Here is a 56,377-nt window from a genome sequence, read left to right as displayed (position 1 = left end):
GGTCACCGTGTCGGCCAGCGCGATGATCTCGGGCGGGCAGCGGCGTCCGGTGAGGCACACATGCACGTCCTTGGGCCGCTCGCGCAGCGTCTGCAGCACGCCGTCGAGCGGCAGCCAGCCGTAGATCAGCGGGTAGGTGATCTCGTCGAGCACCACCAGAAAATGCTCGCCCGACAGGATGGCGGCGCGCGCCTTTTCCCAGCCGTCGCGCGCGAGCTGGGCGGAGTGCTCCAGGTCCTTGCTCTTCCAGCTGAAGCCATCGCCCAGGCCCTCGATGGGCAGGCCAATCTGCTCGAACATGCGGTGCTCGCCAAAGCGCGCCGTGGGCACCTTCATGAACTGGTAGATCTTCACGGCCTTGCCCCGGCCGTGGGCGCGCAGCGCCAGGCCAAAGGCCGCTGTGCTCTTGCCCTTGCCGTCGCCGGTGTTGACGATGACGATGCCCCGGCGCTCGCCCTCGGGCTTTTCATAACGCTTCTCGGTGGGTGGGGTTTCGATCTGCATGGTGTGGGTGCTTTCAAGAAGGGGGATGTCACGCGCGGGCCAGGCCGGGTGCAGCGGACAGTGAAAACGGGCGGCGCGCCTGCCACGCAGCGCCCGCCAGCACCACCAGGGCCATGACCAGCAGGGCCACGATGCCGGCCATGCGCTCCACGGGGCTGGGCTCTTGGGCGGTGTCGGGGGCTTCGCGCTCGGGCTGGCGCTCCAACAGCACGCCCATGGCAGGCACGGTGGGTGCGGCGGGCGGTGCCTCGGCCTGGGCGGGCGGTGCAGGCAGGTCGGCAGCAGGCGGTGCGGGCTGCGGCGCCGGGGCCGCTGTCAACTGTGGCGTGGCCACGGCCATGCCGGTAGACGCAGGGGCGGTGCCCTGCGCGGCCTGCTCCACCCAGCGGCGCACGCTGGGCAGCTCGGCCGCCAGCGGCGCGGCGCGCGTGAGCTCCTGGTAGGCCTGCGCGAGCTGCTTTTGCGTGTCGGCATCGGCCTGCCAATAGCCCTGGCGCTGCGCCTGCACCAGGCGTTCGAGCGACTGGGCATAGGCCTGTGGATGCTCTTTTAGCCACTCGGGCAGGCCCAGCTGGTGCTTGTCGCGCACCAGCACGTCGTAAAAGCTCTGCCAATGGTCGCTGCGCACCGTGTCGGGCGCCACGGTCTGCCAGCCCCAGGCGAACTGCACGGCCTTGAGCACCTGCAGCGTGCCCGAATAGCCCTCGGCCTTCTGCGCCTGCAGCCAGCCAGGGTGCAGGTAGCGCGACTGCATCTCCAGCGCAATGGCGCGCTGCGCGGTCTCGGTGGTGGGCTCGCCCACGTCCTGCAGCTGGGCCACATGCAGCTCCAGCCCCTGCGGGCGCCCAGCCACGCGGGCGGCGGCCGACAGGCCGCCCAGGTACTGGAACGGGTCGTCCGAGCTGACCATGGCGTACAGGTGCGAGCTGCGCGAGAGGATGGCCGCGTCGGTGCGGCGCAGGTGCGCGCCCAGCGCCTTGGCCGCCGCGCCGCCCGCCACGCCGGTCACGGGCTCGCCCTCCAGATAAGGCTGGCTCATGCGCTCAAGGAACATCTGGCCCAGGCGCGCATCGTTGGTTTGCAGGCCGTCGCTCTGCACCGCGTCCGACAGGCCGGTGCCGTAGTCGCCCACCGCATTGCCGAACGCGCGCACGCGCGCCAGCTGCTCGGCCTGTGCGCGGGGCACACCTTGTTTGCGCAGCTCCTGGCCGATCTGCGCGGTGTTGCGCGCAATCACGTTGCCGGGCTCGGCCGTGGCGGCCTGGGCCACGGCGCGGTCGAGCAGCGCCATCAGCGCGGGGAACTGGTCGCGGTACGAGCCGGTGATGCTCATGAGCACATCGACGCGCGGGCGTTTCAGCTCGTCGGCCGCAATGGTCTCCACACGCACCGGGCGGCCCGAGTCGTCCCACACCGGGCGCATGCCCAGCGCCACGAGGGCCTGCGCTTCCATGATGCCCTGGTGGCGCAGCGTCTCGCCCGCCCACAGCGACAGCGCCATGCGCTGCGGTGCCTGGCCGCCATGGCGCGCCTGGTAGTCCTTGAACCAGTCGTTGAACAGCGTCTGCGCCACGGCATAGGCCTGGCGCGTGGGCAGGCGGCTCGGGTCCAGCCCCGTGAGGTTGCGGCCGGTGGGCAGGCTGTCGGGGTTGCGGATCGGGTCACCGCCGTAGGCCGCCGTGAGGTAGCGGCCCTCCAGTCCGGCCAGCAGTCCGGGCAGCTCGCCTTCGGTGGCCAGCAGGCGCTCCAGCGCCTGCGCGCGCTGGGCCAATTGCAGCAATGCGGGGGTGTCGATGGGCTTGCGCGCGGCGCGGTTGGGCACATGGTCTTCGGCGCGCACCACGTCGGATGCAGCCTGCGCGGGCAGCGCGGGGCGCAGGTCCAACTTGCTCGCGGCCTCGGCGTCCACCAGCGCCAGCTCCAGCCAGCGCGCGGGGCGAGCGGCCAGCACCGCATCGTGTTTGATCAAAAAGGCCTCGTCGATGTCCTCACCCAGCGCCTCGATCAGCGGCTTGCGCAGCGCCTGCAGGATGGTCTCGCGCCGCTGCTCGGGGGCGGGCACGCGGCCGAACACGGCCAGGCCTTTAGGCTGCGAGCTTTGCGCGAGCTGGTCCAGATAGGGATGCAGGATTTCGAGGAAGCCGTTGAAATCGGCCGCAATGCGCGCGGCGCTCCAGCCCAGGTCGCGGTGCAGCTGGTGCTCCACAAACTGCGCCACCAACTGCTTTTCGAGCGCGCGGCGCGTGGGGCCTTCGTCCACGGTTTCCCACTCGTGCATCACCTCGTGCATGTGGGCCATGCGTGCCTCGAAGCCCGCCGGGGCAAACACGGGCGTGCGGTGGCTCACCAGCACGGCGCGGCCCCGGCGCTTGGCCGTGAGGGCCTCGCCCAGGTTGTCCACGATGTAGGGGTAGACCACGGGCAGGTCGCCCAGGGGCAGCAGCGCATCGTCGTGCACATCCAGCGCGCGTGCCTTGCCACCGGCCCATTCCTGCGTACCGTGGGTGCCGAAGTGGATGAGCGCGTCGGCCTCTAGCTGCGCCCACAGGTACACCGCAAGGTAATGGTGCGACAGCGGCGCCTTGCTCTTGTGCATGAAAGGGTTCTGGCCCAGGCGCAGGGTTTCTTCGCGCGGGGGCTGGGGCAGCACGGCCAGTTGGCCCACCTGCAGGCGCGGGACGGCGAACACCTTTTCGCCCTGCCAATCGACCACATAGCGGCTCTTTTCGGGTGCGCCCCAGTGCGCGTTCATGCGCTCGCGCACGGCCTTCGGCAGCGTGGCCAGGTGCTGCTCATAGCGCGCCAGCGGCAGCGCGGCGGCCTGGCCGCTGTGCAGCAGCGCACGCACATCGGCGCCGGGGTAGTAGGCGGCCAGCAGGGGCTTGAGCCCGTCGATCCAGCCCTGCTCGGGCACCTGCTGCGTGCGGTAGCCCGCCTGCGCCAGGCCGCCCGACACCTGCTCCAGGCTGCGTGGCACGTTGAGGAACGAGGCGCCGAAGTTGGTGCCGCCCGGCGGGTAGTTGTAGACCATGGCCACCAGGCGCTTGTCGGCAGCAGGCTTGGTCTGCAGCGCGATCAGGCGCCGCGCCTTGGCGGCCACGGCCTGGGCCTGGCGTTCGATGAGGCGGTAGTCGCGCCCCTCAGGGCCGTGCGCCACGGTGAGGATTGGGTCGATAGCGCCGGCTGCCTCGGGCTGGGCCAGGTAGAACGGCACATCGGACAGCGACAGCCCCGTGTCGCTCGCCTCCCACGCGGCGGCATCGCCCGCGCGGTAGGGCTGCGTGCCCAGCAGCGGCACGCCCCAGCGCGCCAGCAGCGGCTGCAGCGCGGCGGCCTGGGGCACGAGCTGGTGCAGCACCAAGGCCGAGGCATGCAGGCGGCCGGGGCCGGTGCCACTGGCGGGGGGCAGCTCCAGCACCTCGGCCAGCGTCTGCGCCGTGACCTGCTGGCCAAAGGCCGCATAGGCGAACAGGCCTTGCTGGCGGAAGGTGCGCAGCCAGGCATCGAGCCATTCGGTGCTGCCATCCACAAAATGGTGGCGGTGCACCAGCACGGCCACGGCGGGCAGGCCGCGCAGCGCGGGCTGGCCCTGGCGCCAGGCCTCCAGCGCTGCGGCATGGGGCAGCAGGCGGGGCGCATCGGGGTGGTAGAGGCCCCGGTTGGGCAATATGTCGGGCGCGGGCAAGACAGGCAGGGCAGCACCCGCGACGGTGGCGCGCGCCAGGGCCATGGCGCGCTCCAGGTTGCGCGGGCCACCGGCCTGCAGGTAGGCCACCATGCGGGCGGAGGCATCGAGCGCCGCCAGATCGGCCGCCGGGGTGCCGGCCGGCACCCAGACCACGCGGCCGGGCGTGCGCGTAGCGCGCTCATCGAGCTGCGGCCCCGCCATGCGGCGCAGGCGTGCCTCCACACTGGCATGCGGCGCATCCACCCACACCAGCGCGGCGCCCGCCAACGCGCGCTGCAGCGTCTGGGATTGGGCCGCGTCCAGCACCGCCGGGCCGCCCAGCGGGTAGTCGATGTGCGCAAAGCCCAGGCCCGCCTCCGTGGCCAGGCGCTGCACCATGGCCGTGCGCGGGGCCGTGGTGATGTCCGAGGTGAGCCAGAGCAGCACGGGTGCCGACGGTGCGGCCTGCACCAGCGGCGCAGCCAGCAGCAGGCACCACAGTGCCGCGCGCAGGATCAGCGCCTTCATGGCTTGGCGGGTGCCGCCGTGGCAACACCCCCCGCACCACCGGCCAATGCCGTGGCCGGGGCAGCGCCCGTTTCCGGGATGTAGACGATGTTGCCGTCTTTGAGCTTATAGGCCACGCCCGCGCGCACGCCCTGCCCTTGTGCTGCGCTGCCTGCGCCCTTGAAGCGCACTTCCTTGCCCTGCTCGCGCACCACCACTTCCATGTCGGGCTGGCCGGGGTTGCGGATGATGGTGACGCTCTCGTGGGCGCTGGTCTGGCTCTGCACGGCCACCGCCGTGAGCAGCGCCACCACCAGCACCAGGAACACGTCCACCAGGTTCACGGCGGACAGCATCGGGTCGTCATCGTCCTCGGCCAGCACATTGAGATGGCGCAAGCTCATGCGGCCACCCCGCGCTCCTTGCGCACCACCAGCAGTTCGGCCAGCAGCCAGCGGCGGCGCACCGAGTACACCACCAGGCCCACCGACGCGGCGGCCAGCGCCAGCACCACGCCGGCAAAGGCGCCGCTGAACACGGCCAGGGCCTGCTGGCCGTTGCCCGCCGCCACGCTCTGCAGCGCGGGGCCGAGCGGGATCATCGTGGCGATCAGCCCCAGCATGGGCGAGAGGCGGCTGAGCAGGCGCACGGGCTCGACCTGGCGCACCAGTTGCAGCTCCAGTTCTTCCATCGACAGGCCCGGCGCCACGCGCAGCGAGCGGTACTGCGGCTGGCGCCAGCGCTGCCAGGCCTCCATGAGCGTGGCACCGCCCGACCACAGCGCGTAGACAAACGCCAGCCCCACCAGCACCAGCACGGGCCACAACAATGACTGCGCGACCTGCGAAAAACCCGATTCGATGTTCATGCTTGCACTTCCTTCATTCCTTGGTTGTTCTTGCGTTGCAGGGAGGGCAGCGCCATCCACATGCCATCCAGATGCCGCACCTGGATGCGGTGGTCAAACACCTGCTCCAGCGCGGCGTGGGTGGCGGGCGCATCGCAGGCGCCCTGGTGCAGCACGCGGCCCTCCGCCATCACCACCATGTCGTCGGACTGCAGCGCGAGCGACACCTCGTGCAGCACGCTGACCACCGTGCCGCCCACATCCACCAGCGCGCGCATGGTGTGCAGCCAGTCGGTCTGGTGCGGCGGGTCGAGGTTGGCCAGGGGCTCGTCCATCAGCAGCACCTGGGCCTGCACGGCCAGGGCGCGGGCCAGCAGCACGCGCTGGCGCTCGCCGCCCGACAGCTGCGACAGCGGGCGGTGGCGCCAGTCCCAGGCCTGCGTGGTGCGCAAGGCTTGTTCGACGGCCGCATGGTCGGCCGCGCCCGGCGGCGCCAGCCAGGCCTGGTGCGGCAGGCGGCCCAGCATGGCCACGTCGTAGCTCGTCAGGTCGTCGGCCGAGCCTTCGTTCTGGCCCAGCCAGGCGAGTTGCCGGGCCCGTTCGCGCGCCGGAATCTGCGCCAGCGGGCGGCCGAGCAGCTGCACCTCGCCCTGCACCGCAGCGCGCGGCAGCAGGCCGGCCAGCACCTTGAGCAGGGTGGACTTGCCCGCGCCGTTGGGGCCGACGATGCTGGTCCAGCGCCCGGCGGGCAGTTGCAGGTCAATGCCCTGCAATATCAAGCGATTTCCGATGCTGGCGCTTATCTGGTGCGCGCCAATAGCTATCAAATTCATAGCGCACCACCTTGCGCCGTGCGCCGGTGCATGAGCCACAGCAGGTAGGTGCCGCCCAGGGCCGCCGTGAGCACGCCCACCGGCAGCTCCTGCGGCGCCAGCAGCCAGCGCGCCAGGGTGTCGGCCGCCAGCAGCAGCACCGCCCCCATCAGGCTGGAGAGCACGATGTGCCGCTCGTGCGTCACGCGCACGATGGAGCGCACCAGGTGCGGCGCGGCCAGCCCCACGAAGGCGATGAGCCCGGTCTGCGCCACCGCCGTGCCCGTGGCCAGTGCCATGGCCGCCACGAGGCCTGCGCGCATGGGCATGAGCGGCAGACCCAGGCTGGCGGCCGTGGCCTCGCCCAGCGTGAGGCCATCGAGCGCGCGCGCCAGCAGCCAGGCCACCACCGAGCACAGGCCCCAGGCCACGGCCATGAGCACGCAGGCCATCCGGCCCACGAAGGCCGTGCTGCCCAGAATGAAGGCCTGCATGGCCTGCAAAATGTCGGGCGAGGCCAGTTCCACCAGGTCGCGCAGGGCGCCCAGCACCACGCCCACGATCACCCCCGCCAGCAGCAGGCGCAGCGTGTGCTGCACGCCCTTGGCGAGCAGCAGCGTGAGCACCACCGCCCCCGCCGCGCCCAGGAAAGCCATGCCCGTGATGCCGATGCGCGCCAACCACTGCGCCGCCACCGGCGACACGCCAAACATCGCCATGGCCACGGCCCCGCCCAGCGCGGCACCCGAGGCGCTGCCCAGCAGGTACGGGTCGGCCAGCGGGTTGCGAAACAGCCCCTGTGCCACCGCACCCGACAGGCCCAGCAGCGCGCCCGCCAGCCAGGCGCCCAGCGTGCGCGGCAGGCGGATGTCCCACACGATCTGCCAGGCCACGGGGTCGCCGTGCATGCGCAGCACGCTGTCAAAACCCGTGCTGCCCACGCTGGCGCCACACACCGTCAGCACCACGCTGGCCAGCAGCAGCCAGGCGGCGCACCATGCTGCGCGGCGGCTGGCGGAACCTGTTGGCAAGTCCATGGGGACGCGGGTCATGGTGCCTTGTCCGCAATGCAGCGCGCCATGATGCGCGCCGCTTCGGCCATGCGCGGGCCGGGGCGCACCACCACGTCGGACTCGCCGGGGCCGAACACGCACAGCCGGTTCTGCGCAATAGCGCGCATGCTGGCCCAGCCGGGGTACGGCACCATGGCCTGCATGCTGCGGTTGCCGATCATGATGATGTCGGGGTTGGCGCGCACCACGAACTCGGGGTTCAGGCGCGGAAACGGCCCGAGCGATGCCGGCACCACGTTGCGCACGCCCAGCCGGGTGAGCGATTCGCCGATGAACGAGGCCTCGCCCGCCGCATAAGGCCCCCGGCTCACCTCGAAGTACACGCGCACATTCTTGGCCTGGGGCGGCAGGGACTGCGCCGCCGCCTGCACGCCCGCGTCGATCACGCGCCAGAGGCGGTCGGCGCCCTGCGCACGGGGCACGCCGAGCAGGTCGCTCACGGTGCCCAGCACGCGGCGCACATCGGCATGGGTCTTGGGCTCCAGCTGCACCACCGTGAGGCCCAGCGCCTCCAGCCGGTCACTGGCGCGCGAGCTGACGGACATCAGCACCACATCGGGCTTGAGCGCCACGATGGCCTCAATGCTCGGATCGATGCCGCCGCCCACCTTGGGCAGTTTGCCGATCACTGCCTCGGGCCAGTTGGAATAGCGGTCCACCCCCACGAGCCGGTGGCATTGCTCCAGCTCGCACACGCTTTCGGTCAACGACGGCAGCAGGCTCACGATGCGCTGCGGGGGGCGGGGCAGCGAGACCTCGCGGCCCCGGTCGTCCTTGATATGCACGGGCTGCGCACGCGCCAGCCCGGCCATGAGCAGGCCCAGCAGCACCAGGATGGCGACCACCCACAGAATGCGGCGCACGGGGGTTGGTTTCATCAGCGGGGTTCTTTCAAGGTAAGAGGCAGGCCTGCCGCCATCAGCGTGACACGGGGGCACACCTGGGCCACCTGCTGGTTGAACGTGCCCAGCGCATCGACAAAGGCGCGCACCTCGCGCCCCATCGGGATCACCCCCAGGCCAATTTCGTTGCCCACCAGAACAACGGGGCCGGGGGATTTCCGAACCGCTTCCAAAAACAGAGCAGCTTGCGCTTGCCAGTTGCGCCCAAGGGCCTGTTTTTGTTCAAAATTCATGACATCCACACCCAGGGGCATGGTCCAGTGGGTGAGCCACAGCGTGAGGCAGTCCACCACCAGCAGGGTCTGCGGCGTGCCGAGCCGCACCAGGGCTGCAGCCACGTCGTGCGGTTCTTCCACCGTTTGCAGACCCGGCACGCGCTCGGCCCGGTCGCGCTGGTGGCGGGCGATGCGCTCGCGCATCTCGTCGTCCCAAGCCTCACCCGTGGCAACGAGCACGGCACGGTGGTCGGCGGATTGCGCCAGCCAGTCGCGCGCCAGCAGCTCGGCGCGGCGGGACTTGCCGCTTTTCTGGCCGCCCAGGATGAGTTCGGTGGTGATGGTCATTCGGATGCCGCCCCCAGCAAATGCGCCACCGCCTCGGGGCTGGACGGAAACCAGGCGTGGAAATAGCTGGCGTGGATGCTGCCCAGCTGGTACAGCGCCTCACCCGCATCTGGCGCGGCCGCCTCGTTCGGGTGGGCCGTGCGGGCCACCACGGGGGCGCTGCTGTCGCAGGTCGAATAGTGGAAGGTGTGGCCGCGCAAGGTGTGCCCCGCCACTGCCAGTTGCTGCGGGCCGAGCGCCGCCAGGCGTTTTTGCATGGCCACGCGGCCGGGCAGCAGCCCCCACAGCGGGGCCGTGCCGCCGTCGGCCAGGGTGATGGATTCGCACAGCGCCATCATGCCGCCGCACTCGGCCCACAGGGGCTTGCCTGCGGCTGCATGGGCGCGCAGGCTGGCCCGCATGCCGGTGTTGGCAGCGATCTGCGCGGTATGCAGCTCGGGGTAGCCGCCGGGCAGCCACACCGCATCGCAGTCGGGCAGCGCCGCATCGTGCAAGGGCGAGAAGAACACCACGCGTGCGCCCATCTGCGTGAGGCACAACACATTGGCGGCATAGATAAAACAGAACGCGGCATCGCGCGCCACGGCCACCGTGCGGCCCGCCAGCAAGGGCGGCACGGCGGGCGCCGAGGCGGGTGCCGGAAAGTCCACGGCCCAGCGCTGCAGGTCCTCCGGCGTCATCTGGCCCTGGGGCGTGGCGGCCAGCGCGTCGGCGGCGGCGTCCAGCCGCTGCAGGCTGTCGGGCAGCTCATGCGCGGCCACCAGGCCCAGGTGGCGTTCGGGCAGCAGTGCGGCAGCAGCCTTGCCCGCAGCGGGCGCCGTGCCCGTGGCCTGCACGCGCATCAGCGCCCCCATCCAGTCATCCGCGTCGTGCAAGCCATCGCGGAGCATGTCGGCATGGCGCGCACTGCCCACGCGGTTGGCCAGCACCCCCGCCCAGGGCAGTCCGGGGCGGTAGTGGCGCAGGCCAAAGGCCAGCGCGCCAAAGGTGCCCGCCATGGCCGAGGCATCGACCACCGCCAGCACCGGCACGCCGAAGTGCCGGGCCAGGTCGGCCGCGCTGGGGCTGCCATCAAACAGGCCCATCACGCCTTCGATGAGGACCAGGTCGGACTCGCGTGCAGCGTCATGCAGGCGCTGCGCACAGTCGGCCTCGCCGTTCATCCACAGGTCAAGCTGGTGCACGGGTGCGCCGCTGGCCAGCTGGTGCCAGTGCGGGTCCAGAAAATCCGGCCCGCACTTGAACACCCGCACGCGCCGACCCTGGCGCGCATGCAGGCGCGCCAGGGCGGCGGTGACGGTGGTCTTGCCCTGCCCGGAGGCCGGTGCTGCGATCAGCAGCGCCGGGCAGCGGGCAGCGGCAGTGGCAGAGGCCGCCAGGGTCACTGTGGTGCCCACTTCACACCGACGTAGACCGTGCGGCCTGCGGTGGCGTAAGTGCGGGCCAGCTGGTAGTCCTTGTCGGCCAGGTTGTCGATGCGGGCGAGCAAGGTGTAGTCGCGCGCAATGCGGGTGCTGGCGTACAGGTTGACCAGCGCATAGCCGCTCAGCACATTGGTGTTGGCCACGGTGTCGAAGCGGCGGCCCGAAGCCTGCACTTCGGCGCCCACGGTCCAGCCCGCCAGGCGCGTGTCGGCACCGAAGGTGGCGTGCTGCTTGGCGCGGCGCGCCAGCTGCTTGCCGGTGTCCAGGTCGCGCGGGCGCTGCAGATCGATGGAGCCATGCAGCTGCACATCGCCCACGCGGTGCGTGCCAGCGAACGTCACGCCCTTGTACTCGGCCCGCGCAGTGTTGGCATAGCAGCCGAATTTCGAGACACAAGCACCCGCGCCGCCAAAGGAGATCAGGTTGCTCACGCGGTTGCGGAACAGCGTGGCCGAGAAGGTGCTGTTGCCCTCGGCGTAGCGCAGCGCCAGCTCGGCATTGCGGCTGCTTTCGGGGCGCAGCGTGGCCAGGCCATACTCGCTGAAGCGGTGGTACAGCGTGGGCGCCCGGAAGGCCGTGCCCACCGAGGCCGTGGCACGCCACTGTGGAGTGATCGCATAGCCATAGGCCGCGCTGCCGGTGCCCTTGCCGCCGAACTCGCTGTCGGAGTCGTGGCGCACATTGAGCTGCACCGTGTGGCCTGCGGCGTTGAAACCGTAGCCCAGGGCCAGCGCATCCTGCGAGCGCTTGGCGTCGATGGGCTTGTTCTCCAGGCGGTCTTCGCGGCGCTCCAGCGCGGCCGTGACCAGGTGCGGGCCCTGGCGGTATTCGTTCTGGAAGTAGTAGCCGCGCAGGCGCGTGTCGGTCAGGTAGGGCGAGGGGCGGGTTTCGTATTCATCGCGCGAATCGGTGATGGAAAAGCGCGTCTTGTAGGCGCTGTTCCACTGCGCGCTCCAGTTCAGGCCCAGGGCGTGCATGGTGTGCAGGCTGCGGTCGTCCTTGCCCAGGCCGTTGTCGTAGCCGCTGTTGGTGTCGTTGACCATCAGCGTGCCTTCGAGGCGGTGCACGGCATCCACCTGCAGGCCCACGCGGGCGTGGCCTGCGGTGCTGCGGTAGCCGTCGCGGTCCGGGTTCTGGCCGGCGATGGGGCGGGCGTTGAAGCCCTTGCTGTTCTCACGCGCCAGGCCCAGCGCGTAGTCCAGCGTGCCGCTGGCGCCGCTGATGCCCGCCTCGACCTTGGAGGTGTGGTGGCTGCCCACGCCCACGCCCACATAGGGCGCCGTGCCGTTCTCGCCGCGCTTGGTGAAGATCTGCACCACGCCGCCCATGGCGTCCGATCCATACACGGCGCCGGCCGGGCCGCGCAGCACTTCGATGCGGTCGATGAGACCGAGCGGAATGCTCTCCCACGGCGCGCCGCCGGTGGACTGCGAATCCATGCGCACCCCGTCGATATACACCGCCGTGAAACGCGATTCGGCGCCGCGCAGGAACACCCCCGTGGTCGTGCCAGGGCCGCCGTTGCGCGAGAACTCCACGCCCGGCAGGCGGGCCAGCAGGTCGGCCAGGCCGGTGGCGCCACTGGTTTCAATGGTCTGGCGGTCCACGACGGAGACATCGGCCACCAGGTCGGTGAGGGGCTGCGGCGTGCGCGTGGCGGCCACCACGGTTTCGCTGAGCTGGGGGGTACGCAGGTTCTGGGCCAGCAGTTCACCAGCGCCGGGCGCGGTCTGTGCCAGGGCGCTGCAGGCGCCGCCGACTGCCAGGGTCAACAGGGCCAGGCGCCCGGCGGGCACGCGCAGCGACGCCGCAGGGCGCGCACGAAGGGTACGGATTTTCATGGGGATCATCGTCAACAAACAACCCGGGCCGGCCTCCCGCCAGCATGTGGGTGATACAGCCGCGCAGCACCTCCGAAAAGGCGCACGCAGCCACCGTGTTGGCCGGTATCCGGGCTGGCGGAACACTCCCCAAAGCCTTCCCAGACACTTGTTCAAGGCGTCCAGTGGCATGTGGTTGGAGAGAGAATCGGGTGATTCGTCCGCTGACCGTTGCGGGGGCAGCGCAGGCTGGGGACGGCCCTGTGCGGCCGTGCCTCCCTGCTTCCCGTTGAACTGCAGCATGTGAACCACACCGCGAGCACCAACAGCGGGATTTTACGACCGTTTACAACCGCCAACCCTACAATCGGGGGCTGTATGGCAATACCGTCCCCCACCGACCAGATCGCCGATCGCGTTGAGCGCCTGCTGCTGCGCCATGCCGAACTGCAACGCACCAATGCCCTGCTGACGGACCAGGTGGCCGCCCTGACCCAGGAGCGGGACTCGCTCAAGTCGCGCCTGAGTGCGGCACGAGCCCGTGTGGATGCCCTGCTCGAACGCCTTCCCGCGGCCGCGCCGCTCACGAAAGAAGCCGAATGAAGCAAATCGAGGTGCAGATCCTGCAGCAAAGCTACCTGCTGACCTGCCCCGAGGGCCGCGAAAGCCGCCTGCTGGATGCCGTGGAGCGTGTCGATACCGCCATGACCCGCATCCGCGATGCCGGCAAGGTGCGCGCCCGCGAACGCATCGCCGTGCTGGCCGCCCTGAACCTGGCCTTCGAGATCGCCGACCGCGAGGCGGCCGACCTCGCCGCCGGCTCTGCAGCCAAAGCGGCGGCCGCAGCCGGCCAGGCAACGGCCACCTCCGCCTCGGGGCCGCAGGAATCCCTGCTGCCAGAAGACGACAACCAGCGCCTGAACGCGCTGGTGCAACGCCTGGACCAGGCCCTGGGCGACGACGGCCGCCTGCTCTGACGCGGCGCTGCGGCGCCCCTCGCCAGCCAGCAGCGTCCAGCGCCGGGCGGTGCCGCGTGCCACATGCCCGGCAAGCCCGCCCCACGCAGGCCTGCAGGCTTTTGCTCTGCCCCGCCCGCAACGCCTGCCGCAAGCGCCTACAATGAAGGGGTCTGCGAAGCCGCCGGGCTTTATATTTCCTTGAACCAATGCTCAACGAGCTCGGGCTTGGTACATCGCCCGGTGAGCGTGATCATCTCGCGTCAGATGAACCCAACGCTTGGCTGCCCTCGCCCACCTGAACCCCCGGTTCAGGATGAGAGTCCGGTGGCATTCGCAGACACCCTCTTCCTTCCCCATGCCCCCGTCGTCGCACGCCACCGCAGCAGCAGCCCCGACAGGGCCCGGACGCCTGCACTCCCGGCCTCGCTGCGTCACCGCCTCGCCTTTTCCCCTCCATTCATTGCACCATGCTGGACCCCCTTCTGATCGTTGAACTCGGTGTGCTGGGCCTGGCCACGGGCTTTCTCGCCGGGCTGCTGGGCATTGGCGGCGGCATGCTGCTGGTGCCCTTCATGACCTACATCCTGGGGGCGCAGAAGGTTGCGCCGGACCTGGCGGTGAAGATGGCGATTGCCACGTCGATGGCCACCATCATGTTCACCTCGGTCTCCAGCGTGCGGGCCCACCACAAGCGGGGTGCGGTGCGCTGGGACATCGTGAAGCGCCTGGCGCCCGGCATTGTGCTGGGCGGGTTCGTTGCCAGCCTGGGCGTGTTTGCGCTGCTCAAGGGGTCCTTCCTGGCCATCTTCTTCGCCCTGTTCGTGAGCTTCTCTGCCACGCAGATGTTCCTGGACAAGAAACCCGCCCCCACGCGCCAGATGCCGGACGGCGCGGGCCAGGTGGCTGCGGGCGGCGTGATCGGCTTTCTGTCGGGCCTGGTCGGCGCGGGCGGCGGGTTCGTGAGCGTGCCATTCATGACCTGGTGCAACGTGCCCATCCACAACGCCGTGGCCACCAGCGCTGCGCTCGGGTTTCCGATTGCGCTGGCCAATGTGGTCGGCTACGTGGTGGGCGGGCAGAACGTGGCGGGCTTGCCCGCAGCCTCCCTGGGCTATGTCTGGCTGCCTGCGCTCGCGGTGATCGCCACCTGCAGCGTGCTCACGGCCCCGCTGGGCGCCAAGGCCGCGCACAGCCTGCCCGTAAAGCAGCTCAAGCGCGTGTTTGCATCCCTGCTGTTTGGCCTGGCGGCCTACATGTTGTGGAAGGGCGTGGCGGCCCTCTGAAGCTGCCACGCCACCGAAGCCTCCGGCGGGTTTGCCGATGCGAGTCCCACCCCACCCGCGCAGCGGGCCTTACGAGATGATCGGCCGGTGCTTGCCCTGCGCCTTCAGCGGCAGGGGCTCGCGCAGCATGGCGCGGAACTTGTCGGCCGGAAGCCCGGGGGCGCACAGGAAGCCCTGGTAGTGCTCGCACAGCATCTGCTGCAGCACCGCCTGCTGGGTTTCGGTTTCCACGCCTTCGGCCACCACCTCGATGTGCATGGCACGCCCCATGCTGATGATGGCGCTCACGATGGCCCGGTCGCCATCGTCGTCGGGCAGGCCACGCACAAACGACTGGTCGATCTTGAGCTTGTGGATCGGCAGCTTCTTGAGGTAGGCCAGGCTGGAGTAGCCCGTACCAAAGTCATCGATGGCCAGGCCAATGCCCAGATCGGCCAGCACCCGCAGGCGCTGCTCCATCTCCTGCGCGTCCTGCAGCAGGATGGTTTCGGTGAGTTCCAGCTCCAGCAAGGTCGGTGGCAGCTGGTGCACGGCCAGCAAGCGCGTGATCCGGTCCACAAAATCGGGCTGGCGAAATTCCAGCGCCGACACGTTCACGGAAATCATGATCGGCATGCCGCTGTGCATCCACACCGCCGCCTCGCGCACCGCCTGCTCCATCACCCAGGCACCCAGGGTCACGATGTAGCCCGACTCTTCCGCCAGCGGGATGAACACCCCCGGCGAGACCGAACCGAACTCCGGGTCCGTCCAACGGATCAAGGCCTCCGCCCCCGTGATGCGCCCCGTGGCCATGTTGACCTGCGGCTGGTAGAACACGGCCATGCGCTGCAGGCCCAGCGCCTGGCGCATGGCGTGTTCCATCTGCATGCGGGCCAGCAGGTTGGCATTCATCTGCGGCTGGTAGAAGCCGTAGCTGCCTCGCCCCCGCTCCTTGACCCGGTACATCGCCGTGTCGGACTGCTTGATGAGGTCGTCCAGCGTCGTCCCATCCTGCGGATACAGCGCAATCCCGATGCTGCACTGGATCGAGAAACCCATGCTGTCGAGCATGAAGGGCTTGAGCATGTCGTCCAGGATGCGGCGCGCCACGCTCTCGGCCACGGCCGCGTCGCTGCCATGCAGGTAGATGACGAACTCGTCCCCGCCCAGCCGGCACAGCATATCGGTCTGCCGCAGGCAGGTCTGCAGGCGCTCGGCCACCAGTTGCAGCACCCGATCGCCAAAAGGATGGCCCAGCGAGTCGTTGATGATCTTGAAACGGTCCAGGTCCAGGAACAGGACCGCAAAACCGGTGTCGCTATGGCGTGCGCCCTGGATGGCGGTGTCCACCCGCTGGGACAGCAGCAGCCGGTTGGGCAGCCCGGTGAGCACGTCGCTGTAAGCCAGCTCTTCGATGCGCTTTTGCGCCGCGTGCTGCAGCGTGAGGTCACGCATGAAACCGATGCTCTGCACCAGCAGCCCCTCTTCATCGCGCAGCGCCACCCAGGACAGCTGCACAGCACAGTAGGCGCCGTTGTCGCGCGGGAGCCAAAGTTCCCCCTCCCAGAAGCCGTCGCGCGACCAGCCCTGCTGCACCCGCTCCATGAAGGCCGCATCCGAACCACCGCCAAACAGCGAGGCCGCCGTGCAGCCTTCGAACGCCTTGGCAGCGGGGCCGACGAGGCGCTCGCACCCCGGGTTCATGCGCATGATGCGGTGCTGGCTGTCGGCAATGAAGATGGCATCCAGGCTGGACTCGAACACCCGAGCCGCCAGGCGCAGGCTGGCCTGGATCTCGGTCTGCCGGGTGATATCGCGGTACGAGTGGACGCGCCCCACCGGACGGCCCTGGTGGAACTGCGGCACGGTGCGCATTTCGAGCACCGCGCCACTGCGCAGCTCCAGGATGTCGGTGCTTTCCTGCATGGGCTCGCGCTCGATGGCCGCCATGCGCTCGGCGTAGGCACGGGCATCCGCCACCTGGCTGGCCATGAAGGCATACACCGCCGCGTCGTCACGCTCCACAAGCAGCTTGCGAGGCAGCCCCCAGAGCTGGGCCAGCCGCTGGTTGAAGGCGCGCACGCTGCGGTCCAGCCCGCAAACCAGCATGCCGTCGGCAGCAGAATCCAGCGTGGCACGCAATTCGGACAGCAGCGTTTCCAGCTCACGCTCGGTCGCATCCTGGGTGCTGCGGTCCAGCATGGTCAGCATGAAGGCCGTGCGCCCCTCCTGCCCCCAGGGCACGCGCGCCACATGCCGCTCCACAGGCACCAGCAGGCCATCGGCGCGCGCCAGGCTGGTGTGCGAATGGATTCCCGCCGCAATCACTTCGGGGGACTCTGCCCAGAAGGCCATATCCTGGGGGGTGGCCGCAAGCCCCAGCACGGACGTCCCCACCATGTCGGCCACCAGCACCCCCGCCAGGCGCTCGGCAGCGGCATTGGCCTGCAGGATGAGCAGGTGCGCCTCATCCACCAGCCAGACGGCTTCTTGCAGCCCGTCGAGCCAGCCGCGCGATTGCGGGTCGGTCACGACTCCGCCTCTTCAGGGTCGGGGCTGACCGCTCTCTCGAAAAAGTAGCAAATACGCTGCCGGGGCGACAGGTAGTCCAGCGCATCGCGTGGCAGTTGCGCGGGCTTGAGGCTGCGTCGAATGCCCAGCTCCGGCACGGTTTCCAGATCCAGGATGGGCGCCTCATCCTTGGGCACCCGGGAATCATGGACGATGACTTTGGGACGCAGGGGCCGCGACGAGTTCACCGAGGCCACAATTGCATAGCGGTCGTTCACCAGTTGGACGATGGAGCCGGGCGGATACACCCCCATCATGCGGATGAAAGCCCCCAGCACCACGGAATCGAACCGCGCCTTGAGTTGGGCAAAGATGACCGAGAGCGCCTCATGGGGCGTGAGCGCATCCACCCCCACCGTCGGGTTGCACATCCGGTCGTAGCGATTCACAAGCGCCAGCACCTGGCTCGAACGCCCCAGGTCGGCCCCCGCCAGCCGCTGCGGAAACCCGCTGCCATCCGCCATCTCATGGTGCCGGGCCACGGCCAGAAGCACCGCGTCCGACATCCCCATGCGCTTGGCCAGCGCCACGGATTCCGCCACATGGGTTTCATACCGCGATCGCTCCATCAACGGCATGGAGGGCGTGGGCTGCCGCAGGTTGGGCGGCAGCTTGATCTTGCCCAGGTCGTGGATCAGCGCCGCGACGCCCAGGTCCTGCAGCTCCTCGCTCTTCATCCCCAGCGCACGCCCCAGCAGCAGGCTGATGACCATCACGTTGACCGGGTGCAATGCATTGCGCTCGCCCACGCCTTCCGACAACAGCCGGATGACCGAGTCGCCGTTCTCCAGCAGTTCGGACACACAGCCCGACACCAGCGCTACGCCTTTGTCGCGCGCCTGGTCCGGAAGCTCGGACACCACGCGCTCCAGCGCCTGGTACTGCCGGGTGGCCTCTGCAAATCTCTGGTTGCACGCTGCCAGCGCCTTGTTCTGGGCGTCCAGCAGCTGGCGCCGGCGCAGGGCCTCAAGATCCACAGCGGCTGGGGCACCTGGCGCATCCAACCCATTCGCGGGCGGCGCAACCATCTCCGGCACGCTCCAGGCGGCAGGCACCAGCTCCTTGAGTGCAGGGTCGCTCTTCTTGGGGATGTAGCGCACCTCGGTCAACCCCAGCCCACGCAGGGTGGCAATCTGCTCTGTCGACGCCACCCTGAAACTGCTGGTCGGGAAAGGGTGGTGCATCCAGCCCACATCGAGCTGGATGTACATGCCGATCCGCAGTTGGCTGATGTCGATGAGGATGGAAGAGTTCACGTCAGGCGCATGCGAAACATGGTGACATCAATGCCACCAATAGTTACGCAGATTATCACCAGTTCCTGCGGCTTGTCTAAGAAGCACAGCACCAACGCAGCGATACGGCAACACTTCGGCAACACTTGGCCGAAAGAGTGCGAACCCCGGGCCCGAAGTCCCGAATGGGTGGCCTCAACGGTGCCAATCGGCCAAGGCCACGCGCCAGCCCGCTCCAGAAGCAGGCCCCCACCCCGCGGCCATCAGCGGCACCAGAGCGACGGCTTGTAGACCAGGTCCATCCAGAGCGCCCAGGCAGCCACGGCGCACAGCAGGCCACCGGCAACCCGGGTGCCCCATTCAGCCCTGGCCAGGTTGAGGCGGCTGCGCAGGCGGCTCCACGCCCAGGGGCCACCCGCCAGCCAGACGCCGCTGCCAACGCCAAACAGCACCATGGTCAGCGCCCCGTCCAAGGCCCCGCCGCTCAGCGCGGCCACCAGCAAGGCCGAGTACAGCAGCCCACAGGGCATCAAGGCCCACAGAACACCTGACGCCAGCACGCCGCCGGGCGCCCCCACCAGCGGCCGCACGCGGCTCCACACGACCCGCCCAGCCTGTTCCACCCAGGCGGGCTGGCGCGACTGCACCATCATCATCAGGCCCCAGGCCATGACAGCCACATGCATCAGGGTCCAGGCCGGACGCAAGGCCGTGGTCTGCTGGGTCAGCCACGCCAGACTGTCCATGGCCAGGGCGGCCAGGGCGCCTGCGGCGGCATAGCCCACCAGCCGCCCCCCATGAAACGCCATGGTGCGCACAGCCACGCCGCCACGCGGCGCCCATTGCACAACCTGCACCACCGCCCCCCCCTGCGCCGAACCGTCGGCACTTTCTGCGGCCGCCCCCTGCCCCACCAGGGCACCACAGGGTGCGGCGCACATGGCCAAACAATGGGACCCGCCTGCGAGCCCCATGAGCAAAGCCGTCCAGGCAACGGTTGCAAGCATAGGCCTCAGATGATGCGCGAAAACCGGGCGCGGTTGCGATCGGCCTGAAGGTAACGGTCGAACACCATGGCAATGCCCCGCACAAAGAACCACCCCATGGCCGTCACTTCGATCCCATCGGGGCCCACCTGCACCAGCCCCTGCTCGGCCATGCCTTCGAGCTGCGCGATCTCGGCCGCGAAATACTGCCGCACGTCGATCAGCCAAGCCTGCTCCATGGATTCATAGAGCAATTCACCCTGGCACATCAGGGCCATGATGGCGGCGCGCCGCACGAGGTCATCGCGCGTGAGCGCCAGACCGCGCACCACCGGCAGACGCCCTTGGTCGAGAAAATCGTAGTACTCGTCCAGCGTCTTGGAGTTCTGGCTGTAGGTCGCGCCCACGCGGCCAATGGCAGACACGCCCAGGCCAATCAGGTCGCAATCGGGTTGCGTGCTGTAGCCCTGGAAGTTGCGGTGCAGGCGCCCCTGCCGCTTGGCCACGGCCAGGGCATCCGAGGGCAACGCGAAATGGTCCATGCCCACATACACATACCCTGCGTCCATGAACGCATCCAGGGACCGCGAGAGCATGGACAGCTTGCTCGACGCCGTGGGCAGCTCGGCCGGCACGATGCGGCGCTGGGGCTTGAAACGTTCAGGCAGATGCGCATAGGCATACAGCGCAATGCGGTCGGGCCGCAGCTGCGCCACCTGCGCCAAGGTCCGGTCGAACGACTCGGGGGTCTGGCGCGGCAGGCCGTAGATCAGGTCCACGTTCACCGAATCAAAGCCCAGCGAGCGCGCAGACTCCACCAGCGCAAAAACCTGCTCGGCGGGCTGGATGCGGTGCACGGCCTTCTGCACCTCCGCATCAAAATCCTGCACGCCAAAACTCAACCGGTTGAACCCCAGTTCGGCCAGCAATGCGAGCCGCTCGGCATTGACGGTGCGGGGATCGACCTCGATGGAATACTCGCCGCCCGGCGCAAATGCAAAACTGCGCTTGAGCATGGCCATGAGTTCACGCAGGCCCGCATCGGACAGGAACGTGGGTGTGCCGCCCCCCAGATGCAACTGGCTCACCACCTGGCCCACACCGCAGTGTGCGGTATGCAGGTCAATCTCGCGGCTCAGGTAGCGCAGGTAGACTTCGGCGCGGTCATGGTGCTTGGTGATGATCTTGTTGCAGGCGCAGTAGTAGCACAGCGATTCGCAGAACGGAATGTGCACGTACAAGGACAAAGGCAAGGCCTTGGCCACCGAGCCTGTTCGGCGCTGCTCCAGTGCCAGGATGTAGTCTTCCTGCCCGAACGCTTCGACAAAACGGTCAGCTGTCGGATAGGAGGTATAGCGGGGCCCCGGCACGTCGAAACGGCGCAGGAGATCGGGCGAAACAGCAGTCATGGGGGAATATCCTTGCGTACACCCTGACTGTGCCGTACCCTTTGGAACATGTCCTTGACCTGAATCAAGCGAACGGCCGGGCCGAACAGCGACAATTTGATGCATATCAGTCGCTCCGACGCCCCGAAAGGCTTCGCCGCTTCTTCGTATCGGGCGCGATATGCTCGACACCTAACCCTAGCTCACGTGCCTATGAACCCGCTCACCATCAAAGTCGCCTGCTCCAACTGCAACCTGCGCGAGCTGTGCATGCCTGTGGGCCTGAACGAAGAGCAGCTGCAGCGCATCGATGAGGTCGTTGCCGTTCGCCGCAAGGTCAAGCGCGGCGGCACGCTGTTCCGCAACGGCGAATCCTTCACCTCACTCTACGCCATCCGAACCGGCTTCTTCAAGACCTGCGTGGCCACCGAAGACGGCCGCGACCAGGTCACCGGCTTTCAGATGGCCGGCGAGATCATCGGCCTCGATGGCATCGTGAACGACCACCACACCTGCGATGCCGTGGCCCTGGAAGACGCCGAAGTCTGCGTCATGCCCTTCGACCGCATCGAGGAACTCTCGCGCGAGGTCACGGCCCTGCAGCACCACGTGCACAAGATCATGAGCCGCGAGATCGTGCGTGAACATGGCGTGATGCTGCTGCTGGGCAGCATGCGCGCCGAGGAGCGCCTGGCCGCCTTCCTGCTGAACCTCGTGCAGCGCCTGCATGCGCGCGGCTTCTCGCAGTCCGAGCTGGTGCTGCGCATGACCCGCGAAGAAATCGGCAGCTACCTGGGCTTGAAGCTCGAAACCGTGAGCCGCACTTTCTCCAAGTTTGTGGAAGAAGGCATCGTGGAAGTCAAGCAGCGCCATGTCCGCATCCTGGACACCGATGCCCTCAAACGCATCGTGAACAGCCAGCAGGCCTGCCACTGAGCTGCTGCGGCTGCGGGCGGGGCTGAAGGCGCACGCGCACAGCCTCGCAGGCCGGCAGCCTGGCCCTTTTCTTAGCATCCGGGCGGGCCCGCGTCCACCCATCCATCCGTCACGAACAGGATGAGGATGGCGTCTTGCGGCAATCATCGGGCCGCTCCCCATCGGGCACTGGGCAGCGGTTCATCTCGAACGGCGACATGGCCAGCAGCGTGGTCAGCGCACTCGACGCCATGGTGATGACCCAGAACGCGAAGAACGCCAGGGTGTAAACGCCCTGCCGCGACAGCGCCAGGGGCTGTCCGAACCAGTGCAGATCCTGCGGATCGACCATGGCAAAAACCAGCATCTCCAGCACTCCCGCCATCAAGAAGGCGGGCCATGCTATCCACATCAGGCGTTGCGTCCACATACAGTTCCTGTCTCCTGAGGCGGCCTGCCGCACAGCGGCGCCACCGGGGGTGGTTGGGGTCCGTCAACGCGGCTGGTCTTGCACCGGTGTGGCCGCATGGTTGCGCCCCTTCATGGCCGGCGCCAGGCTCTTCTCGGGGGCTTCGAGCGTCTTGTTGATCTCGACGCCCTGGCGATAGTAATCCTCGGCGACCACAGGGTCCGGCCGCGAGATCGCCAGCCACAGGGTGACAAAACCTGCAACGATCACAATGGCCGGGCCGGCGATCACCAGCCAGACATGGCCGAACTTCCACCAAGGCGCTGCGGCGGGGTGGGTGTCAATGGCGGGGTTTGAAGGCATGGCGCGTTACTCCTCAACAATCTTCTCGATCAACGCAAGGCCAGGCAGGGCCTTGCACCAGGATGCCGCTCAGCGCGGCACCAGGAACACAGACTTTTCCGAGACATGGGCGGCGGCTCCCACGGCCTCCACGTCAAACTGCACAGCATGGGAGCCAGGGCTTGCCGAACCATACGGTATCTGCAAACGCACGGCCACCCAGCGCGACTCGGCCGCCCCGATGTCCACCTCGGCATCGGAGGACACCGCCAGCCCTTCCAGGCCACGCGCGCTGATGCGGTAGCGCTGCTCGCCCTCGGTCGCATTCATGATCTGCAAGCGGTAGATGTTCTCCAGCTTGCCCCCCGCCACAATGCGCGAGAGCGCAGCGCGGTCCCGCACCACATCGACCTTGAGCGGCGTACGCACGACCAGGCTGGCCAGCATGGCCACACACAGGGCCACCAGTACCGCGCTGTAGATCAGCACACGGGGCCGCAGCACCCGCCGCAGCATCTGCGACTGGGTCCACCGCTTGGCCACACCGTTCTGGGTGGAATAGCGGATCAGCCCCCGGGGGTACTGCATCTTGTCCATCACGGTGTTGCAGGCATCCACGCACAGGCCGCAACCGATGCATTCGTACTGCAGACCCTTGCGAATGTCGATGCCCACAGGACAGACCTGCACGCACAGCGAGCAGTCGATGCAATCGCCCAGCCCCTGGGCCTTGTAGTCGATGCTCTTCTTGCGCGGGCCGCGTTGTTCGCCCCGCTCGGGGTCGTACGTCACGATCAGGGTGTCCTTGTCGAACATTGCGCTCTGAAAGCGTGCATACGGGCACATGTACTTGCAGACCTGCTCGCGCATGTAGCCGGCATTGCCATAGGTGGCAAAGCCGTAGAACAGCACCCAGAAAATCTGCCAGCCGCCCTGCAGCGCCAACAGCTCACTGCCCAGCTCGCGGATGGGCACAAAGTAGCCCACGAACGTAAAACCCGTCCACAGGGCCACGGCCACCCACACCACTTGCTTGAAGAACTTCTTGCGGACCTTCTCGAAGGTCCAGGGGCCGTTGTCCAGCCGCAGCCGCGCACTGCGGTCTCCCTCGATCTTGTGCTCGATCCACATGAACATCTCGGTGTAGACCGTCTGCGGACAGGCAAAGCCGCACCACAGGCGCCCCGCCACTGCCGTGAAGAGAAACAGCGACAGCGCCGAAATGATCAGCAGCCCCGTGAGGTAGATGAAGTCCTGCGGATACAGCACCAGCCCGAAGATGTAGAAGCGGCGCGCCCCCAGATCGAACAGCACCATCTGGCGCTGCCCCCACTCAAACCAGGGCAGCCCATAGAACACAATCTGCGTGAGAAACACCATGCCCCAGCGCCAGCGCGCAAACAGTCCGCTGATGGAGCGCGGATAGATCTTCTTCTGCGCTTCATACAGGGAAACGATTTCGCCCTCGGAGGGCGCATCGGACGCGACAGGTGCGATGGGAATGACCTTGCGAGCAGGCTCGCTGGGTGGCTTCATGGTGGTATCGCTCTACTCACGGGTACATACTCAAAAAAACGGGGGCCCACCAGGGGCCACCCGCTGGCCTCAGCGGGCCGCAGCCCCCGGCTTGTTCGACAGGCTCCAGACATAGGCTGACAGCACGCCGATCTGGGCTTCCGTCAGCTTCTCGGCCTGCGCCGGCATCTGGTTGACCTTGCCATTGTTGATCATGGCCGTGATGGCGGCTTCGCCCCAGCCATGCAACCAGACATCGTCCGTCAGGTTGGGGGCACCCAGCGCCTGGTTGCCCTTGCCATCCATGCCGTGGCAGGCTGCGCAGGCCGTGAACTTGGACTTGCCCAACGATGCGCGCAGCGAATCGTGCGGGCTGCCCGACAGGCTCAGCACATAGTGCGACAGGTTGCGCACATCCTCGGGGGAGCCCACGGCTGCAGCCATGGGAGGCATGTTACCCACGCGGCCTTTCTCGATCGTTTCACGGATCTTGTCGGGCGTGCCGCCATGCAGCCAGTCACCATCGGCCAGGTTGGGGAAGCCCTTGCTGCCGCGTGCGTCCGAACCGTGGCATTGCGCGCAGTTGTTCATGAACAGTCGCTCGCCAATGGCGTGGGCCTGGGGGTCCACGGCCACGTCTTCAGGCTTCATGGACGCAAAGCGCGCATACAGCGGCTCCAGCTCGGCCTTGGCCTTGGACATCTCGGCCTCGTACTCGCCCTTCTGGGTCCAGTTCAGCTTGCCAGTGAAGCTGCCCAGGCCAGGGTAGGCGGCCAGGTAACCCAGGCCAAAAACGATGGTGATGACAAACAGCCACACCCACCAGCGCGGCAGGGGGTTGTTCATTTCAACCAGGTCTTCGTCCCAGACATGGCCCGTGGTGTTGTCGGCTGTGGCCGCCACCTTCTTGCGGCCTGCCATCCAAAGCAGAATGCCGCAGGCGATGATGCCGACCAGGGTCAGCGTGGTCACAAAGAGCGACCAGAAATTACTGGTGAAGTCACTCATGGGGTGTTCTCGTTCTCGTGAAGGTCAATCTTGGTCGAAGGGCAGCAGCGCGGCCTCTTCAAAGCGGGACTGGTTGCGGCCCATGTAGGCCCAGACCCAGATACCGACAAAGCAAACCATCGAAGCCAGGGTGGCGACGATGCGCATGGTCGTGATGTCCATGGCCAATCTCCTTTACTTGAGCGCGCGGCCCATGACTTGCAGGTAGGCGACGAGGACATCCATCTCGGTCTTACCCTTCACATCGGCGGCGGCCGCTGCGATCTGCTCGTCGGTGTAAGGCACGCCCACGGTGCGCAGTGCCTTCATGCGGGGCGCCATCACGCTCGGGTCCACCTGGGTCTTCTCCAGCCAGGGGTAGGCGGGCATGTTGGACTCGGGTACCACGTCGCGCGGATTGTTCAGGTGGATGCGGTGCCATTCGTCGCTGTACTTGCCGCCCACACGGTGCAGGTCGGGGCCCGTGCGCTTGCTGCCCCACTGGAAGGGGTGGTCGTAAACAAATTCGCCCGCCACCGAGTAGTGGCCGTAGCGCAGGGTTTCTGCGCGGAACGGGCGGATCATCTGCGAGTGGCAGTTGTAGCAGCCCTCGCGGATATAGATGTCACGGCCCGCCAACTGCATGGCGTTGTAGGGCTCCACGCCCTTGACCGCCTCGGTCGTGGACTTCTGGAAGAACAGCGGCACGATCTCTACCAGGCCGCCAATGGCGATCACGAGCAGGATCAGCACGATCATCAGGAAGTTGTTGGTCTCCACCTTTTCGTGGGAGAAGCCGGTCGAAGCAGATGTGTTGTTATTGGACATGAGTGAACTCCTTCGGACTCAGGCGTGCGCCGCATTCACGGCAGGAATGGCCACCTTGACCGAACGGCCGGAGATCGCCGTCATCCAGACGTTCCAGGCCATCACAACCATGCCGCCCAGGTACAGCAGGCCACCCGCCACACGGATCACGTAGAAGGGATAGGTCGCCTTCACGCTCTCCACAAAGGTGTAGGTGAGCGTGCCGTCGGGGTTGATGGCGCGCCACATCAGGCCCTGCATCACACCGGCAATCCACATGGCGGCGATGTACAGCACGATGCCGATGGTGGCCATCCAGAAGTGCAGCTCGATCGCCTTGATGGAGTGCATCTTGTCCTTGCCGAACAGGCGGGGCACCAGGTAGTAGAGCGAACCCATCGAGATCAGGCCCACCCAGCCCAGGGCACCGGAGTGCACGTGGCCAATGGTCCAGTCGGTGTAGTGGCTGAGCGCGTTGACGGTCTTGATGGACATCATCGGGCCTTCGAACGTGGACATGCCGTAGAACGACAGCGACACGATCAGGAAGCGCAGGATAGGGTCATCGCGCAGCTTGTGCCAGGCGCCCGACAGCGTCATCACGCCGTTGATCATCCCGCCCCAGCTGGGGGCCAGCAGGATCAGCGAAAACACCATGCCCACCGATTGCGTCCAGTCAGGCAGCGCGGTGTAGTGCAGGTGGTGGGGGCCGGCCCACATGTAGGTGAAGATCAGCGCCCAGAAGTGCACGATCGACAGACGGTACGAGTACACAGGGCGACCCGCCTGCTTGGGGATGAAGTAGTACATCATCCCGAGGAAGCCGGCCGTCAGAAAGAAGCCCACGGCGTTGTGGCCGTACCACCACTGCACCATGGCGTCCTGCACACCGGCATAGGCCGAGTAGCTCTTCATGAAGCCCGCAGGGATCGCTGCGCTGTTCACCAGGTGCAGCAGGGCCACGGCCAGGATGAACGCGCCAAAGAACCAGTTGGCCACATAGATGTGCTTGACCTTGCGCACGCCGATCGTGCCAAAGAACACGATGGCGTAGGACACCCAGACCAGCGTGATCAGGATGTCGATAGGCCATTCGAGTTCGGCGTATTCCTTGCCCTGGGTGTAGCCCATGGGCAGGCTGACGACCGCCGCCGCGATCACCAAAACCCAACCCCAGAAGGTGAAGGCAGCCAAGGGACCAGCGAAAAGCCGAACCTGACAGGTGCGCTGCACCACGTAGTAGCTGGTAGCAAACAGCGCGCTACCGCCAAAACCAAAGATCACCGCATTGGTGTGCAAAGGTCGCAAGCGGCCATAACTGAGCCAGGGAATGCCAAAGTTGAGTTCTGGCCAGGCCAACTGGGCGGCGATGATGACGCCCACCAGCATGCCGACCACCCCCACTACCACGGCCAGGATAGAGAACTGCCGCACTACCGTATCGTTGTAGTGCGCAGCATTTGTTTTTGGAAAATCCATCGGGCACCTCTTTGTATTTCAATAAGAGTTTGTTGCAGGGCATCATTTCCGACATTGACACATGTCAATCGCTTCTGAGAATGCGCTCCCCTTCTTGCTCCACGCTCTCGAACTGGCCGTGGTAGACCGCCCACCACAGCCCGCCCAGGATCAGAAGGACCAGCAGCACAGACAGCGGAATCAGGAGATAAAGGATGTCCATCAGACGGGCTCCAGGGTTGTCTTGGAAAGATTCAGGGGCGGCTGCGGTGCCAGGCCGGCCAGGGGCGCCGCCACCTCGGGCACGGCAGGCAAGGCGGGCAGGTCACGCGCCAGGCGCGCCGCGTTGAGCACCACCAGCAGCGAACTCAGCGCCATGCCCAGGCCGGCCAGCCAGGCGGGCATCCAGCCCGCCACCGCCAGCGGCACGCACAACGCGTTGTAGCCGGCAGCCCACCACAGGTTCTGGCGCACCACGCGCAGCGTGCGGCGCGCCAGCAGCACGGCCTGCGGCACCAGCGCCAGGCTGTCGCCCAGCACCACGAAATCGGCCCGCGACTGGGCCAACGGCACGGCACGGCCAAACGCAAAGGACGCATGGGCACCGGCCAGCACCGGGCCGTCGTTGAGGCCATCGCCCACCATGGCCACCTGGCGCCCGCCCGCCTGCAGCGCCTGCAAGGCGTTCAGCTTGCCCTGGGGCGTGCATTCGCCCTGCGCCTGCACGATGCCGGCCTGCGCGGCCACGCGCTGCACGGCCCCCAAGCGGTCGCCTGACAGCAGTTGCACGGCCACCCCCTCCCGCAGCAAGGTGGCGACCACGGCCGGGGCCTCGCTGCGCAGGTCTTCCACCAGGTCCAACCGGGCCAGCGCTGCCGTGGCACCATCCGGCCCCTGCGCCGAAAGCACCACCTGCAGTGCCGCACCATCGCCCTGCGGCGCCACCCCCGCGTGACGGGCCGACCCCAGCCGAACCTTGCGCTCCGGCACAACGCCTGCGTTGTCCTTCACCGTCGCGGTGAGCCCCAGGCCTGCGTCTTCCTGCACTTGGGAAACCATCCACCGTTCGCCAGAAGGCTGGGCAGATGCCGAGGCTGCAGCCACCACGGCACGCGATGCAGGGTGCATGGAGTGGCGCGCCAGGGCCGCCGCCAAGGCCAGGGCCTCGCCGGCACTCCATCCCCCCCCCCCATCCGCGATATGTACGGCCTGCAGCGCCATGCCGTCGCGGGTCAGGGTGCCGGTCTTGTCGAACACCAGGGTGTCCACCTGGGCCAGGGCCTCCAGCCCCTGCAGGTTGCGCACCAGCACCCCATGGCGCGCCAGGGTGCCCGCCGCCGTGAGCATGGCCACGGGCGTGGCCAGCGACAGCGCGCACGGGCAGGTCACGATGAGCACGGCCACCGCCACCATGAGCGCATGCCCGGGGTCGGACGGCCACCAGTACGCTGCTGCCAGCGCCGCTGCCAGCAGCACGGCCACCAAAAAGGGCCGCGCAATGCGGTCGGCCAGCAAGGCCAGCCGGGGCTTTTGCAGCGAAGCGCTTTCCATGAGGGCCACGATCTGCGCAAAACGGGTCTGCCCGCCCGTGCCCTCCACCCGCACCTCGACGGGCGACTGCAGGTTGTAGCTGCCCGCCGTGACCCGGCTGCCCACCGGGCGTGCCACAGGCGTGGACTCGCCGGTCAGCAGCGCTTCATCGGCGTGCGTGTTGCCCGCCATGATGCACCCATCGGCCGGAAACGCCTCGCCCGGCAGCACGCGGATGGTGTCGCCCACGGCCAGGCGGCGGGTGGCCACACGGGCAAAGGCGCCCGTGGCCCCATCGCGCCGCTCCACGCTGTCGGGCAGGCGGTTCATCACGGCCTCCAGCGCGCCGGCCGTGCGGTCGCGCAGGCGCAATTCCAGCCAGCGGCCGGTGAGCAGGAAGAACACGAACATGGTCAGGGAGTCGTAATACACCTCCTTGCCAAAAATGCCGCTCGGGTCAAACGTGCCCGCCGTGCTGACCACGAAGGTGATCGCCATGCCCAACGCCACGGGCAGGTCCATGCTGACGCGGCGCAGGCGCACGTCGCGCAGCGCACTGGCAAAGAAAGGGCCGCACGAGAACACCACCATGGGCAGCGTGATGACCCACGAAGCCCAGCGCAGCAGCTGCTCCATCTCGCCGGTGAGGTCGCCGGGCTGGGCCACGTAGGCGGGCCACGCGTACATCATCACCTGCATCATGCAAAAGCCCGCCACCAGCCAGCGCCACAGGGCCCGGCGGCTTTCACGCTGGCGCTGCCCGCGTGCAAAGGCGTCCATGGCCGGCATGGCGCGGTAGCCTGCGTTCTGCACCGCCTGCATCCACTGCGAGGGCCGCACCTGGCCGGGTTGCCACACCACGCGGGCGCGGCGTGTGGCAGAGCTCACATCGGCCTGCAACACGCCGGGCACGGCCCGCAAGGCGTCTTCAATGGTGAGCGCGCAGGCGGCGCAGTGCATGCCCTCCAGCACCACCTGCGAATCCCAGGCGGTAGATTCCGGGTTACCTTGCCCCCCTTCTGCTGCATAGGCAGGCAAAGGGTCGCCCGCCGGGGTGCAAGGGCGGCCGAACGCCAGCCATTCCTGCGGGTCGTCGAGCAACTGGGTGGGCGTGGCGGGCGGTGCATCCGCCATGCCATCAGGCAGATGCGCCGGGGAAGCAGCCGGCGCACCGGGTCGAAACATTGACATGGTTCAAGCCTATCGTTGGGGCATGACAGGTACATTGACCTGCATCAAGTCCCGGAACATGATTCATCCTAAGCTTGATCCATCGTTTTGAGGAGACCTTTATGTACAAACGCATCCTGATCGCAACGGACGGCTCCCCCCTTTCGGACAAAGCCGTGGAACATGGACTGTCCCTGGCCGCCCTCACCGGCGCCTCGGCAGTGGCCCTCAAGGTGGTGCCCCGCTACCCGCGCAGCTACTTTGAAGGCGGCATGCCTGTGGACGTGAACGATGTCAAGCGCATCGAAACCCAGTGGGGCGATGCGGCCCAGGCCATGGTCGATGGCGTGAAGGCCCAGGGCGAAGCCCTGGGGGTGGTGGTCAAGCCCGTGATCGCCAAGTCCGACCTCGTGGCCGAGGCCATCATCTCTGCCGCCAAGAAGCACAAGTGCGACGTGATCGTCATGGCATCGCACGGCCGCAAGGGCCTCAAGCGCCTGCTGCTGGGCAGCGAGACGCAGCATGTGCTGACGCACTCGCACATCCCCGTGCTGGTGCTGCGCTGACACCAAAACCCTGCGCCCCGGGGGCCCTGTGCCTCACCCTCGGCGGCGCGGCGGCACGCTCACGACCGGCCCCTTGAGCGCCGCGTCGTCCAGCACGCGCACCAGGCAATCCCGCAGCCAGCGGTGGGCGGCATCTGCGTTGTAGCGCGGGTGCCAGGCCATGCGCGTGGGGTCGGACTGCACCAGCAGGGGCAGTGCAAACACCTCCAGCTTGAGCGAGGGCGCCATGCCGCGCGCCACACGCTCCGGCACACAGGCTACCAGATCCGAGCGCGACGCCGCAATCAACGCGGCAAACGCGCTGGGCACCACCAGGGCCACCAGCCGCTCCAGCCCCGCCGCCGCCAGCGCCGCATCCAGCGGGCTGGGCTCGCCCGGGCGCAAGGTCACCCCCACGTGCCGCGCTGCGGCCAGGCGCGCCGGCGTGATGGCGCGGGCCAGCAAGGCATGGCCTGCACGGGCCGCCCCCACCATCTGCTGCCGGGACAGTTCCACCCACTCGGTCTCGGGGTCGCGGCTGCGGAACACCCCCACGTCCAGGTCCACGCGGCCCTCGCGCAGAGCTGCGGGGTCGTTGTGGCTCTCTGCCAGGAACTGCAGGCTGGCCAGTGGCATTTCGCGCGCCAGGGCGTCAGAAAGCGCCGCCCCGTAGACCACCGCCATACCCTCGGGGGCGCGCACCACAAAGTGCCTGCGCACCTGGGCCAGGTCCTGCCGGTCGGCTGGCGATCGCAGCGCCTGCGCCTGGGCCAGCAGCGCACGCACTGGCTCCGCCAGCGCCAGGGCACGCGGCGTGGGCACGAGCTTGCGGCCCGCCCGCACCAGGATGTCATCGCCAAAGGTCTCCCGGATTCGCGCCAGCGCATGGCTCATGGCCGGGGTGCTCAGGTGCACCCGCTCTGCGGCCGCCGTCACGCTGCCGGTGCTGAGCAAGGCATCCAGCGCCACCAGCAGGTTGAGGTCATATGATTTCATTTTATGCAACCATATATTCAAATCATTGCACTGTACAGAACACTGCGCCGACGGGACACTGCCGGCCATGCCCACCCCGACACCCCCTTCCACCGCTGCTGCGGCCCTCCGCTCAGGCTCGCCGGCCCCTGCGCTGGCGGCACTGATGCTGATGCTGGTCCTGGCCGCGCTCGACCAGACCATTCTTTCCACCGCCCTGCCCTCCATGGCGCACGACCTGCCGGGCAGCCTGCCCCCGGCCTGGACGTTTTCGGCCTACCTGCTGGCCGCCACGGTGGTGATTGCGCTGTATGGCCGGCTGGCCGACGTGCACGGCAGAAAACCCATGCTGCTGCTGTCGATCGCCCTGTTCCTGCTGGGCTCCCTGGCCTGCGCGGCCAGCCAGAGCATGCTGCAGCTGGTGCTGGCCCGCGCCCTGCAGGGTGCAGGCGGCGGCGGGCTGATGACACTGACCATGCTGACCGTGGCGGCCCTGTTTCCGCTGCAGGAGCGGGGGCGCTACCAGGCCCTGCTGGGCGCGGTGTATGGCGTGGCCACCATGTTCGGCCCACTCACGGGCGGCTGGCTGACCGAACACCTCTCATGGCGCTGGGCCTTCGGTCTCAATGTGCCCCTGGCACTCGTCGCGCTGGGCATCTTGGCTGCCACCCTGCGCCGCCAGCCCGCAGGGCCACGCACCCCCATCGACCACCTGGGCGCGCTGCTGCTCGCCGGTGCGCTGTGCAGCGCTCTGCTGATGACGCAGCACGAGCGTCTGCAACTCCCCGCCTGGCTTTCGGTGGGCGCCTTGGGAGCGGCTTGCGCAGCGTGCACCTGTGCCTTTTTGCTGCGCCAACGGCATGCCCGCCACCCCCTGGTGCCTTTGTCGCTGTTTGCCCAGCCCATGTATGCCGCCGTGGCCACCATCGGGCTGGCCACGGGGTTGGCGCTGTATGCGGCGGTGGTGTTCACGCCCGCCTATCTGCAAACCGCCCTGCACCTGTCACCCACGGCAGCGGCGTGGTACCTGCTGCCCTTGATGGCGGGGGTGACCACCGCGGCCATCGCCAGCAGCCGCCTGCTGCGCTCACGCATCCCGGCGCGGGGGTTGGGCCTGGTGGCCGGCACGCTGATGGTGGCGGGCTTTGTGCTGCTGGCCCTCTGCATGCAATGGGCTCCCGCCCAGCCGCTGGCCCTGTCGGCCTGCCTGCTGCCGCTGGGCGCGGGCATGGGCCTGCTGTTCCCCATCATCACCATGGTGTCGCAACGCGCAGCGCCGGTGCAGCTGATGGGCATCGCCACCGCCGTGCCCGTCATGCTGCGCAGCCTGGGCGGCGCCGTGGGGGTCGCCCTGCTGACGCGGGTCTTCAGCAGCGCCCTGCATTCCGCACTGCCCCTGCAGCCGGCGGGCAGTGCGGCGGCAGGTGCGCAGGCGCTGCAATGGGTGTGGGCCTGCGCCGGAGCCACCGCCTTGCTGGGCCTGCTGGCCTGCCGGTGGCTACCGGATGCCCCCATGGCCCAGGCACCGGAAGGCGCCTCCCTGGCGCGGCCCCGGCCAGCTGGCACCGGCGCGGCGGGGCAGCGCGCATAAACTCAAAAAGGGCTCGCAAGCCCTTTTTTCTTTTATACCCCACCAGCCAGTGGCCACGGGGCATCACTCAGGCAAACAGCCCCTTGTGCTGGTCGCGCAGCAGGTTCTTCTGCACCTTGCCCATGGTGTTGCGGGGCAGCTCGGGCACCACGAAGCACTTCTTGGGGATCTTGAAGTTAGCGAGCTGGGCTTTGAGCTGCGCCACGATGGCCTCGGGGTTGAGCTGCGCACCGGGCTTGGCAATCACCACGGCCACGCCCACCTCGCCAAAGTCGGGGTGGGGCACGCCCACCAGGGCGCTTTCGGCCACGCCGGGCATCTCGTTGATGTAGCCCTCGATCTCGGCGGGGTAGACGTTGTAGCCGCCGCTGATGATCAGGTCCTTGCTGCGACCGACGATGCTCACGTAATCGCGTTCATCCACCTTGCCCACGTCGCCGGTCTTGAACCAGCCATCCTGCGTGAACTCTTCCTTGGTCTTCTCGGGCATGCGCCAGTAGCCCTTGAACACATTCGGGCCCTGGACCTGGATGTTGCCGATCTCGCCCACGGGCAGGGGCTGGTTGGCGTCATCCACCACACGCAGGCCTACGCCCGGCAGCGCAAAGCCCACGGTGGCGCCACGCCGCTCGGACTGGCCACCGTGGCACGCATCGGCCGCGTAGGGGTTGGAGGTGAGCATGATGGTCTCGCTCATGCCATAGCGCTCCAGGATGGTGTGGCCGGTGCGCTGCTGCCATTCGGTGAAGGTTTCGATGAGCAGCGGGGCCGAGCCGGCGATGAACAGGCGCATGTTCCGCGTGGCCTCCTTGTTCAGTCCGGCCTCGGCCAGCAAGCGCACATACAGCGTGGGCACGCCCATGAAGACCGTGGCGTGCGGCATGGCGGCGAGCACAGCCTTGGGGTCGAACTTGGCAAACCAGATCATCTTGCTGCCATTGATGAGCGCGCCATGGATGGCCACGAACAGGCCGTGCACGTGGAAGATGGGCAGCGCGTGGATGAGCACATCGCCATCCTTCCACCCCCAGTAATCCTTCAAGGTCACGGCATTGCTGAGCATGTTGCCGTGCGTGAGCATCGCCCCCTTGCTGCGGCCCGTGGTGCCGCTGGTGTAGAGGATGGCGGCCAGGTCATCGGCCGACTTCTGCACCGGCTGGTGCGCATCGCTGTGGTGTGCGGCGCGGTCCAGCAGGCTGCCCGTGCGGTCGTCGCCCAGCGTGAAGACATGGCCCGTGCCCAGGGTGAAGGCGATTTTTGACACCCAGCCGAAATTGCCCGGCGTGCAGACCACCACGGCGGGCTCGGCGTTGCCGATGAAATACTCGATTTCGGCGCTCTGGTAGGCGGTGTTGAGCGGCAAAAACACATAGCCCGCGCGCAGCGTGGCCAGGTACAGCACCATGGCCTCAACCGATTTTTCGACCTGCACAGCCACGCGGCTGCCTTCGGGCAGCTTCAGCGATGCGAGCAGGTTGGCCATGCGGGCGCTGGCACGGTCCAGGTCGCCCCAGGTATAGAACAGGGGTGCGCCATCGGGGGCCGTGGCCTCCACGGCGGTGCGGTTGAGGTCGGCTGGGAACGCGGCGCGCAGGGCGCTGAAGAGATTGTGTTGGCTCATGGCTTGGGCTTTGCTTTTGAACAGGGTGGCAGGTGGCAAAAATGGGCAGGAGGACAGTGGGCTCGGCCAGCGCCGGTCAAAACACCGGCGGGCGCTTGCCCAGAAAGGCGGTGATGCCCTCGCGGTGCTCTGCGCTGTCGGCATATCCGTAGGGGTCAGGCGTGCCGTTTACTATGTTTTCAATAGCTGATAGGGCTTGACCAGCGGGCGCTACGGGCGTTTTCAATGCCCGCATGGTTTGCTTGTTCATGCGTGCGGCCTGCGGCGCCAGGGCGGCCACCCGCAGCGCACTGCCCAGGGCCTCGGCGGCCACGGCGTCGTCGGCCACCACGCGGCTCAGAAAACCGCGCGCCAGCATCTCGGCAGCGCTGAAGGTGGCGGCTTCCAGCAGCATCTGGCGCGCCACCACCTCGCCCACCGCGCCCGCCACCAGCTGCGCCTCGCGCGGGGCCATGGGAAAGCCGAGCTTGGCGATGGGCGCGCCAAAGCGGGCGGCACTGCCCGCGATACGGATGTCGCAACAGCTCGCAATCTCGACCCCCGCGCCCATGCAGGCCCCGCTGATGCGGGCCACGATGGGCACATCGCAGGCCAGCATGGCGTTGAGCCCCCCCCACACGTCGCCCTCATGAAAGTCGCGCAGCGCGGCGGCATCAAAGCGGAAGGCCGGGTACTCGGAGATATCCCCCCCTGCGCAGAACGCGCCGCCGTCACCCTCGATGAGCACGCAGCGTGCGTCCGCATTGCGCTGGATGCCCTCAAAAACAGCACGCAATTCACGCCACATGGCGCGCGACATGGCGTTGAGCCGCCCTTCGTGGCGCAGCACAACATGCACCACACCACCCTCGCCCTGGCGGGCCTTGACTTCACCCGGCATGGTGCCCCTCAGTCCAGCTTGACGTCAGCGGCCTTCACCACCTGCGCCCAGCGTTTGACCTCGCCACTGACCATCTTGCCGAAGTCCTGCGGGCTCATCGTGCCGAACTCTGCGCCATTGCCGGCCCAGATGGCCTTGATTTCTTCCGACTGGCCGAGCTTGCGCACCTCGTCAACGATGCGCGCCTGCACATCGGCGGGCGTGCCCTTGGGCGTCCACAGGCCGTACCAGGTGGTGACCGTGTAGTCGGGCAACCCCACTTCGGCGGCGCAAGGCACGTCGGGGAAGGCCGGGTTGCGCTTGGCGCCCGCCACCATGAGGGCCTTGATGCGCCCGCCCTTGATGTGCCCGGCAGACGAACCCAGGCCGTCGAACATCATGTCCACCTGCCCGCCCACCAGGTCTGCGAGCGCCGGGCCGGCACCCCGGTAGGGGATGTGGGTGATGAAGGTCTTGGACTGGATCTTGAACAACTCCCCCGCCAGATGGTGCGAGCTGCCCGAGCCCGCCGAGCCGTAGTTGAACTTGGCGGGGTTGGCACGCACCAGGGCCAGGAACTCGCGGAAGTCTTTGACCGGCATGTTCTTGGGGTTGACCACCAGCACCTGGGGCACGCTGGCCAGCAGGGCCAGCGGCACGAAGTCCTTCTCCAGGTCGTAGTCGAGCTTGGGGTAGACGGAGGGCGCGATCACGTGGTGCGCGCCGCCCATGAACAGCGTGTACCCATCGCCATGCGCCTTGGCAGCAAAACTCGCGCCCACGTTGCCGCCCGCGCCGCCGCGGTTGTCGATCACCAGCGTCTTGCCGGTGATCTTGGCGAACTGTGCGGCCAGCGGGCGCGCGAAGGTGTCGGTGCCGCCCCCGGCCGGAAACGGCACCACCAGGTTCACCGGCTTGGCGGGCCAGGCCGAGGCCTGTGCCCAGCTGCTGCCACTGGCCAGGCCGAGGCCCGCAGCGGCAGCGCCCAGCAGCACATCCCGGCGTTGAATTCGCGATGGGTTCCTATTCATTCGCTTGTCTCCTGTCGTTGTAAAAATCGCCATCTGCAGCGCGGGCCAGACGCATTGCGCTACACCCGGTTGCGCCCAGCCAATCCATCGGCACATCGGTCCATTCATCGATCAATTCGTCGATCAATCCGTCGATCAATCCGTCGATCAATCCGTCTGCCAGGCCACCCGTCCATCAATCGCGGCACAGGCTGTCGATGTCCCCCGACACCGGCACCTTGCCCTGCGCGAGCAAGCTGCGGTGCTTGTCGATGCGTTTCAGGTCATACAGGTAATTCACCATCAGCCCGTAGGACTGCTTCAACCCCTTGGACGAGGGGTCGCCCGCCCAGTTGAGCCGCTCGACCCGCGCGCCATTGCCCAGGTGGAAGCGCGCCACCGGGTCCACCGGCTTGCCCTCCTGCATCTCGCGGCCCAGATAGTACGCGGCGCATTCCAGCAGCATCTGGCGTACCGGTGACTTGGCATCCAGCTCCAGCGCCTTGTCGATGGCGCCCAACAGGTGCGTGGCCTGCGGCGGCTCAAAACCCACAGCGCGGCCCAGCTCGGCCCGGCGCTTGTCGTCCAGGCGCTCCAGCATCGCGCCCGCATGTTTGGAGAGCCAGGCCCGGAAGCCCGGGATGGGCGACAGCGTGGCAAAGGTGCGCAGGCGCGGAAACTCGGCCGTGAGCGTCTCCACCACATGCTTGATGAGCGAATCACCAAAGCTCACGCCGCGCAAGCCCGTCTGCGTGTTGCTGATCGAATAGAAGATGGCCGTGGTGGCGCGGGTGATGTCCACCGGCGCGGCGGCCTCGTCCAGCAGCGGCGTGATGCTGGACGAGATCTTGTCCACCAGCGCCACCTCCACAAAAATCAGCGGCTCGCCCGGCAGGCGGGGGTGGAAGAAGCCGTAGCAGCGCCGGTCGCTGTCCAGGCGGTTCTTCAGGTCGGCCCAGCTGCGGATGTCGTGCACCGCCTCGTACTTGATGAGCTTTTCGAGCAGCGACGCGGGCGAGTCCCACGACAGGCGGCGCAGCTCTAGAAAGGCCACATCGAACCAGGTCGAAAACAGGTGCTCCAGCTCGGCATCGAGCGCCAACAGGCGCTTGTCGGCCTTGAGCAGCGGCAGGATCTCGGCGCGCATGTCCACCAGAAAATGCATGCCCTCGGGGAACACCGAGAACCGCTGCAGCAGCCGGGTGCGGGGCGACACCAGCGCGCGGCGCAGGCTGATCTCGGCCTGGCCCTCCTCGGCCGTGCCGGCCGCCGCCTCATAGCGCTGGCGGGCCGATTTGAAGCGCGTGGCGTCGGGTGCGAACTGCTCGCACATGAGCAGCCACATGTCGCGCCGCTCCTCCAGCTCGGCCTTGGCATACCAATCGGCGACGGCCTGGGCGCGGCGCCCGCCTTCGATCTCGCTCACCTGCGGGGCGACGACCTCCTGCAGGTCGGCCAGCAGGCGGCGCAGCGCGCGGGGCGACAGCGCCTCGCTCCCCCGGCGCAGCGTCGCGGCCAGGCGCTCGTTGGTGGAACGTGGCACGGCCACCTTGGCCACCACATCGGTCACGGATTTGTCGAGGGCCGACTTGGCCAGCTTGTCACCAGCCTTGTCGGCGGCGGGGGCACTGGTGCGCAGGCGCGACACGCTGCGGGCGATCCATTCGGGGGTGCTGTTCATCATGGTGTCAACCTCGATTGCTGATTGCGGGCGATGTCACGCAGCGCATCGCGCTGGCGCAACAGATGGGTGCGCATGGCCTCTTCGGCAGCGTCAGAGTCGCGCGCCTTGAGGGCGGCAAAAACGGCCAGGTGCTCGGCCAGGCTTTGCTGCAGGCGGCCCGGGGCATGCAGCGTCTGGTGGCGCGCCAAGCGCAGGATCTTGCGCAAATCGCCAATCACCTGGGCCAGCCAGCGGTTGTCGGCCAGCGTGATGAAGGCCTCGTGGATGGCGTAATTGGCCTCGTAGTAATCGGTGATGCGCCCCTCGGCCGCACACTGCTGCAGCCGCTGGTGCAGCAACTCCAGCGCCGCCACATCGGCCGCGCCCGCCTTGTGCGTGGCCTCGTGCGCCGCGCGGCCTTCCAGCAGCGCAATCACCGGGAACAGGTCGTCCAGGTCCTTGTCGGTGATCTCGGCCACAAAACAGCCCCGGCGCGGCTCGTGACGCAACAGCCCCTCGGCCACCAGCACCTTGAGCGCCTCGCGCAGCGGCGTGCGCGAGATTTCGAGCCGCTCGCACAGCGCGGCCTCGTCCAGAAAGCTGCCGGGCCGCAGATCCCCCGCAAAAATCTGGTCCCGCAGCCGCGAGGCGACTTCGTCGTGCAGGGAGTTCGGAACGGGACGCATGGTGGGCAGGGCTCCAGGGTCATCGACCCGCTGGGGTACTTGGTTGATCGCTTGATTCCAGTGGCGCGCACAGACCGGAAGGAGCCGCCGCAAACATGCAACGGACTCCCCACCTTTACTGTTCGCAACACACCGTTAAAAGCTGGTTACCGGGCGCATCGCTTCGCCATGCACGTAATTTCTCATAATTACGCAAAATAACAAGCAAAAAATGCGTGTTGAAGGGTTCGGTTACACAAAAGTGGGGGATTGCGGCGGTAGAGCAACGCGGAGGCTGGTCAGACTATGCCTACGCTCAAAAAAAGGGGCACTCGCCGCACTCCGGTCCTCCGGCTAGTCCCATCTCAGCGCGCCTGCCTGCCGCGTCCCCAGCGAAGACGGATTGACGATCGCAGCCCGACGGCCAGGAACGGTGTAGGCGGCTTACGCAACCGGACGCTCAACGTTGAAGCAGATCCACGAGCCGCGGCTCCAAACAGAAGGCCCAGAACGAAGCGAAGGTTTGAAGTGACCAGCCGTTGCAAGTAGGCTCCCGTGCCAGGCTAGACCTCATGAGTGCGAGCAAATACTGCCTGAAACGGATTGGAAGGCAGCGGCTGGATCGCCCACAGATGTCTATTGCCACTCCCGGGCCCTAAAACAATATTCGTAGCAATGCGCTCGTACTGATGATCGTAGGCCTTGTATTCGTGAATGCTGTTCTTTAAAGGCAACGAGCCGTAGCGCTCATAGAACACATTCAACAAATGCGCCTCAAAAACACGATATGCGTCGGGACTATTCCGAACACGCGGACAGCAAATGGCAACTTCGAGAGGGAATCTGAATCCCATCTCCTGCATGCGGATGGCCCACTTCCTGTGGGAGAGAAGGCGGCTCAAAAGATCGCCCTCTCCGATGTAGAGCACAGGCGTGTAACGTTTCGGGTAGTTGATCGCAAACGGCGGTCTCATGCGAATGACATAGACCGCGCGATCAATCAGCGTCATCGGCGCACCAACGTCAATAAGACGTTGCTCAATCTTCGATCTTGTTTCAGCAGGATCGTAGACGATCCAATGCCATGCGATTCTGACGTTCGCTGTCATTGCTCAGGTGAGGTCTAAAGTACAAGGTGAAGGGCGGCCGGAGCACAAAGCGCGCACGGCACCGTCAAGCATAGCGTGCAGGGTGTCTCGTTGACCCCAGGTTCTTCGACGGCACTTAGTGGACTGAGGGCAGGTCGGGCTGTGAATCAATGACCGGACTGGGGAGTGACGCTCGCAGTCGCCTTTGGGCCCGCAGCAACCGGTCAAGCGGCCGAATCCAGCGGGCACAAAGAATAGATTGACCGGCGGTTACCAAGAGCTTTGCAGTCAGCCGCGCAACTCATTGCTACCCATCGCCTGCGCTAGCCCCCGCAAACCGTCCTGATCTTGAGCGCACGCAGGGCCAGCTCTGGAGGCGCCGAAACTCCCCGGCAGCCCCCCCAAAAAAACCAACCCAAACCACCTACCCCACCCCCGCAAACCCCAGCACCAGGTGGTCAATCCACACCCGCAGCTTCGCGGGCAAAAACCGATTCGGCGGGTACAGCAGCCAGGCCGTGCCCGCATACGAGGTTTTGTGCTGCCAGTCCGGCAGCACGGCCACCAGGTCGCCCCGCTCCAGCGCGGCCCGCGCCGCAAAGCCCGGCAGGCTGGCAATGCCCAGGTGACTCAACGCCGCCTCCAGCCGCACCTCGCTGTGGTTGGCCACGTAGCGCCCACGCACGGCCACAGTGGCGGCTTCGCCCGCGCGTTCAAAACGCCAGTGCCGGTCGCGCTCGTCCTCGCCCAGGGTGATGCAGGCGTGCCGTTCCAGATCGCGCGGGTGCAGGGGGTGACCGCGCTCCGCCAGATATTGGGGGCTGGCGCAGATGCAGTGGTGCAAGCTGGCCAGCGGCCGCCCTGCCAGGCCGGGGGGCGGGGTGTCGGTCACGCGCAGGGCCAGGTCGATGGATTCCTCGAACAGGTCCACCGTGCGGTCGGTGATGAGCAGTTGCACATCCACCTCGGGGTACTTTTGCAAAAACGGTAGCACCAACGGGTGCACCAGCTGGCGCCCCACGGCCTTGGGCATGCTCATGCGCACCAGGCCTGAGGGCGCGGCAGAGTGGGTGTCGCTCAGCGCCCACACCTCGCGCGCGGCGGCCACCAAGGCCTGGCAGCGGCTGTAGGCGGCGGCCCCGGCGTCGGTGAGCTTGAGCTTGCGGGTGGTGCGCTCCAGCAGGCGCACGCGCAGCGTGCCTTCCAGCCGCGCCACCTGGCGGCTCACGGCCGACGGGGTGATGCCCAGTTGCCGGGCGGCTGCAGAAAAGCTGCCCGCATCCACCACGCGCGCGAACACCGCCATGTCGGGCAGGCTGTCGAGGGGTTGATTGATGCTCATTGGGCACAAATGCTGTTCTTGGATGGCGATTATCACCATGCATGAGCAAATCGATAATTTAAGTGCCCTGCCAGCCCCACGCAGAGCCCCTCCTCCACCCGCCGACCTGACCCGCTCGCCCCCCATGCACCCGACCCTGCCCCTCACCCCCGCCCCCCCCCTGGCTCCGCGCCTGTCTGACCTGGCGTTGCTGCTGGTCGCCGTGGTGTGGGGCACGAGTTATGGCGTGGCCAAGGGGGCGCTGGTGTTCTACCCGGTGCTGGGCTTTCTGGCCGTGCGGTTTTTGCTGACCTTTGCGCTGCTGCTGCCTGCGCTGCTGCGCGCCCCGGCGCCAGAGCGGCGCGATGCCCTGGCGACGGGTCTGCCCCTGGGCGCGTTGATGCTGGGCATTTTCTTGTGCGAGACCTTTGGGCTGGCGCTCACGCAGGCCAGCAATGCAGCCTTTCTGATCAGCCTGTGTGTGGTGTTCACGCCGTTTGCCGAATGGTGGCTGCTGCGCCAGCGGCCCGAGCGTGCGATGTTTGGTTTTGCCGCCGTCTCGCTGCTCGGCGCGGCCCTGCTCAGCGGGGGCTACTCAGGCCAGTGGGGCTGGGGCGACGCCCTGATGCTGGCCGCCGCCGTGCTGCGCGCCATCACCGTGTGCCAGACCACGCGGCTCACGCGCCGCCGCCACGCGCCCGTGCTGGCCCTCACGGCCGTGCAGGCGGGCGTGATCGGCCTGGGCAGCCTGCTGCTGGCGCTGGCCCTGCCGGGCACGCTGCCACCGCTGCCTTCGCTGGGCGATGGCAGCGCCTTCTGGCTGGCCTGCATCTACCTGGTGCTGGGCTGCACGGTGTTTGCGTTTGTGGTGCAGAACTGGGCCCTGCGCCACAGCCCGCCCACCCGCGTGGGCCTGCTCATGGGCAGCGAGCCGGCCTTTGGCGCGCTGTTTGCGGTGTTCTGGCTGGGCGAGCAGCTCAGCCCCGCCGCCTGGCTGGGCGGCGCGCTGATCGTGGGGGCAGCGCTGTGGACCATGGCCCGGCGGAGCCCATCGCCCGCCTGATTCTTCTTGGTCGCATCAGGGCTTGCTGGGCGCTGCGGTCTGGCTGATCTGGCCCATCAGCCGGTGATAGAACCGGATCGCATCCGCATAGTTGGCGACCTCCAGCCGCTCGTTGGTGCCGTGGAATCGTTTCAGGTCTTCTGAATTAGCGCGCACGGGCGAGAACTTGAAGATGTGGTCGCTGATGGCGCCGTAGTGCTGCGAATCCGTTCCCCCCACCATCAGGCCCGGGGCCACCAGCACGTCGGGGAAGACTTCGCGGATGGTCTGGTTGAGCAGGCGGTACTGGGCGGAGTCGGTGGGCGCCACCTTGGACGCATCCACCGCGCCCGGCAGCGTGCTCAGCTCCACCTGCACGGGGGGCGCGCTGATCTTGCTGCGCACATGGTCCATCACCTGCTCCTGGGTGTCGCCGGGCAGCAGGCGGAAGTTGACCGTGGCCTCGGCGCGGCCGGGCACCACGTTGTCGCGGTTGCCCGCGCTCACGATGGTCAGCGCCGTGGTGGTGCGCAGCATGGCGTTGGTGCTGGCCGCGCCTTCGAGCTGCTTTTGCACCACGGGGCGGAACAGCCACAGGTTGGACAGCACCACGCGGTTCACGCCGCCCATCTCGGGCGCGAGCGTGTCGAACAGCTCGCCCGCCACGCCATGGATGCCGCCGGGCATGGGCTCTTCGTCCAGGCGCTTGAGCGCGTCGCTCATCATGGCAATGGCACTGCTGCCCTTGTGCGGCGGCATGGACGAGTGCCCGGGCGTGCCCGACAGGGTCATCACCACCGACATATAGCCCTTCTCGGCCACGCCGATGACGGCGGCGGGCTTGGACAGGCCGGGCATCACGCCGTCCAGGATCAACAGGCCTTCGTCGATCACGAAATCCAGGCGCACCTTGCGCTCCTGCAGCAGCGCGGCGATCTTGGCGGCACCGCGCAGGCCGCCCACTTCCTCGTCGGCACCAAAGGCCAGGTAGATGGTGCGCTCAGGCGTGAAGCCGCTGGCCAGCAGCATCTCCACGGCCTCGAGCTGGCTCATGAGATTGCCCTTGTCGTCCCACGAGCCCCGGCCCCAGACGAACCCATCCTGGATGGCGCCGGAATACGGGGGCTGCGCCCAGTCGCCCTCGGTGCCGGGTGCCACGGGCACCACATCCTGGTGGGCCATGAGCATCACCGGCGCAGCCTTGGCATCCTTGCCGGGCCAGGTGTAGAGCAGGCTCAGGCCGCCCACCACCTCGCGCTGGAGCTTGGCATGCACCAGCGGAAACCGCTGCTGCAGCAGCGCATGGAGCTGCAGGAACTGGCCCATGCTGGCCTTGTCGTCATCGCGCGAGGATTCGGTGCGCAGGCGCACCGCCTCGGCCAGGCGCTGGGCCACGGCGGCATCATCCACCGGCAGGCGGGCGATGGGCGCCACGTCCAGCTGGCGCGAGCCCTTGCGTGCGGTGTTGATGCCCAGGGCCGCAGCCAGCAGCACCGCCAGGGCGAGCAGCCCCAGCAGGAGTTTCTTGATCATGTCTTTCGGAGCTTTCTCAGGGGGGAATCACCGAGGGCGTCCGCGCGCCAAGGCGCGGCACCACACCGGTAACCAAATGTTGCCCAAGCATAGTGCAACTTGCTCCCGCCCACCTTCGGGTGGGCGACATTCATGCACAGTGGCTGCGCGGGCGGCCGGCTGTTTTGGCGGGCATGAAAAATTGCCCCCACACTCCCCACTCCGTGTGGTCGCTCCCCAAGGGGCCGCTTTTCATCTTGGGGCGGCCCGGCGATGAAAAAGCCGCCGGCCCGGTGCAGCGCCAGCGGCTCATAGAACTACATTTTTGATAGCTGCTAGCGCTTATCCATCAAGCGCTACAGGGCGATTTATCTAGCACCCAACGCCACCACCGGCTGGCGCTGCGCCCACAGCCAGAGCCCGATGCCCCCTGCGACCATGGGCACGCACAGCCACTGCCCCATGCTCATGCCCAGCGACAGGATGCCCAGGAAGGCATCGGGTTCGCGGAAGTATTCAGCGATGAAGCGGAACACGCCGTAGCCAAACAGGAAGGCGGCCGCCACCTGGCCCGGGCGGCGTTCCTTGCGCGCGTACAGCCACAGCAGAATGAACAGCAGCAGCCCTTCCATCAGGAACTGGTAGACCTGCGAAGGGTGGCGCGGCTGCATCGAGCCGCTGTGCGCAAACACCATGCCCCAGGGCAGGTCGGGGCTGGCAAATCGGCCCCACAGCTCGCCGTTGATGAAGTTGCCCACGCGTCCCGCCGCCAGGCCGGTGGGCACGCAGGGCGCCACAAAGTCCGCCACCTGCAGCCACGGGCGCTGGCGCGAATGCGCAAACCACAGCATGGCCGCAATCACGCCCAGCAGCCCGCCGTGAAAGGCCATGCCGCCCTGCCACACGGCAAAGATCTCCAGCGGGTGGCTGAGGTAGTAGCCGGGTTTGTAGAACAGGCAGTACCCCAGCCGCCCACCGATGACCACACCGGCCACGCCCAGGAAGAGGATGTCCTCCACGTCCTTGCGCGTCCAGGCGGCCGGGCCGGTGATGGAGGCAAAGGGCTCGTGCCGCAGGCGCCGGATGCCCAGCAGCATGAACAGGCCAAAGGCCGCCAGATAGGTAAGGCCGTACCAGTGGATGGCCAGCGGGCCGATCTGCAGTGCGACGGGGTCGATGTGGGGGTAGGTCAACATGGTGGGCGGTATTGTGCCGCGCCGTGGATGGCCCCAGGCTTGCCACCCCAATGCAAATGCTTCTGATCCCGGTGCGCATGCAGACCGGGCCGGCGGGGACATTCACCCCAAAGGGCGAAGGCCAGCGCGATACTCCCCGCTTCAAGACAAGGACAACAACATGCAGGGCAACCCACAAGTCATCGACTATTTCAAGGAACTGCTGCGCGGCGAGCTGGCCGCACGCGACCAGTATTTCGCGCACTCGCGCCTCTATGAGGACCAGGGCTTCATCAAGCTCTACACCCGCCTGGACCACGAGATGCAGGAAGAAACCCAGCACGCCGACGCGCTGCTGCGCCGCATCCTCTTCCTGGGCGGCCGCCCGGACATGCGCCCCAACCCCTTCACCCCGGGCGAGACCGTGCCCGAGATGCTGAAAAAGGACCTGGCCACCGAATACGAGGTGCGCGCCGCCCTGCAAAAAGGCATGGCCCTGTGCGAAAGCGTTGGCGACTACGTGAGCCGCGACCTGCTGCTGGCCCAGCTGCGCGACACCGAGGAAGACCACGCCTACTGGCTGGAGAAGCAGATCGGCCTGATCGACAAGATCGGGCTGCAGAACTACCTGCAGTCGCAGATGGGCAGCGCTACGGAATAAAATGGGCCCTAGCGCTTGTCCATCAAGCGCCAAATGCTATCAAAAACAAAGCAAACACCCACAAAAAAGCCGCACCCTCGGGATGCGGCTTTTTTGATGGTGGAGGGGTGTCGCCCCCTCCCCTGCGGCCGGTCAGTCTTCCAGCAGCGACAGGTCGCGCACGGCGCCCTTGTCGGCCGACATCACCAACTTGGCATAAGCCTTGAGCGCGGCCGAGACCTTGCGCGGGCGTGGCTGCGCAGGCTTCCAGCCCTTGGCGTTCTGCGCTTCGCGGCGGCGGGCCAGCTCTTCGTCGCTCACCAGCACGTTGATGCTGCGGTTGGGGATATCGATGCGGATGCGGTCGCCGTTCTGCACCAGGCCGATGGCACCGCCGGCGGCGGCTTCGGGCGAGCAGTGGCCGATCGACAGGCCCGAGGTGCCGCCCGAAAAGCGGCCGTCGGTCAGCAGCGCACAGGCCTTGCCCAGGCCCTTGGACTTGATGTAGCTGGTGGGGTACAGCATCTCTTGCATGCCGGGGCCGCCCTTGGGGCCTTCGTAGCGCACGATGACGATGTCGCCGGCCTTCACCTTGTCGGCCAGGATGTTGGCCACGGCCTCGTCCTGCGACTCGGTGACATGGGCTGTGCCCTCGAACACCAGGATGCTTTCGTCCACACCGGCCGACTTGACCACGCAGCCGTCCACCGCGATGTTGCCGGTCAGCACGGCCAGGCCGCCTTCCTTGCTGAACGCGTGGTCGTACGAGCGGATACAGCCCTCGGCGCGGTCCAGGTCCAGGCTGGGCCAGCGGGTGGCCTGGCTGAACGCCACCTGCGTGGGCACGCCGGCGGGGCCTGCCATGTAGAAGGTGCGCACGGCGTCGTCCTGCGTGCGCACGATGTCCCACTGGTCCAGCGCATCCTTCAGCGTGGCGGTGTGCACCGTGGGCACATCGGTGTGCAGCTTGCCCGCACGGTCCAGCTCGCCCAGGATGGCCATGATGCCGCCTGCGCGGTGCACGTCTTCGATGTGGTACTTGTTGGTGTTGGGCGCCACCTTGCACAGCTGCGGCACCACGCGCGAAAGGCGGTCGATGTCGGCCATGGTGAACGGGATCTCTGCCTCGCTCGCAATCGCCAGCAGGTGCAGGATGGTGTTGGTGGAGCCGCCCATGGCGATGTCCAGCGTCATGGCATTTTCAAACGCCTTGAAGCCCACCGAGCGCGGCAGCACGCGTTCGTCGTCCTGCTCGTAATACTGCTTGGCGATCTCGACGATGCGGCGGCCGGCGCGCTTGAACAGCTGCTCGCGGTCGGCGTGGGTGGCCACCACGGTGCCGTTGCCGGGCAGCGACAGGCCCAGCGCCTCGGTCAGGCAGTTCATCGAATTGGCGGTGAACATGCCCGAGCACGAACCGCAGGTGGGGCAGGCCGAGCGTTCCACCTCGGCCACGTCGGCGTCGGAGTAATTGCTGTCGGCGGCGATCACCATCGCGTCCACCAGGTCGAGCTTCTTGAACTCCATGACCTTGGTGACGGGGTTGGCCAGGCGCGTCTTGCCGGCTTCCATGGGGCCACCCGAGACGAAGATCACCGGGATGTTCAGGCGCATGGCGGCCATCAGCATGCCGGGCGTGATCTTGTCGCAGTTGGAGATGCACACCATGGCGTCGGCGCAGTGGGCGTTGACCATGTACTCGACCGAGTCGGCAATGATGTCGCGGCTGGGCAGCGAATACAGCATGCCGTCGTGGCCCATGGCGATGCCGTCGTCCACGGCGATGGTGTTGAACTCTTTGGCCACGCCGCCAGCGGCTTCGATCTCGCGGGCCACCAGCTGGCCCAGGTCCTTCAGGTGCACGTGGCCGGGCACGAACTGGGTGAATGAATTGACCACCGCGATGATGGGCTTGCTGAAATCATCGTCTTTCATGCCGGTGGCGCGCCACAGGGAGCGCGCGCCTGCCATGTTGCGACCGGCGGTGGAGGTTTTGGAACGGTAGATGGGCATCGTGCTGGCTTAGGGAATATCGCGGGGAAGTGAAGCGGGCCACGGGAATACAGACCCCTCTCGCACCCGTCGCAACAGCCTCTTGAGCCGTGCAGGGGGCAAACCTGTTAATTATCGCCCACCCTCATATGGGCCCGCCTGGGGCGGCGGCATTGGGGATTGCAGGGACAGCCCCCACGCTCTGCGACGGCGCTGGCAGAATGATCCATTCCGCTCCAGTCCCCAACCCCGACTATCAGGACGCCCCACGATGACCGACTCCAGCAAGCCCTCCGCGCCCATCAACCGCCGCAGCGCCAACATCACCCAGGGCAAGTCGCGCGCCCCCAACCGCTCCATGTACTACGCCATGGGCTACGAAGAAGGCGACTTCGTGAAACCCATGGTCGGCGTGGCCAACGGCCACAGCACCATCACGCCCTGCAACAGCGGCCTGCAGAAGCTGGCGGACGCGGCCATCGCCGGCATCGAGGAAGCGGGCGGCAATGCCCAAGTGTTCGGCACCCCCACCATCAGCGACGGCATGGCCATGGGCACCGAAGGCATGAAGTACAGCCTGGTGAGCCGCGAGGTGATCAGCGACTGCATCGAGACCTGCGTGGGCGGCCAGTGGATGGATGGCGTGCTGGTGGTCGGCGGCTGCGACAAGAACATGCCCGGCGGCCTGATGGGCATGCTGCGCGCCAACGTGCCCGCCATCTACGTGTACGGCGGCACCATCCTGCCGGGCCACTACCAGGGCAAGGACCTGAACATCGTGAGCGTGTTCGAGGCCGTGGGCGAGAACGCTGCGGGCAAGCTGAGCGACTTTGACCTCAAGGAGATCGAAAAGCGCGCCATCCCCGGCACCGGCTCGTGCGGCGGCATGTACACCGCCAACACCATGTCCAGCGCCTTCGAGGCCCTGGGCATCAGCCTGCCCTACTCGTCCACCATGGCCAACCCGCACGACGAGAAGATGAACTCTGCCAAGGAATCGGCCAAGGTGCTGATCGAGGCCATCAAGAAGGACATCAAGCCCCGCGACATCGTGACCCGCAAATCCATCGAGAACGCCGTGGCCGTCATCATGGCCACCGGCGGATCGACCAACGCGGTGCTGCACTTCCTGGCCATCGCCCACGCGGCGGGCGTGGAGTGGAGCATTGACGACTTCGAGCGCGTGCGCGTGAAGACCCCCGTGCTGTGCGACCTGAAGCCCAGCGGCAAGTACCTGGCCGTGGACCTGCACCGCGCAGGCGGCATTCCGCAGGTGATGAAGGTGCTGCTCAAGGCCGGCCTGCTGCACGGCGACTGCATCACCATCAGCGGCAAGACCATTGCCGAAGTGCTCCAGGACGTGCCCGATGTGCCGCGCGCCGACCAGGACGTGATCCGCAACATCGACAACCCCATGTACGCGCAGGGCCACCTGGCCATCCTGAAGGGCAACCTCAGCCCCGAAGGCGCCGTGGCCAAGATCACGGGCCTGAAGAACCCCGTGATCACCGGCCCGGCCCGCGTGTTCGACGACGAGCAATCGGCCCTGGAAGCCATCCTGGCCGGCAAGATCAAGGCCGGCGACGTGATGGTGCTGCGCTACCTGGGCCCCAAGGGCGGCCCCGGCATGCCCGAGATGCTGGCCCCCACCGGTGCCCTCATCGGCGCCGGCCTGGGCGAAAGCGTGGGCCTGATCACCGACGGCCGCTTCTCCGGCGGCACCTGGGGCATGGTGGTCGGCCACGTGGCGCCCGAAGCGGCTGCCGGCGGCACGATCGCCTTCGTCAACGAGGGCGACAGCATCACCATCGACGCGCGCCAGTTGCTGCTGGAACTGAACGTGCCCGAAGCCGAGATCGCCAAGCGCCGCGCCGGCTGGACGGCGCCCGCACCGCGCTACACGCGGGGCGTGCAGGCCAAGTTCGCGTTCAATGCATCGAGCGCGAGCAAGGGTGCGGTGCTGGACGCGTATTGATCCATCCGCAGAGGCGGGCTGGGCGGGAGCTGAATTTGCACCGCCCATCCTCGCGCTCTGGACCCAGCAACAAAAAACGCCCGAAGCGCATGGCTGCGGGCGTTTTTGTTTTTGGCGCTCGTGCGCCCATTTGCTCAGCGCGGCTTGCGCGGCCGAATGCCCAGGGCTTCCTTGTGCTTGTTGATGCGGTCTTGTTTGCGCTGGTCCATCTTCTCCATGGCCTTGCGCTTGGTGTAGCCCGTGGAATCGGCCCAGGCCCACCACAGCGCCGTGGCGGCAAAGGGGGCCAGCACCCACCACCAGGACCAGGTGGCCACGGGGCCGATTTCAAAATATTTCAGTGCCAGCATGAGAAGGGAAAGACCCAGCAGATACATCGCAATCTCCAGAAAATGCCGTCACGGGCTTGATTGACGAGGGACAAGGGGATGTCAACCCAAGTCACTACAATTCCATTAAAAGCACTGTAACTCAACCACAGGAAATCCCACCATGAAGCGTACCCTGATCACCCTTGCCATGACGCTGTCGGTTGCGGCCCCCGCAATGGCCGATCTGGCCCTGGCAACCTCGAAGAACTGCATGGCCTGCCATGCCGTGGACAAGAAACTGGTGGGCCCCGCATACAAGGAAGTTGCGGCCAAATACGCCGGTCAAAAGGATGCCGTGGACAAGCTGGCCGCCAAGATCATCAAGGGCGGCTCTGGCGTCTGGGGCCCTGTGCCCATGCCCGCCAATGCACAAGTCAACGACGCCGAAGCCAAGAAGCTGGCTGCCTGGGTGCTGACGCAGAAGTAAAGTAAAGCACTGTTTGCGATTCTGCTGTTCTGGGGTGCAGCCCCCGGGACAGCGGCAAAAAAAGCCGCGCCACAAGAAATGTGGCGCGGCTTTTGTTTTGGGGCCTTGCAAGCGCTGAGCGCTGGCGCTGTGACTACAGCGCCTTGTGGAACCATTGGCTCGCGGCTTCGATCACTGGCGGTGAGTGAACGGCCAGGGTTCGGTGGCCACATCACATCGCTGCGCGATATGAGTGTCCCCGAATCCGGCAAGCGCTGCGCGCTGGCGCCGTTGCACGTTGCACGGCGCCTTCTGGATCAGTTGGTCTGGGCCAACTGATCCAGGATTGCGGGGTTTTCCAACGTGCTGGTGTCCTGCGTGATGGCTTCGCCCTTGGCGATGCTGCGCAGCAGGCGGCGCATGATCTTGCCGCTGCGGGTCTTGGGCAGGTTGTCGCCGAAGCGGATGTCCTTGGGCTTGGCGATGGGGCCGATTTCCTTGGCGACCCAGTTGCGCAGTTCGTTGGCGATCTGCTTGGCCTCTTCGCCTGTGGGGCGCGAGCGCTTGAGCACCACAAACGCGCAGATGGCTTCGCCAGTCACATCGTCGGGGCGGCCCACCACGGCGGCCTCGGCCACCAGGTCGGTCTTGGCCACCAGGGCCGATTCGATCTCCATCGTTCCCATGCGGTGGCCCGACACGTTCAGCACGTCGTCGATGCGGCCGGTGATGCGGAAGTAGCCCCGGTCGGCGCTGCGCACGGCGCCGTCGCCGGCCAGGTAGTAGCCCTTGAGCTCTTCGGGGAAGTAGCTCTTCTTGAAGCGCTCGGGGTCGTTCCAGATGGTGCGGATCATGCTCGGCCAGGGGCGCTTGATGACCAGGATGCCACCGGCGCCGTTGGCCACATCGTTGCCGGTTTCGTCCACGATGGCGGCCGTGATGCCGGGCAGGGGCAGCGTGCAGCTGCCGGGCACCAGCGGCGTGGCGCCGGGCAGCGGCGTGATGACATGGCCGCCGGTTTCGGTCTGCCAGAAGGTGTCCACGATGGGGCAGCGCTCGCCGCCCACGTTCTTGTGGTACCACATCCAGGCTTCGGGGTTGATGGGCTCGCCCACGCTGCCCAGGATGCGCAGGCTCGACAAATCAGAGCGCGCGGGGTGCACGGCCTCGTCGGCTTCGGCCGCCTTGATGAGCGAGCGGATGGCGGTGGGGGCCGTGTAGAAGATCGTGCACTTGTGGCGCTCGATCATCTGCCAGAAGCGGCCCGCGTTGGGGAAGGTGGGGATGCCTTCAAAGATGATCTGTGTGGCGCCTGCGGCCAGCGGGCCATAAGCGACGTAGGTGTGGCCCGTGATCCAGCCAATATCGGCCGTGCACCAGAACACGTCGTCGGCGCGCAGGTCGAACGTCCAGTCCATGGTCATCTTGGCCCACAGCAGGTAGCCGCCGGTGCTGTGCTGCACGCCCTTGGGCTTGCCGGTGGAGCCGCTGGTGTAGAGGATGAACAGCGGGTGCTCGGCGCCCACGGCCACAGGAGCGCATTCGCTGCTCTGGCCTTGCAGGGCCTCGGCAAAGGTCTTGTCGCGCCCGGCCACCATGGCGCAGGCCGTGGCCGTGCGCTGGTAGACGAACACATTGCGGAGGGTGCCGCAGCCGCCCATGGCCAGGGCTTCGTCGATGATGGCCTTGAGCGGCAGCTCCTTGCCGCCGCGCATCTGGTAGTTGGCGGTGATCACGGCCACGGCGCCCGCGTCGATGATGCGCTCGTGCACGGCCTTGGCGCTGAAGCCGCCAAACACCACGCTGTGCGTGGCGCCGATGCGCGCGCAGGCCTGCATGGCGATCACGCCTTCGATGGTCATGGGCATGTAGATCAGCACGCGGTCGCCCTTGGCCACGCCATGGGCCTTGAGCGCGTTGGCGAACTGGCTCACACGGGCCAGCAGCTCCTTGTAGGTGATCTTGGTGACGGTGCCGTCGTCAGCTTCAAAGACGATGGCCGTCTTGTTCTCGGTGGGGGTGCCAATGTGGCGGTCCAGGCAGTTGGCCGAGGCGTTGAGCTCGCCGTCAGCAAACCACTGGAAGAAGGGGGCGTTGGATTCATCCAGCGTGCGCGTGAAGGGCTTGGTCCACTGCAGGTTGCCCTGCGCCTGGCGCGCCCAGAAGCCTTCGAAGTCCTTCTCGGCCTCGGCGCACAGTGCGTCGTAGCCGGCCATGCCGGACACGCGCGCGGCTTTGACAATGGCGTCCGAAGGGGGGAACACGCGGTTCTCGACCAGCACGGACTCGATGGCGGATGTGGACGCACTCATGGATTTGTCTCCTGGATCTAGTGAAATTGGGCGGTACTGTCGGACCCGGCACTTACAGGCCACTGACTGGCACGAAGCTTACAGGCCCGGCCACGGGCCTGCGGCGCCCCCTGCGCTCCAGCCACAAACCTGCCGGGCGCAGGGTTGTCACGCTCGCCCCCTAAAATCGCGCCTCTCCAACCTATTGCGCGTGACATGTCCACCCCTAAACCCACCCCCTCCTCCGCGCCGCTGCGCCCCCTGCCGTCGATGATTTTCGCCAGCCGGTGGCTGCAATTGCCACTGTATCTGGGCCTGATCCTGGCGCAGGCGGTGTATGTGTTCCATTTCTGGGTGGAGCTGGTGCACCTGATCGAGGCGGCGTTTGGCAACACTGCGGCGCTGCAAAGCCTGGTGTCCAGCATTGGCTACAAGAGCGACTACCAGGTCACGGCGCTCAACGAGACCATCATCATGCTGGTGGTGCTGGCGCTGATCGACGTGGTCATGATCTCCAACCTGCTGATCATGGTGATCGTGGGCGGCTATGAAACCTTCGTCTCGCGCCTGCACCTGGAGGACCACCCCGACCAGCCCGAATGGCTGAGCCATGTGAACGCCTCGGTGCTCAAGGTCAAGCTGGCCACCGCCATCATCGGCATCAGCTCGATCCACCTGCTCAAGACCTTCATCAACGCGGCCAACTACGACCTCAAGGTGCTGATGTGGCAGACCATCATCCACACCGTGTTCCTGCTCAGCGCCCTGGCCATTGCACTCACCGACCGGTTGATGTCGCACACAGGCGACAAGCACTGAGACGGAGCCCCCACCGCACGCCTGGGCCCGCCCGGCCCGGCGTGCAACCTGCATGGTGATGCAGAAAAATCGCCCACAGCGCTGGATGCACAAGCGCAACCAGCTATCAAAAGTGAAGCAACCACCTCTTCACTGAGCGCCCCGCGCTCCCATATTTCTCCCCATTCGGGCGGCACAGTGCAGGCAGTACCCACCCGAAGGAGAAACCCATGGACCGTATCCCAGCCCCCGCCCTGCCGGCGCAGCCTCCCGCCAACCGCCGCCTTGCAATCACCGCCCTGGGCTCCCTGGGCATGGCCTCGCTGCTGGGCTGCGGCGGCGGCAGCGACGCCACCAGCACCACCGATACCAGCACCGGAACGGGCACGGGCACTGCCACAGGAACAGGCACCGGCACGGCAACCGGCTCCGGAAGCGGAACAACGGGGACGGGCACGGGCACCACCACGACCTGCTCGGTCGCCCCTGAGGAAACCGCAGGCCCCTACCCCGCCGATGGCTCCACGGCCAGCAACAACACCTACAACGTGCTGGCGCTCAGCGGCATCGTGCGCTCGGACATCCGAAGCTCCATCGGCTCGTCCACCCAGGTTGCGGGCGTGCCCCTCACCATCACCATCACGCTGACCAACACCAAGGCCAGCTGCGCCCCGCTGGCGGGCTACGCGATCTACCTGTGGCACTGCACGCAGGACGGCAACTACTCGGTCTACACCTCGAACAACATCGCCGACAACCACCTGCGCGGCGTGCAGGCCACCGATGCCAGCGGCACCGTCACCTTCACCACCATCGTGCCCGGCTGCTACGCGGGCCGCATGCCCCACATGCACCTGGAGGTGTACCCCACGCTGGCCTCGGCCACCAAGGCGGCCAACAAGGTCAAGACCACCCAGCTGGCCTTCCCCACCGCGATGCTCAGCAGCATCTACAACAGCAACACGGGCTACAGCGCCAGCGTGCGCAATCTGGCGGCCATCAGCTTTGCCACCGACAACGTCTTCAGCGATGGCACCGATCTGGAGATGACCACCATGCAGGCCAACACAGGCGGAGGCTACGCCGCCAGCATCACGCTCTCGATCGCGGCCTGATTCCGCCCCAAGACCTTCACCTTTCAAGGCCCCTCCATGCACTCGATCCGCACGTCTCTCGTCCGCCTGGCCCTTCTGGCCCTGGGCGCCACCACCCTCACCGCCTGGGCCCAGCCGGAGCGCGGCGGCACCCCGCCCGCACCGCCCCCCGAGGCCTATGCGGCCTGCAAGGGCAAAGCCGAAGGCGCGGCCGTCACGCTGACCATGCCGGACGGTAAAACCCTCCCCGGCACATGCCGCACAATGAACGGCACCCTGGTGGCCCAGCCCGCCGGCGGGCCTGGCGGCCCCGGCGGCGCGGGTGGCCCGCCACCTGCCCGCTGACCGCCATCGCAGCCCCATGCCCCACCTGACCCTGCACCGCAAAGCCTTCATCGCCCTGGCCGCCCTGCTGGTGGCCCTGCTGCTGATCTTTGCGGGTTTCTCGCGCCTGGGCCTGCAGCGGGGCCTGGGGCCGTATGTGGCCGAGATCGAGCTGGGCCGCATGGACTGGCTGGCCGAACGCCTGCAGTCCCACCACACCCAGGCAGGCGGATGGGACAGCCTGCGCAACCAGCCCATGCTGTGGGGCCGGCTCACGCACCCGGGCGGCCCGCGCCGGCCCGGCCCCCCCCGCCCAGAAGAAGGTGCCCAGCCCCCCGGCGACCTGCGGGACGCGCCCCCCGGCCTGCCCCCCGGTCAGGCAGATGCAGCAGCCCCGCCGCCACCGCCGCCCGACAAGCTCCGCACCGAGGGCCGGGGCAGCTTTCCGCCCCAGCGCCACCCCGACGACATCCACCCCCGCCTGGGCCTGGTGGATGCGCAAGAGCGCCTGGTGATAGGCACCGCGCCCCAGCCCGGTGGCGCGCGCCTGGCACTGCATGGCCTGGACGGCCAGACCATCGGCCACCTGGTGCTGGCGCCGCCCCAGGGCGTGCGCAGCGAGGCCGACCAGGCCTTCCTGGCCCAGCACCTGGGCTTTGTGGCGTGGACAGGCCTGGCCGGGCTGGCGCTGGCGCTGGTGCTGTCGGGCTGGCTGGCCCGGCGCTGGCTGGGCCCGGTCGAAGCCCTGGCCACCGGCGCACGGGGCATCGCCCAAGGCCACCTGCACACCAGGGTGCCCGTGCATGGCAATGACGAACTGGCCCAGCTGGCCCGCACCTTCAACACCATGGCCGAACAACTGAGCAGCATCGAGGCCAGCCGCCGCCAATGGCTGGGCGACGTGGCCCACGAGCTGCGCACCCCCCTGGCCGCCATGCGCGCCGAGATCGAGGCCGTGCAGGACGGCATCCGCCCCTTTGACGACAAGACCGCGCTGCGCCTGCACCGCCAGGTGATGCGGCTGATCCAGCTGGTGGGCGACCTGCGCGCCAGCCTGGATGCGGCGGGCACCAGCGCGCCCTCGGCCCAGGTGCCCGTGCACCCGCTGTCGCTGCTGGCCGAAGCGCTGGCGTCGATGCGCCCGCGCCTGGCGCAGGCGGGCATTGGTGTGGATGCCACGGACCTGGACGCCCTGGCCACGCAGGAGCCTGCACCCCTGGTGCGGGGCGACGCGCAGCAACTACACCAGGTGTTCATGAACCTGCTCGAAAACAGCCTGCGCTACACCGACGCGGGCGGCCTGCTGCAAATCACGGCACGCGCAGTGGCGGCACCCGGCGGTGCGGCCCACCTGCGGGTGCTGCAGGTGCAGCTGGACGACAGCGCCCCCGGCGTGCCCGCGCACGAGCTGCCGCGCATCTTCGAGCGCCTGTACCGCGCCGAAACCTCGCGCAACCGCGACCACGGCGGCTCGGGCCTGGGGCTGGCGATCTGCCGCGCCATCGTGCTGGCGCATGGCGGCACGCTGACGGCGCAAGCATCCCCCTTGGGCGGCCTGCGCGTCACGCTGCAGATCCCCCTTCTCGACAACACTGCACCATGAACCACCGCATCCTCGTCGTCGAAGACGAACCCGACATCGCCGCCATCGTGGTGGACTACCTGCGCCACGCGGGCTACACCGTCGAACACCAGGCCGAAGGCCGCGCCGCGCTGGCCAGCATCGTTGCCACGCCGCCCGACCTCACGCTGCTGGACATCAT

At 67.3% G+C, this 56,377-nt stretch carries 52 protein-coding genes and 1 riboswitch (2 of these 53 running past the window's edge); of the genes, 15 read left to right on the top strand and 37 right to left on the bottom strand.

Translation table 11 applies throughout. From position 1 onward, the window contains the following. The 10 genes in view from cobO to DBV10_RS09550 are tightly spaced (at most 28 nt apart) and all read right to left on the bottom strand, a layout consistent with a single transcriptional unit that may run on beyond the window. Nucleotides 1-504, bottom strand: the 5' portion of a protein-coding gene (gene cobO / locus DBV10_RS09595; protein WP_124512967.1) for a cob(I)yrinic acid a,c-diamide adenosyltransferase. Its footprint begins 66 nt before the window's first position; the window shows 504 of its 570 coding nt (coding positions 1-504); it begins with the start codon at nt 502-504; the stop codon falls past the left edge of the window. Nucleotides 505-532: 28 nt separating this feature from the next. Continuing rightward, on the bottom strand, nt 533-4,699 hold the full coding sequence (cobN, locus tag DBV10_RS09590) for a cobaltochelatase subunit CobN (protein WP_124512965.1): 4,167 nt from the start codon (nt 4,697-4,699) through the stop codon (nt 533-535). After that, nucleotides 4,696-5,082: a DUF2149 domain-containing protein gene (locus DBV10_RS09585; RefSeq protein WP_124512963.1), complete on the bottom strand. Its 387-nt coding sequence runs from the start codon at nt 5,080-5,082 to the stop codon at nt 4,696-4,698. Before DBV10_RS09585 ends, cobN begins: the two co-directional genes overlap by 4 nt. Continuing rightward, nucleotides 5,079-5,546, bottom strand: coding sequence for a hypothetical protein (locus DBV10_RS09580; RefSeq protein ID WP_124512961.1), 468 nt, complete (start codon nt 5,544-5,546; stop codon nt 5,079-5,081). The genes DBV10_RS09585 and DBV10_RS09580 overlap by 4 nt, the downstream gene beginning before the upstream one ends. Beyond that, nucleotides 5,543-6,358: an ABC transporter ATP-binding protein gene (locus DBV10_RS09575; RefSeq protein ID WP_124512959.1), complete on the bottom strand. Its 816-nt coding sequence runs from the start codon at nt 6,356-6,358 to the stop codon at nt 5,543-5,545. Before DBV10_RS09575 ends, DBV10_RS09580 begins: the two co-directional genes overlap by 4 nt. Continuing rightward, nucleotides 6,355-7,389: an iron ABC transporter permease gene (locus DBV10_RS09570; RefSeq protein WP_124512958.1), complete on the bottom strand. Its 1,035-nt coding sequence runs from the start codon at nt 7,387-7,389 to the stop codon at nt 6,355-6,357. The genes DBV10_RS09575 and DBV10_RS09570 overlap by 4 nt, the downstream gene beginning before the upstream one ends. Then, on the bottom strand, nt 7,386-8,288 hold the full coding sequence (locus DBV10_RS09565) for an ABC transporter substrate-binding protein (RefSeq protein WP_124512956.1): 903 nt from the start codon (nt 8,286-8,288) through the stop codon (nt 7,386-7,388). Before DBV10_RS09565 ends, DBV10_RS09570 begins: the two co-directional genes overlap by 4 nt. After that, nucleotides 8,288-8,875, bottom strand: coding sequence for a bifunctional adenosylcobinamide kinase/adenosylcobinamide-phosphate guanylyltransferase (locus DBV10_RS09560; protein WP_124512954.1), 588 nt, complete (start codon nt 8,873-8,875; stop codon nt 8,288-8,290). The genes DBV10_RS09565 and DBV10_RS09560 overlap by 1 nt, the downstream gene beginning before the upstream one ends. Then, nucleotides 8,872-10,260, bottom strand: coding sequence for a cobyrinate a,c-diamide synthase (locus DBV10_RS09555; protein WP_370451138.1), 1,389 nt, complete (start codon nt 10,258-10,260; stop codon nt 8,872-8,874). Before DBV10_RS09555 ends, DBV10_RS09560 begins: the two co-directional genes overlap by 4 nt. After that, nucleotides 10,257-12,140: a TonB-dependent receptor domain-containing protein gene (locus tag DBV10_RS09550; RefSeq protein ID WP_124512951.1), complete on the bottom strand. Its 1,884-nt coding sequence runs from the start codon at nt 12,138-12,140 to the stop codon at nt 10,257-10,259. Before DBV10_RS09550 ends, DBV10_RS09555 begins: the two co-directional genes overlap by 4 nt. An 82-nt stretch (nt 12,141-12,222) precedes the next feature. Then, nucleotides 12,223-12,461, bottom strand: a riboswitch (cobalamin riboswitch). Between the two features lie 36 nt (nt 12,462-12,497). On the opposite strand from DBV10_RS09550, the gene DBV10_RS09545 reads away from it, so the two are divergent. The 3 genes from DBV10_RS09545 (at nt 12,498) to DBV10_RS09535 (ending at nt 14,361) form a co-directional block, all read left to right on the top strand. After that, nucleotides 12,498-12,722 (top strand): DUF904 domain-containing protein, encoded by a 225-nt coding sequence (locus DBV10_RS09545; RefSeq protein WP_124512949.1) that lies wholly within the window; start codon nt 12,498-12,500, stop codon nt 12,720-12,722. Continuing rightward, a complete protein-coding gene (locus tag DBV10_RS09540; protein ID WP_124512947.1) occupies nt 12,719-13,096 on the top strand; it encodes a cell division protein ZapA in 378 nt (125 codons plus the stop codon). The genes DBV10_RS09545 and DBV10_RS09540 overlap by 4 nt, the downstream gene beginning before the upstream one ends. A 449-nt stretch (nt 13,097-13,545) precedes the next feature. Next, on the top strand, nt 13,546-14,361 hold the full coding sequence (locus tag DBV10_RS09535) for a sulfite exporter TauE/SafE family protein (RefSeq protein ID WP_124512945.1): 816 nt from the start codon (nt 13,546-13,548) through the stop codon (nt 14,359-14,361). Nucleotides 14,362-14,430: 69 nt separating this feature from the next. On the opposite strand, the gene DBV10_RS09530 is transcribed toward DBV10_RS09535, so the two are convergent. The 4 genes from DBV10_RS09530 to hemN form a co-directional block, all read right to left on the bottom strand. After that, a complete protein-coding gene (locus DBV10_RS09530; protein WP_124512943.1) occupies nt 14,431-16,875 on the bottom strand; it encodes a bifunctional diguanylate cyclase/phosphodiesterase in 2,445 nt (814 codons plus the stop codon). After that, nucleotides 16,872-18,170 carry an HD-GYP domain-containing protein gene (locus tag DBV10_RS09525; protein ID WP_124512941.1) on the bottom strand — a complete coding sequence of 433 codons (1,299 nt, stop codon included), beginning with the start codon at nt 18,168-18,170 and terminating at the stop codon, nt 16,872-16,874. Before DBV10_RS09525 ends, DBV10_RS09530 begins: the two co-directional genes overlap by 4 nt. A gap of 242 nt (nt 18,171-18,412) precedes the next feature. Continuing rightward, on the bottom strand, nt 18,413-19,156 hold the full coding sequence (locus DBV10_RS09520; RefSeq protein WP_124512939.1) for a sulfite exporter TauE/SafE family protein: 744 nt from the start codon (nt 19,154-19,156) through the stop codon (nt 18,413-18,415). 5 nt (nt 19,157-19,161) lie between these two features. Continuing rightward, nucleotides 19,162-20,544 carry an oxygen-independent coproporphyrinogen III oxidase gene (gene hemN, locus DBV10_RS09515; protein WP_124512937.1) on the bottom strand — a complete coding sequence of 461 codons (1,383 nt, stop codon included), beginning with the start codon at nt 20,542-20,544 and terminating at the stop codon, nt 19,162-19,164. 192 nt (nt 20,545-20,736) lie between these two features. On the opposite strand from hemN, the gene fnr reads away from it, so the two are divergent. Then, a complete protein-coding gene (fnr, locus tag DBV10_RS09510) occupies nt 20,737-21,459 on the top strand; it encodes a fumarate/nitrate reduction transcriptional regulator Fnr (RefSeq protein ID WP_063461830.1) in 723 nt (240 codons plus the stop codon). Between the two features lie 109 nt (nt 21,460-21,568). On the opposite strand, the gene DBV10_RS09505 is transcribed toward fnr, so the two are convergent. The 9 genes from DBV10_RS09505 to DBV10_RS09465 form a co-directional block, all read right to left on the bottom strand. After that, the gene (locus DBV10_RS09505; RefSeq protein WP_124512935.1) at nt 21,569-21,868 is read right to left on the bottom strand and encodes a hypothetical protein; all 300 of its coding nucleotides are present in this window, start codon (nt 21,866-21,868) and stop codon (nt 21,569-21,571) included. Nucleotides 21,869-21,931: 63 nt separating this feature from the next. Beyond that, nucleotides 21,932-22,210, bottom strand: coding sequence for a FixH family protein (locus DBV10_RS09500; RefSeq protein WP_124512933.1), 279 nt, complete (start codon nt 22,208-22,210; stop codon nt 21,932-21,934). A gap of 69 nt (nt 22,211-22,279) precedes the next feature. Beyond that, nucleotides 22,280-23,725: a cytochrome c oxidase accessory protein CcoG gene (gene ccoG, locus DBV10_RS09495; RefSeq protein ID WP_124512931.1), complete on the bottom strand. Its 1,446-nt coding sequence runs from the start codon at nt 23,723-23,725 to the stop codon at nt 22,280-22,282. A 69-nt stretch (nt 23,726-23,794) separates the two neighbouring features. After that, nucleotides 23,795-24,712 (bottom strand): cytochrome-c oxidase, cbb3-type subunit III, encoded by a 918-nt coding sequence (gene ccoP, locus DBV10_RS09490; RefSeq protein WP_124512929.1) that lies wholly within the window; start codon nt 24,710-24,712, stop codon nt 23,795-23,797. Nucleotides 24,713-24,736: 24 nt separating this feature from the next. Next, the gene (locus DBV10_RS09485; RefSeq protein WP_124512927.1) at nt 24,737-24,874 is read right to left on the bottom strand and encodes a cbb3-type cytochrome c oxidase subunit 3; all 138 of its coding nucleotides are present in this window, start codon (nt 24,872-24,874) and stop codon (nt 24,737-24,739) included. Nucleotides 24,875-24,886: 12 nt separating this feature from the next. Then, the gene (ccoO, locus tag DBV10_RS09480) at nt 24,887-25,519 is read right to left on the bottom strand and encodes a cytochrome-c oxidase, cbb3-type subunit II (protein ID WP_124512925.1); all 633 of its coding nucleotides are present in this window, start codon (nt 25,517-25,519) and stop codon (nt 24,887-24,889) included. A gap of 18 nt (nt 25,520-25,537) precedes the next feature. Beyond that, the gene (ccoN, locus tag DBV10_RS09475) at nt 25,538-26,977 is read right to left on the bottom strand and encodes a cytochrome-c oxidase, cbb3-type subunit I (protein ID WP_124512923.1); all 1,440 of its coding nucleotides are present in this window, start codon (nt 26,975-26,977) and stop codon (nt 25,538-25,540) included. 64 nt (nt 26,978-27,041) lie between these two features. Next, nucleotides 27,042-27,179, bottom strand: coding sequence for a cbb3-type cytochrome oxidase assembly protein CcoS (gene ccoS / locus DBV10_RS09470; RefSeq protein ID WP_063461822.1), 138 nt, complete (start codon nt 27,177-27,179; stop codon nt 27,042-27,044). Next, nucleotides 27,179-29,671 (bottom strand): heavy metal translocating P-type ATPase, encoded by a 2,493-nt coding sequence (locus DBV10_RS09465; protein WP_370451141.1) that lies wholly within the window; start codon nt 29,669-29,671, stop codon nt 27,179-27,181. Before DBV10_RS09465 ends, ccoS begins: the two co-directional genes overlap by 1 nt. A gap of 107 nt (nt 29,672-29,778) precedes the next feature. Between DBV10_RS09465 and DBV10_RS09460 the strand changes: the two genes are divergently transcribed. Beyond that, on the top strand, nt 29,779-30,222 hold the full coding sequence (locus DBV10_RS09460; RefSeq protein ID WP_124512921.1) for a universal stress protein: 444 nt from the start codon (nt 29,779-29,781) through the stop codon (nt 30,220-30,222). 33 nt (nt 30,223-30,255) lie between these two features. On the opposite strand, the gene DBV10_RS09455 is transcribed toward DBV10_RS09460, so the two are convergent. After that, entirely contained in the window at nt 30,256-31,197 is a 942-nt protein-coding gene (locus DBV10_RS09455; protein ID WP_124512919.1) for a LysR family transcriptional regulator, read from the bottom strand. A gap of 67 nt (nt 31,198-31,264) precedes the next feature. On the opposite strand from DBV10_RS09455, the gene DBV10_RS09450 reads away from it, so the two are divergent. Continuing rightward, nucleotides 31,265-32,767, top strand: coding sequence for an MFS transporter (locus DBV10_RS09450; RefSeq protein ID WP_233589867.1), 1,503 nt, complete (start codon nt 31,265-31,267; stop codon nt 32,765-32,767). Nucleotides 32,768-32,834: 67 nt separating this feature from the next. Here the strand turns inward: DBV10_RS09450 and DBV10_RS09445 are convergent, their stop codons facing one another. From DBV10_RS09445 to DBV10_RS09415, 8 genes are all read right to left on the bottom strand, one after another. After that, complete coding sequence (locus tag DBV10_RS09445; RefSeq protein WP_124512917.1) at nt 32,835-34,388, bottom strand: malonyl-CoA synthase; 1,554 nt, start codon at nt 34,386-34,388, stop codon at nt 32,835-32,837. A gap of 76 nt (nt 34,389-34,464) precedes the next feature. After that, nucleotides 34,465-35,268: an enoyl-CoA hydratase/isomerase family protein gene (locus tag DBV10_RS09440; RefSeq protein ID WP_124512915.1), complete on the bottom strand. Its 804-nt coding sequence runs from the start codon at nt 35,266-35,268 to the stop codon at nt 34,465-34,467. A gap of 8 nt (nt 35,269-35,276) precedes the next feature. Next, complete coding sequence (locus DBV10_RS09435; RefSeq protein ID WP_124512913.1) at nt 35,277-36,278, bottom strand: tripartite tricarboxylate transporter substrate binding protein; 1,002 nt, start codon at nt 36,276-36,278, stop codon at nt 35,277-35,279. Further along, nucleotides 36,271-36,429, bottom strand: coding sequence for a hypothetical protein (locus DBV10_RS22780; RefSeq protein WP_158616813.1), 159 nt, complete (start codon nt 36,427-36,429; stop codon nt 36,271-36,273). The genes DBV10_RS09435 and DBV10_RS22780 overlap by 8 nt, the downstream gene beginning before the upstream one ends. 24 nt (nt 36,430-36,453) lie before the next feature. After that, nucleotides 36,454-37,938 carry a malonyl-CoA decarboxylase gene (locus DBV10_RS09430; protein WP_124513071.1) on the bottom strand — a complete coding sequence of 495 codons (1,485 nt, stop codon included), beginning with the start codon at nt 37,936-37,938 and terminating at the stop codon, nt 36,454-36,456. After that, nucleotides 37,938-38,606, bottom strand: a complete 669-nt coding sequence (locus DBV10_RS09425; protein ID WP_124512911.1) for a GntR family transcriptional regulator — start codon at nt 38,604-38,606, stop codon at nt 37,938-37,940. Before DBV10_RS09425 ends, DBV10_RS09430 begins: the two co-directional genes overlap by 1 nt. Before the next feature lie 542 nt (nt 38,607-39,148). Continuing rightward, the gene (locus DBV10_RS09420; RefSeq protein WP_124512908.1) at nt 39,149-39,694 is read right to left on the bottom strand and encodes a hypothetical protein; all 546 of its coding nucleotides are present in this window, start codon (nt 39,692-39,694) and stop codon (nt 39,149-39,151) included. A 403-nt stretch (nt 39,695-40,097) separates the two neighbouring features. Then, nucleotides 40,098-41,015, bottom strand: a complete 918-nt coding sequence (locus tag DBV10_RS09415; RefSeq protein WP_124512906.1) for a LysR family transcriptional regulator — start codon at nt 41,013-41,015, stop codon at nt 40,098-40,100. A 124-nt stretch (nt 41,016-41,139) separates the two neighbouring features. Between DBV10_RS09415 and DBV10_RS09410 the strand changes: the two genes are divergently transcribed. Next, a complete protein-coding gene (locus DBV10_RS09410) occupies nt 41,140-42,057 on the top strand; it encodes a DMT family transporter (protein WP_124512904.1) in 918 nt (305 codons plus the stop codon). A 15-nt stretch (nt 42,058-42,072) separates the two neighbouring features. On the opposite strand, the gene DBV10_RS09405 is transcribed toward DBV10_RS09410, so the two are convergent. Next, nucleotides 42,073-43,569: a M20 family peptidase gene (locus DBV10_RS09405; RefSeq protein ID WP_124512902.1), complete on the bottom strand. Its 1,497-nt coding sequence runs from the start codon at nt 43,567-43,569 to the stop codon at nt 42,073-42,075. A 347-nt stretch (nt 43,570-43,916) separates the two neighbouring features. Beyond that, a complete protein-coding gene (gene lgt / locus DBV10_RS09400; protein ID WP_124512900.1) occupies nt 43,917-44,744 on the bottom strand; it encodes a prolipoprotein diacylglyceryl transferase in 828 nt (275 codons plus the stop codon). 160 nt (nt 44,745-44,904) lie between these two features. On the opposite strand from lgt, the gene bfr reads away from it, so the two are divergent. After that, nucleotides 44,905-45,384: a bacterioferritin gene (gene bfr / locus DBV10_RS09395; RefSeq protein ID WP_124512898.1), complete on the top strand. Its 480-nt coding sequence runs from the start codon at nt 44,905-44,907 to the stop codon at nt 45,382-45,384. 132 nt (nt 45,385-45,516) lie between these two features. Here the strand turns inward: bfr and ilvD (DBV10_RS09390) are convergent, their stop codons facing one another. Continuing rightward, a complete protein-coding gene (ilvD, locus tag DBV10_RS09390) occupies nt 45,517-47,376 on the bottom strand; it encodes a dihydroxy-acid dehydratase (RefSeq protein ID WP_124512896.1) in 1,860 nt (619 codons plus the stop codon). A gap of 250 nt (nt 47,377-47,626) precedes the next feature. Between ilvD (DBV10_RS09390) and ilvD (DBV10_RS09385) the strand changes: the two genes are divergently transcribed. Next, entirely contained in the window at nt 47,627-49,330 is a 1,704-nt protein-coding gene (ilvD, locus tag DBV10_RS09385; protein WP_124512894.1) for a dihydroxy-acid dehydratase, read from the top strand. A gap of 134 nt (nt 49,331-49,464) precedes the next feature. Here ilvD (DBV10_RS09385) and DBV10_RS09380 read toward each other — a convergent pair whose 3' ends face one another. Continuing rightward, nucleotides 49,465-49,707, bottom strand: a complete 243-nt coding sequence (locus DBV10_RS09380) for a TIGR04438 family Trp-rich protein (RefSeq protein ID WP_124512892.1) — start codon at nt 49,705-49,707, stop codon at nt 49,465-49,467. Between the two features lie 115 nt (nt 49,708-49,822). Between DBV10_RS09380 and DBV10_RS09375 the strand changes: the two genes are divergently transcribed. Next, nucleotides 49,823-50,128, top strand: a complete 306-nt coding sequence (locus DBV10_RS09375) for a c-type cytochrome (protein WP_124512890.1) — start codon at nt 49,823-49,825, stop codon at nt 50,126-50,128. A gap of 296 nt (nt 50,129-50,424) precedes the next feature. Here the strand turns inward: DBV10_RS09375 and acs are convergent, their stop codons facing one another. Next, nucleotides 50,425-52,419 (bottom strand): acetate--CoA ligase, encoded by a 1,995-nt coding sequence (gene acs / locus DBV10_RS09370; protein WP_124512888.1) that lies wholly within the window; start codon nt 52,417-52,419, stop codon nt 50,425-50,427. A gap of 195 nt (nt 52,420-52,614) precedes the next feature. Here acs and DBV10_RS09365 point away from each other — a divergent pair, with 195 nt between their 5' ends. The 5 genes from DBV10_RS09365 to DBV10_RS09345 all read left to right on the top strand — a co-directional run. Then, the gene (locus DBV10_RS09365) at nt 52,615-53,217 is read left to right on the top strand and encodes a TIGR00645 family protein (protein WP_124512886.1); all 603 of its coding nucleotides are present in this window, start codon (nt 52,615-52,617) and stop codon (nt 53,215-53,217) included. Between the two features lie 209 nt (nt 53,218-53,426). Continuing rightward, nucleotides 53,427-54,311, top strand: a complete 885-nt coding sequence (locus DBV10_RS09360; RefSeq protein ID WP_124512884.1) for an intradiol ring-cleavage dioxygenase — start codon at nt 53,427-53,429, stop codon at nt 54,309-54,311. Nucleotides 54,312-54,347: 36 nt separating this feature from the next. After that, the gene (locus DBV10_RS09355) at nt 54,348-54,635 is read left to right on the top strand and encodes a hypothetical protein (protein ID WP_124512882.1); all 288 of its coding nucleotides are present in this window, start codon (nt 54,348-54,350) and stop codon (nt 54,633-54,635) included. Between the two features lie 16 nt (nt 54,636-54,651). Beyond that, entirely contained in the window at nt 54,652-56,217 is a 1,566-nt protein-coding gene (locus DBV10_RS09350) for an ATP-binding protein (protein WP_124512880.1), read from the top strand. Further along, nucleotides 56,214-56,377 carry the beginning of a response regulator gene (locus tag DBV10_RS09345; RefSeq protein WP_124512878.1) on the top strand. Its footprint extends 526 nt past the window's final position, so only the first 164 of its 690 coding nucleotides appear in the window; its start codon is at nt 56,214-56,216; its stop codon lies beyond the right edge, outside the window. Before DBV10_RS09350 ends, DBV10_RS09345 begins: the two co-directional genes overlap by 4 nt.

Origin of the sequence: Acidovorax sp. FJL06 (assembly GCF_003852545.1) — a bacterium.
Classification (GTDB): Bacteria; Pseudomonadota; Gammaproteobacteria; order Burkholderiales; family Burkholderiaceae_C; genus Acidovorax.
The sequence above is the reverse complement of the archived record's forward strand: the minus strand, read 5'-3'. Positions and strand labels throughout refer to the sequence as shown.

Bases quoted from the DNA above. Each gene is read 5' to 3' on its own strand.
- DBV10_RS09365 (WP_124512886.1), top strand. From the start codon at position 52,615: ATGTCCACCCCTAAACCCACCCCCTCCTCCGCGCCGCTGCGCCCCCTG.
- DBV10_RS09360 (WP_124512884.1), top strand. From the start codon at position 53,427: ATGGACCGTATCCCAGCCCCCGCCCTGCCGGCGCAGCCTCCCGCCAAC.
- DBV10_RS09375 (WP_124512890.1), top strand. From the start codon at position 49,823: ATGAAGCGTACCCTGATCACCCTTGCCATGACGCTGTCGGTTGCGGCC.
- ccoN (WP_124512923.1), bottom strand. From the start codon at position 26,977: ATGGATTTTCCAAAAACAAATGCTGCGCACTACAACGATACGGTAGTG.
- lgt (WP_124512900.1), bottom strand. From the start codon at position 44,744: ATGTTGACCTACCCCCACATCGACCCCGTCGCACTGCAGATCGGCCCG.
- DBV10_RS09565 (WP_124512956.1), bottom strand. From the start codon at position 8,288: ATGAAACCAACCCCCGTGCGCCGCATTCTGTGGGTGGTCGCCATCCTG.
- DBV10_RS09460 (WP_124512921.1), top strand. From the start codon at position 29,779: ATGTACAAACGCATCCTGATCGCAACGGACGGCTCCCCCCTTTCGGAC.
- hemN (WP_124512937.1), bottom strand. From the start codon at position 20,544: ATGACTGCTGTTTCGCCCGATCTCCTGCGCCGTTTCGACGTGCCGGGG.
- DBV10_RS09570 (WP_124512958.1), bottom strand. From the start codon at position 7,389: ATGACCCGCGTCCCCATGGACTTGCCAACAGGTTCCGCCAGCCGCCGC.
- DBV10_RS09535 (WP_124512945.1), top strand. From the start codon at position 13,546: ATGCTGGACCCCCTTCTGATCGTTGAACTCGGTGTGCTGGGCCTGGCC.
- DBV10_RS09500 (WP_124512933.1), bottom strand. From the start codon at position 22,210: ATGCCTTCAAACCCCGCCATTGACACCCACCCCGCCGCAGCGCCTTGG.
- DBV10_RS09430 (WP_124513071.1), bottom strand. From the start codon at position 37,938: ATGAACAGCACCCCCGAATGGATCGCCCGCAGCGTGTCGCGCCTGCGC.
- DBV10_RS09445 (WP_124512917.1), bottom strand. From the start codon at position 34,388: ATGAGCCAACACAATCTCTTCAGCGCCCTGCGCGCCGCGTTCCCAGCC.
- ilvD (WP_124512894.1), top strand. From the start codon at position 47,627: ATGACCGACTCCAGCAAGCCCTCCGCGCCCATCAACCGCCGCAGCGCC.
- DBV10_RS09520 (WP_124512939.1), bottom strand. From the start codon at position 19,156: ATGCTTGCAACCGTTGCCTGGACGGCTTTGCTCATGGGGCTCGCAGGC.
- fnr (WP_063461830.1), top strand. From the start codon at position 20,737: ATGAACCCGCTCACCATCAAAGTCGCCTGCTCCAACTGCAACCTGCGC.
- cobN (WP_124512965.1), bottom strand. From the start codon at position 4,699: ATGAAGGCGCTGATCCTGCGCGCGGCACTGTGGTGCCTGCTGCTGGCT.
- DBV10_RS09350 (WP_124512880.1), top strand. From the start codon at position 54,652: ATGCCCCACCTGACCCTGCACCGCAAAGCCTTCATCGCCCTGGCCGCC.
- ccoS (WP_063461822.1), bottom strand. From the start codon at position 27,179: ATGGACATCCTTTATCTCCTGATTCCGCTGTCTGTGCTGCTGGTCCTT.
- DBV10_RS09560 (WP_124512954.1), bottom strand. From the start codon at position 8,875: ATGACCATCACCACCGAACTCATCCTGGGCGGCCAGAAAAGCGGCAAG.
- acs (WP_124512888.1), bottom strand. From the start codon at position 52,419: ATGAGTGCGTCCACATCCGCCATCGAGTCCGTGCTGGTCGAGAACCGC.
- DBV10_RS09425 (WP_124512911.1), bottom strand. From the start codon at position 38,606: ATGCGTCCCGTTCCGAACTCCCTGCACGACGAAGTCGCCTCGCGGCTG.
- DBV10_RS09580 (WP_124512961.1), bottom strand. From the start codon at position 5,546: ATGAACATCGAATCGGGTTTTTCGCAGGTCGCGCAGTCATTGTTGTGG.
- DBV10_RS09505 (WP_124512935.1), bottom strand. From the start codon at position 21,868: ATGTGGACGCAACGCCTGATGTGGATAGCATGGCCCGCCTTCTTGATG.
- ccoG (WP_124512931.1), bottom strand. From the start codon at position 23,725: ATGAAGCCACCCAGCGAGCCTGCTCGCAAGGTCATTCCCATCGCACCT.
- DBV10_RS09415 (WP_124512906.1), bottom strand. From the start codon at position 41,015: ATGAGCATCAATCAACCCCTCGACAGCCTGCCCGACATGGCGGTGTTC.
- DBV10_RS09410 (WP_124512904.1), top strand. From the start codon at position 41,140: ATGCACCCGACCCTGCCCCTCACCCCCGCCCCCCCCCTGGCTCCGCGC.
- DBV10_RS09435 (WP_124512913.1), bottom strand. From the start codon at position 36,278: ATGAATAGGAACCCATCGCGAATTCAACGCCGGGATGTGCTGCTGGGC.
- DBV10_RS09380 (WP_124512892.1), bottom strand. From the start codon at position 49,707: ATGTATCTGCTGGGTCTTTCCCTTCTCATGCTGGCACTGAAATATTTT.
- DBV10_RS09540 (WP_124512947.1), top strand. From the start codon at position 12,719: ATGAAGCAAATCGAGGTGCAGATCCTGCAGCAAAGCTACCTGCTGACC.
- DBV10_RS09420 (WP_124512908.1), bottom strand. From the start codon at position 39,694: ATGACAGCGAACGTCAGAATCGCATGGCATTGGATCGTCTACGATCCT.
- DBV10_RS09585 (WP_124512963.1), bottom strand. From the start codon at position 5,082: ATGAGCTTGCGCCATCTCAATGTGCTGGCCGAGGACGATGACGACCCG.
- DBV10_RS09450 (WP_233589867.1), top strand. From the start codon at position 31,265: ATGCCCACCCCGACACCCCCTTCCACCGCTGCTGCGGCCCTCCGCTCA.
- ccoP (WP_124512929.1), bottom strand. From the start codon at position 24,712: ATGAGTGACTTCACCAGTAATTTCTGGTCGCTCTTTGTGACCACGCTG.
- ccoO (WP_124512925.1), bottom strand. From the start codon at position 25,519: ATGTCCAATAACAACACATCTGCTTCGACCGGCTTCTCCCACGAAAAG.
- DBV10_RS09355 (WP_124512882.1), top strand. From the start codon at position 54,348: ATGCACTCGATCCGCACGTCTCTCGTCCGCCTGGCCCTTCTGGCCCTG.
- DBV10_RS09545 (WP_124512949.1), top strand. From the start codon at position 12,498: ATGGCAATACCGTCCCCCACCGACCAGATCGCCGATCGCGTTGAGCGC.
- DBV10_RS09575 (WP_124512959.1), bottom strand. From the start codon at position 6,358: ATGAATTTGATAGCTATTGGCGCGCACCAGATAAGCGCCAGCATCGGA.
- ilvD (WP_124512896.1), bottom strand. From the start codon at position 47,376: ATGCCCATCTACCGTTCCAAAACCTCCACCGCCGGTCGCAACATGGCA.
- DBV10_RS09455 (WP_124512919.1), bottom strand. From the start codon at position 31,197: ATGAAATCATATGACCTCAACCTGCTGGTGGCGCTGGATGCCTTGCTC.
- DBV10_RS09440 (WP_124512915.1), bottom strand. From the start codon at position 35,268: ATGCCGGGTGAAGTCAAGGCCCGCCAGGGCGAGGGTGGTGTGGTGCAT.
- DBV10_RS09405 (WP_124512902.1), bottom strand. From the start codon at position 43,569: ATGATCAAGAAACTCCTGCTGGGGCTGCTCGCCCTGGCGGTGCTGCTG.
- DBV10_RS09550 (WP_124512951.1), bottom strand. From the start codon at position 12,140: ATGAAAATCCGTACCCTTCGTGCGCGCCCTGCGGCGTCGCTGCGCGTG.
- DBV10_RS09465 (WP_370451141.1), bottom strand. From the start codon at position 29,671: ATGTTTCGACCCGGTGCGCCGGCTGCTTCCCCGGCGCATCTGCCTGAT.
- bfr (WP_124512898.1), top strand. From the start codon at position 44,905: ATGCAGGGCAACCCACAAGTCATCGACTATTTCAAGGAACTGCTGCGC.
- DBV10_RS09485 (WP_124512927.1), bottom strand. From the start codon at position 24,874: ATGGACATCACGACCATGCGCATCGTCGCCACCCTGGCTTCGATGGTT.